We start from the raw sequence: 51418 nt of genomic DNA, 5'->3' as shown, positions 1-51418 counted from the left end.
GGTGGGGGTGGGGGTGGGGGTGGGGGTGGGGGGTTAGGGGGTTTGGGGCCAGGTGGGGGTTCGGCCGGTTTGGGTCAGGAGGTGGGTGAGGTCGGGGGCCAGGTCGGGGGCCAGGTCGGGGATGGGGGTGGGTAGGGGGTCGGCGAAGACGCCCATCTTGCGGGCGGTGGGACCCAACTGCTCCACCAGCTCGTGCAGCCGCGCCACCACCTCCGGGACCGGGTGGTACGGCTGGCCGGTGGCAACAGCGAGATCCCAGCCGTGCACTGTCAGGTCCAGCAGGGCCATGCCGCCGATGACGGGCTGCGGCATGCCCATGCCCGGTGACACGCCCTCCAGGGTGGACGGGTCCGACCAGGCGGTCACCAACCGGCCGGTCTCCACCTCGAATCGGTCCCGCCAGCCGTCGCCCAGGTGGTCGGGCTTCTCGGCCCACTCCACCTGTCGCTTCTCGGCCAGGTCCTGAAAGTTGACCACCACCTGGAAGAGGTGATTGAGCAGATCACGGACCAGGTAGTCGCTGCACGGGGTGGGCAGGTCCAGCTGGTCGTCGGAGATACCCCGTACGACATCGACGGTTCGCGGCGCGGCGGCCGCCAGCAGCTCGCTAGTCTGAGTGGACATAGGGCCAGCGTATGAGGGTGGTCTTGAACAAATGCGACAGCGACCGCGTGGTGACAGCCGGGGAATTCTCGACCCTGGGCGCCTGCTGCGCGAGATGCGCTTCCGCCGACACCTGCCGGCGGAGTCGCTGCGTCAGTGGGTCGAGCACTACTGGTTGATCGACTGGGCGTTGAGCGCGCCGTTCGAGCAGCGGGTCGTGCCGCACCCGGCGGTGAACGTGGTGTTCCGACGGGACGACGACGGGCCCGAGTCCGGCGAGGTGGCCGGGGTGGGCCGCGACCTGTTCCGGATCACGCTCAGCGGCATCGGCAGGGTGTCCGGGGTGCAGTTCCGCCCCGGCGGCTTCCACCCGTTCTGGGGGCGTGCGGTCAGTGAGCTGACCGGCCGTAGGGTGCCGCTGCCCGCCGGCCGGCTGACCCGCCCGGACGTCCCGGTGGGCGCGGGCACGTATTCGGGAGCACCCACCTCGGCGGCCAGCGACGACGAGCGCTGCCGGGCGCTGGACACCCTCCTCGTTGCCTGGCAGCCGGAGCCGGACCCGATGGCCGAGGAGGCCGTCCGACTGGCCGAGGCGATCCGTGCCGACCGGACGGTGCTGCGCGTCGACGACTTCGCCGCGCGGCACGACGTTCCGGTCCGCCGGTTGCAGCGGCTCTTCGTGGAGTACGTGGGGGTCGGGCCGAAGTGGGTGATCCGCCGCTACCGGCTCCAGGAGGCTGTCGAACAGGCTGCCGGCGGCCCGCTGAGCTGGGCCGATCTCGCCGCCGACCTCGGCTACAGCGACCAGGCTCACCTGGTCCGTGACTTCACCGCCGTGGCCGGGGTGTCCCCCGCCGCGTACGCCCGCTCGGTGAACTGAGGAAGCTGACAGAGCTGACAGATCAGCGACGCCGCAGGACGACCACTGCGACGTCGTCCTGGATCTCCGGTGGGGCCAGTTCCACAAGCAGTCGGGCGCAGAACTGGTCCAGGTCGCCGTCGACGGTCGCGGCGACCCCGGCCAGCGCGGCCAGCCCCTCGTCGATGGTGGCGTCCCGTCGCTCGATCAGCCCGTCGGTGTAGAAGACCAGCGTGGCCCCGGCCGGCACCACGAACTCCAGGTCGTCCGGACGGGGGGCGCGGACGCCGAGCAGCGGCGCGGAGTGCTGCACGAACTCGACCTTGCCGTCCAGGATCAGCAGCGGTGGAAGGTGCCCGGCACTGGCCAGCCGGACCCGCCCGGTCGGCGGGTGCATCAGCAGTACGCAGAGCGTCGCCACCTCGTTCGGCAGCAGGGTCCGCATCAGCTCGTTGACCCGGTGCAGGATCTCGCCGGGCTGGTGGCCCTCGACCGCGTACGCCCGCACCGCGTGCCGCAGCTCGGCCATCACTGTCGCCGCGTGCAGTGAGTGGCCGGCGACGTCCCCGATCGCGAGCAGGAGGTGCCCATCGAGCATCACCAGCTCGTAGAAGTCGCCGCCCACCTCGGTCTGCGCGCTCGCCGGCTCGTAGCGCACAGCGAGGTCGAGGCCGGCCACTGTGGGCAGCCCCCGCGGGAGCAGGCTGCGTTGGAGGGTGACAGCGATCCGGTGCTCCTCGTCGAACGAGCGCTGCCCCTCCACGGCCGCCGCCACCGCCTGAGCCAGCTGCTTGAGCACCGGGGTCCGCGCGGTCTGGGTGGCGGTCGGGACCACCACGTACAGCGGGGCCCGGTCCTCGCGCAGTCGGGCGGCGGCGACGGTCACCGTGTCGTCCACCGGCCAGTCGACGAGCGCCCAGTTCGCCGGGGTTTCCACTCGCACCGTGGCACCGGTGGGCACCCCGGTGTCGTCGACGACCCAGGGCACGACGGCGGCCACCGCGCCGGGACCGGCGCAGACACCCGCGAGGCAGTCACCGTCGAAGGTTTCGGCGATCACCGCGGCCGGGCTCTTGAAGATCTGGGCGGCGCCCTCGGCGGCGGCCTCCAGCAGGCGCGCGAAGGTCGGTGCCGCGTGCACAGCGACTGTCGTGTCGGCCAACCCGAGCAGCCGCTCGGCGAGCAGTTCGGCGCGCTGCCGGGCCTGGTAGTAGCGCAGCACCGCCCGGGTGGTGGCGATCAGTTCCTCGGGCTCGATCGGCTCGGTCAGGTACGCGTCTGCACCCCGGGTCAGCCCCTGGGCGCGGTCGGCCACGTCCACTGCGTGCGCCGACACGTGGATCACCGGCATCGCCGGGTGCCGCGCCTTGATCTGTTCGCAGACCTCGTAGCCGCTCAGGTCGGGCAGCCGGACGTCGAGGACCACCAGGTCGATCCGGTCCACCTCGACCCGGGCCAACGCCTCGGCGCCGTTCTCGGCCTCGAGCACTGTGAACCCGGCCCGGGTCAGCCAGCTGACCAGCAGGTAACGCTTGGTACGACTGTCGTCGACCACCAGGATGGTTGTCGGCATGCCGTCCACGCCGTCACGCCCCGCCGACGGGTAGGGAGACGGTGAATGTGCTGCCTTCGCCGGCCGCGCTGGTCAGCTCCAGTGACCCGCCGAGCAGCGTCACCAACCGCCGGGCGTACGGCAGACCGAGGCCGGTGCCGCCGACCCGGGTGGCACCGGGGATCTGGTAGAACTCCTCGAAGATCCGGTCGTGCAGCTCGGGAGCGATGCCCGGCCCGGTGTCGCGGACCTCGAACTGCCAACGGTCGCCGTGTTGGCTGGCCCGCAGGCGCACCTCGCCGCGCTCGGTGAACTTCAACCCGTTGTGCAGCAGGTTGCGCAGCACCTGGCCGAGCAGCACCTCGTCGGTGCGCAGCAGGGCCGGCGCAGCCGGCTCCTCCACTACCAACTCCACCTCGGGGCGGGTGGCCAGCGCGCGCAGGGTGCCGCGCAGTTGACCGAAGACCGGCCGCAGGTCGACAGCGGCCAGCTCCGGCTCGATCCGGCCGGACTCCGCCTTGGCCAGGTCGAGGAGTTCGTTTACCAGGTTGAGCAGGTCCGCCGCCGACGAGCGGATCAGATCGATCTGGCGGCCCTGCTCGTCGGTGAGCGGGTCGGAGGCGGAGTCGGTGAGCAGCCGCCCCAGGCCGATGATCGCGGTGACCGGGGCGCGCAGCTCGTGGCTGACGTTGGCCAGGAACCGGCTCTTCGACTCACTGGCCGCACGGAGTTGGGCCGACTTCTCGTCCAGCTCGGCGTAGAGGGCGACGACGCCCCTGTTGGTCTCCTCCAACTCCTCGGTGAGCTGGTTGTAGAGCGCCAGCACGCCGCGGTTGGTCTCGGCCAGCTCCTCGTTCAGCACGGCCAGCTCGTCGCGCTGACTGCGTACCTCGTCGAGTGCGGCGATGAGCTGCCCGTTCTGCACTGTCAACTCGTCCAGCGCACTGGCCGGCGCGGTGCGGCCGAGTTCGGTACGGAACTCGGCCAGCCGCTCCGGGGTCGGCGTCGGCGCGTTGGCCGGGACTCGTCGGGACATCCGTACGACCGTAACCCCCTCGACGGTCGACACGCTCAGTGTGTCGACCAGTCGGGACACCGCGCCGGACTGCGGTTGGTAGCGATCGTCGGGCAGCGGGGACACCGGGGCCAGGTCGGCGCGCAGGTGGAAGCGGCCGTCGGCACCCGCGTCGACGTGGAAGGAGACATCGGCACCGCCGACTGTCCGCAGCAGATCCCGGGCGACCTCGCTGAGCGCGGTGGCGATCCTCACCTGGTCCTGGTGTTCGAGGCCGACCACAGCGGCCACCTCGCGCCCCCGCTGACGGATCACGAAGATGTCCTGCTCGACCCGCAGCGCCATCTGGAGCAGCGGCAGCGCTGCCGGCTCCCCGCTCACGCCCACGACCTCGCGACCAGTACGCAGGCGTCGTCACGTCGTACACCGGCGTCGCGGAGCAGGGTCGCCGCCATGACCAGCGGAGATCGCTCCGCCAGGCCCGGGTAGTCGGTCATCCGCCACCGGTCGACCACCCCGTCGCTGTGCATCACCAGCCGGGCGCCGGGACCGAACGGGTAGTCGTACTCCCGGATCGTCGGCCGTTGGTGGCCGGCGATGCCGGGCAGTGACACCAGCCCTCGACGGCGGCCGTCACCCTCGACGACCACGCCGGAGATGTTGCCCAGGCCGGCGTAGTGCAGCACGCCGGCCTCCGGTATCAGCTCGCCGACGGCGAGCGCGGCGCCCCGGGTGTGCGACATGCTCCGGTGCAGGTGACCGACCACCGTCGCCGGTGGGCCGGCCGGGGCGTCGCGGAACGCGGCCAAGGCGGCGTCGGTGGCGGCCCCGGCCAGCGGGCCGTGCCCCAACCCGTCGCTGACCAGCACCTGGTGCCGCCCGTCGACGACCCGCACGGCGTAGCCGTCGCCGCTGATCGTCTCGCCGGTCAGCGGTCGGGTGAGAGCGCCGGCCCAGGACGGCCGAGCCGGCTCGGCCGGCCAGACCTGCACGGCGAGGACGGTGCCCCGGCCCGGCAGCGAGTATCCGTCGAACCAGCTGGCCTGCCGGACGATGGCGCCCAGACCGATGCCGAGCGTGCCGGTGGTGGAGTGCCCGTCCTGGGACGAGACGGTCAGGTCGGCCATGCCGGGCCCGGAGTCGATGGCGATCAGCTCCACCCCGGCCTGCCCGGCTCGGCGTACCGGCCGGAGCAGCAGGACACCGTCGTCGGCGTGCTTGACCAGGTTGCTGGTCAGCTCGGCGGCGACGATGGCCAGGTCGGCGATGCGCGCCTCGCCCATCTCCACCTGCGCGCCGAGGCGTTCGGCGGCACGCCGCACGGCACTCGCGGCGCTGCTGGCCTCCACCCGGAACCAGATGCCACTGTCGGTGACCGCGTCGGCGTTCACCTGGACCACTTGGTGACCGTGATCCGCGTGCCGGTTTCCGCTGACGTCTCGATCTGGAACTCGTCGACCAGGCGTCGCGACCCGCTGAGCCCGAGGCCGAGGCCACCGCCGCTGGTGTAGCCGTCGGTCATCGCCAGGTTCAGGTCGGCGATGCCGGGCCCGGAGTCGGCGAACACGATCTGCACGCCCTTGCGTCGGCCGTTGTCCACTACCGTCACCTCGACCGAACCGCCGCCGCCGTACACCAGGGTGTTGCGGGCCAACTCGCTCGCAGCGGTGACCACCTTGGTCTGGTCGACGAGGGACAGCTTGCTGGCCACCGCCACGGCGCGGACCAGCTGCCGGACGCGCACCACGTCCTCGTCGCTGCGGACCGACTGCGCCTGTGGCTGGCCCAGGTCGATGCCCGCGGTCACGGCGTGGCCGTCTCGGCGTCCGAATCGTCGTCGAGCTGGTGGTCGAGCTCGTCGGCGTGGGCCGCCGCGATCAGCTCCATGCCGCGCTCCACGTTCAGCGCGGTACGGATGCCGTTCAGCGACAGCCCGAGTTCGACAAGGGTGATGGCGACGGCCGGACGCATGCCGACCACCACCGTCTCCGCGTCCAGCACCTTGGAGATCGACGCGATGGTGGAGAGCATCCGCCCGACGAAGGAGTCGACGATGTCCAGCGCGGTGATGTCGATGATGACGCCGTGGCAGCCGGTGTCAACGATCCGCTCGGCCAGGTCCTCCTGGAGCTGGACCGCCGTCTGGTCGGACATGTCGAGCTGAATGGAGACGAGCAGAATGTCGCCGATCTTGAGGATCGGTACGCGTTCCATCAGACGGCCCGACGCGGCTGGCGGCGGGCGGTCTCCACCCCGGTGAGTCGCAGCACGTGGCGCAGCGCGTCGGCGAGGCTCGCCTTGGTGGCGATGTCGCCGAACTCGATGCCGAGCGCCACGATGGTCTGTGCGATCTGCGGACGGATGCCGGAGATGATGCAGTCGGCGCCCATCAGCCGGGCGGCCACCACGGTCTTCAGGATGTGCTGGGCGACCTGGGTGTCCACCGCCGGTACGCCGGTGATGTCGATGATCGCGTACGGCGAGCCGGTGTCGACGAGGGTCTGGAGCAGCCGCTCCATGACGACCTGGGCCCGGGCCGAGTCGAGGGTGCCGACCAGCGGCACGGCGACGACGCCCTCCCAGAGCTTGACCACCGGCGTGGAGAGCTCGAGCAACTGCTCGGCCTGATCGGCGATCAGGCTCTCCCGGGTCCGGACGAAGCTCTCGAAGGTGAACAGGCCCATCTCGTCGACCAGCTTCGAGAAGGCGACGTAGTCCTCGAGCGCGTTCGGGCCACCGGCCTCCTGCACCAACTCGGCCAGCACGTCCTTCAGCGCGAAGACGCTGACCGTGGTCTCGGTGGCGGAGAAGCCCTGCCGGGCCCGCCCACGGGACAGCTCGGAGAGCGCGGCACGCAGCTCGGCGGCGCCGTCGGCGGCCAGGTCGATGGTGCCCTGCTGGCCCGTGGCGACGATGGCGCGGTGCAGGTCCTGGACCTGTCGGCGCAGCTCCGCCTGGCTCAGCCGGCCTCGCAACGAACTGGTGACGATCTCGGTCCACCGAGTCGTGACCCGTTCGTCCTGCCCGCTCAGCAGCGCGGCGAGCCGACCACTTTCTTCGGTGCTCAACGCCATTTCGAACCCCCTTGACCTGGACCGGGCGGACTCTATCACCGGGGCCTGACCAACTACTTGCCCCGTAGCAACGGAATGACGATGGCCACCGGATCACGGCTCCCGTTCTACCTCCGACCATGGTCGTGGGATACCGTTCCCCCGATAACAGGAGGTCTGGCGAATGTCGTTGACGGTGCACACGGAACAACGCGGCGACGTGGTCGTCGTGGCGGTCGCGGGCGAGCTTGACATGGCCACTGCACCGCAGCTGCAGGACCAGATCACCGACCTGCTCGACAAGGGCCGCAACCGGCTGGTGTTCGACCTGGCGGACGTCTCGTTCTGCGACTCGACCGGTCTGTCGGTCTTCGTCCGCGCCAAGAACAGTTGCGACGAGGCTGGCGGCGTGGTCCGGTTGGCCGCCCCGCAGCGCGGCGTGCTGCGCATCCTCGAGGTGAGCGGGCTGGTCGAGGTGCTGCACACCTACCCGACGGTGGATGAGGCAGTCGCCGGCGAATCGACGCCGGCTTCCTCCTGACCGTCGGCGTGCGTCACTCGTCCTCGACGTAACGGGGACGAGCGATCGCCATGCCCGCCGTCGTCTGCACGGCCAGGGCGCCCAGCAGGAACCCGATCGGCGCGGTCCAGCCGCCGGTGGCCTCGTAGAGGATGCCGACCATCAGTGGGCCGAGGGCGGCGATCACGTACCCGGTGCTCTGCGCGAACGCGGAGAGCGCGACAGTGCCCTCGGCGGTGCGGGCGCGGAGACCGATGGCGGTCAGGATCATCGGGAACGCGCCCTGACCGATCGCCAGCAGGGCGACCCAGAGCAACGCGGCACCGTGCGGTGCGAGCGCCAACCCCAGGTAGGCCAGTGCCGACGCGGTGGTCAGCCCGAGCACCAGCGGTCGCAGGCTGCCGAGCCGACCGGCCAGGGTGGGCATCAGCAGCGCGATCGGCACGCCGAGCGCGGTCACCCCGGCGAGCAGTAGCCCGGCCGACTCCGGCTGGTAACCGGCGTCGCGGAACAGCTGGGCCAACCAGCCCATGATCGCGTACCCGCTGAGCGACTGCGCCCCGAAGTAGACGGCCATCGCCCAGCCGAGCCGGGTCCGCGCCGGCCGGACCCGCGTCGGCGTGGCGACGACCGCCGTCGGGGTCGCCCGCCGCGCCGCGGCGCGGGTCCGCAGCGCCAGCGGCACCCACGGGAGTACGGCCACCGCGGCCATCGCGGCCCAGACGCCGAGCCCGGCCCGCCACGACCCGAAGGCGTGCGCGATCGGCACCGCGGAGGCGGCGGCCACAGTCGTGCCCACTGTCAACGCCATCGTGTACGCCCCGGTGACCAGGCCGGTGCGGTGCGGGAAGTGCTGCTTGACGAGCATCGGCAGCAGGATGTTGGCGACCGCGATGCCGGACAGCGCCAGCGCGCTGGTGAGCACGAAGATCAAGGCCGAGTCGGTGACGACCCGGAGTACCTGGCCGACGGCGAGGGCGAACATGGCGACCACCAGCACCCGGGCCGGTGCCACCCGGCGGACCAGCCACGGGGTGAGCGCGCCGAGGCCGGCGAACGCGATGGTCGGCAGGGTGGTGACCAGGCCGGCGGTGACGCCGGAGAGGCCCAGTCCGTCGCGGACCTCGTCGAGCAGCGCCCCGAGGCTCGTCACCACGGCGCGCAGGTTGAGCGCGACCAGCAGCATCCCGACCAGCACCAGCGCGCCACCGGTCGCCGGGTGCGTCCGCCTGCCGGTGCCGGGGTCCCGCGTCGGGCGAGGGCCGGGGACGGCGACGGGGGCGGGGGCGGGCAGCGCCGGAGCGGCGGTTGGTGGCGGGGTCATGGCCTCTAACCTACAATCATGGGATGAATCTGGGACCGGTGATGTAACCAGTGCCACCGTCGGTTGATTTCCCCTCCGCGCCGCCGGCGTCGCCCAGCGGCCAGCCCGCCGTGCCGCCCCGCGGCCACCGGGTCCGGCAGACCACCGAGCAGCTCCGCGCCCGGATCCTGGGCGGCGAATGGCCCGTCGGCGGGCGCATCCCCACCGAGCCACAACTGGTCGCCGCGCTGGGCGTCGGGCGCAACACGGTCCGCGAGGCGGTCCGCGCCCTGGTGCACGCCGGGGTGCTGGAGTGCCGGCAGGGCTCCGGCACCTACGTGGTGTCCACCGACGAACTGGCACCGGTGGTCGCCCGCCGACTCGGCGACGACCGGATGACCGAGGTCATCGAGGTACGCCGCGCCTTCGAGGTGGAGGCCGCCCGGCTCGCCGCGTTGCGGCGTACCCCGGAGGACCTGGCGGCGCTCGACGGCGCGCTCGCCCAGCGCGAGGCCGCCTGGCACGGCGGCCGGGTCGACGCGTTCGTCGAGGCCGACGCGGCACTGCACACGGCGGTGGTCGCCGCCGCGCACAACGCCATGCTCGCCGAGCTGTACGCCTCGGTGGGCACCGCCCTGCGCAGCACTGTCGCCCAGGCCATGGGCGGGGAGCTCACCCCCGAGCGCTACGTCGACCACACCCGGTTGGTCGAGGCGATCCGGGCCGGCGATCCCGGCCGGGCGGCGCTCGAAGCCGGCGCTTTTCTGGAACCCGCCGAACGGGCATAGGTTGTGCCCGACAGAAAAGCGGACACCTCGGGAGTACGAATGCTCAAGGGCTTCAAAGACTTCATCATGCGCGGCAACGTCGTCGACCTGGCGGTCGGTGTCGTCATCGGCGCCGCGTTCACGGGCGTGGTCACCCAGCTCACCAAGTCGTTCCTCGACCCGCTGATCCGGGTCTTCGTGCTGCTCATCACGGGTAGCGACAAGGGCCTGGCCGGCACGGCACCCAGCTTCCGCGGCATCTCGTTCGACTGGATCGCCTTCGTCAACGCGGTAATCACCTTCCTGCTGACCGCGATGGCGCTCTACTTCCTGGTCGTCTACCCGATGAACCGGCTGGCCGAGCGGCGCAAGCGGGGCGAGGAGCCGCCGCCCTCGGCGCCGAGCGAGGAGGTCAAGCTGCTCACCGAGATCCGGGACGCCCTGGTCTCCGCCGGCCACACCACCCCGGGCCAGCAGCGGGGGGCGCTGGACGACGTGCTGGGCCGCCGTCCCGAGCCGCCGACGCAGCGCTGACCCGAACGGATGCACATCGGCCCCTGTGGGATTCCCGCAGGGGCCGCACCTTCTCGTACGTGTGTTCGATAGAGTCCCGCCATGGAGCAGCGAAAGCACTGGTGGAACGGGAAGTGGGGGCGGCTGGCCCGGCGGGACGTCTTCCTGCGGGTGGACGCCGACCGGTGGCACGTCGAGCAGCGGGCCGGCGGCGCCGAGGGCATCTCCCGTTTCTACGAGTACGGCAGTGCTGACGAGGCCGAGGACACCGTCCGGGCGCTGCTCGACGGACCGGACACCTGGCGGGAGCTGTCCCCTCGCCCGCCCGGCGGCTGGACCCTCCCGAACAGCTGAGTGAGCGGAACACCGCGCACGGGCGCGAGGGTGCCGTGTGCTGGGCGCCGTGTGTGCTGCGTGCCGCTGGTGCCGCGGTCCGCCGCCTGCCACCTTGCGCGGGCCGTAGAGGCGGCATTGCTTTCGACAGTGATGACTCTGAAGCATAAATATGCCTCAGAGTCATCACGCTCTCCGGGCCATCGCCTCCGGGCCATCGCCGCCAGGCCATCGCCTCGGGGCCGTCGCCGCCAGGCCCACCGCCGCCGCAGTTGCTGAGCGCCCAGCGGGTGGGCGGCGGCGTTTAGCGGCGCGCCGCCCTGGGAACCGCAGCGGGATGGACCAGCAGGACGAGCAGCAGGCGACCATCTCGCGGATCACCACCGGGATGCCGGTGATCGACTCAGCTGGCACCGAGGTCGGCACCGTGGACCTCGTCCAGCGGGGTGACCCGAACGCGGTGACCGTCCAGACACCGACCGCCGACCCGGGCAGCAGCCTGGACGAGCTGATCGAGGCGACCGCTGTCGAGGAGCCGGACGTGCCGGCCGATCTGGCGGCGCGGCTGCTGCACAGCGGCTATCTGAAGGTCTCGACCGACCTGACCCGTACCGGCGCGGTCTACGTACCGGCCGACCGGATCGGGTCGGTGGCCGATGGCCGGGTCCTCCTGGCAGTCGGGGTGGCCGACCTGCCGCCCGAGGAGTGACCCCACCACCCTGATCGACTCGGCTTCACGGAAATCGGGGCGTCCAGAGCCTCGGGACAGCCCGACTTCATGAAACCCGAGTGGATCTTCCCTGCGCGGCAGGATCGGGCTGATCAGGCGGGCCGGGCTGATCAGGCGGGCCGGGCTGATCAGGCGGGCCGGGCTGATCAGGCGCGGCGGGTTGGTCGGGCGCTGGGGGGGCGGGTTGGCGGCGGCGGAAGAGCAGCAGCAGGCAGCCCGCGACCAGGCCCCAGAACGCGCCGCCCACGCCGATCAGCGTCACCCCGGACGCGGTCACCACGAAGGTGACCACTGCGGCCTCGCGGGTCGCCGGGTCGGTCACCGCCGAGGCGAGCGCTGTGGCGAGGGCGCCCAGTAGCGCCAGCCCGGCGACCGCCTCGATGAGGATCGGTGGGGCGACCGCCACCAGCGTGGTGGCCACGCCAGCGCCGAGGCCGAGCACGGCCAGCCCAGCGCCTGCGGTGACCGAGGCGATCCATCGGCGCTCCGGGTCGGGGTGCGCGTCGGGACCGGCGGCCAGCGCGGCGGTGATCGCCGCGAGGTTCACCGCGTGCCCACCGGCCGGGGCGGCGAGCAGGCTGGCCAGGCCGGTGGTCCGCAGCGCGGCGCCGAACGGCGGCCGGTAGCCGTAGCCGACCAGCACCGCCATGCCGGGTACGTTCTGCGCGGCCATGGTGACCAGGAACAGCGGCAGGGCCAACCCGACCAGTGCTGACGCGTTCCAGGCCGGCGCGGTCAGCGTGACCGATGGGATCAGCGCGGCACCGGTCAGGCCGGTCGGCGGTGCTGTCAGTGCGATCGCCGCCACGGCCACCACCAGCGCACCGGGCACCGCCCAGCGTCGGGCGAACCGGTGCAGCAGCAGCCAACCGACCACCACCGATCCGGCCACCACCGGCAGCTCGACAAGCGCGCGGACCGGGGCGGTGCACAGCGGCAGCAGCACCCCGGCGAGCATCGCGCCGGCCACCGGCTTGGGGATGGCGGCCACCGCACGGCCGAGCGGCGGGAACAACCCGGCCGCGGCGATCAGCACACCGGAGACGAGGAAGGCGCCCACTGCTACCGGCCATCCGCCCGGCGGCGGCCCGGTCGCCACCAGCAGCGCCGCGCCCGGAGTGGACCAGGCCACGCTCATCGGTATCCGGTACCGCCAGCCAAGCCAGGCGGCGGCGAGCCCACTGGCCACGCAGAGAGCGAGCAGGCCGGAGGCGGCCTGCGCGTCCGACGCGCCCGCCGCTCGGAGCCCGGCCAGCACGACTGTGAACGAGCTGGCGAAGCCCACCAGCGCGGTCACCACCCCCGCAAGCACCGGTTGCACGCGTCCGGCCACGCCATCCTCCCGACTGTTCCGTTTACGGAACGGAAGCGTGTAGCACGATAGCCGGGTGCCGCACCCACCACCAGCCCCGCGCCCGGGCCTCGACGTGGACCCCGCCGTCGTCGGGCGCCGGGTCCGTGCCCTGCGCGAGGAGCAGGGGATCTCGCTGTCCACACTCGCCCGGCTCGCCGGTGTCGGAAAGGCCACCCTCTCCGGCCTGGAGCACGGCACCCGCAACCCGACCCTGGAGACGCTCTGGGCGGTCACCGCGCAGCTCGGCGTACCGCTGACTGCGGTGCTGGCGGAGCCGGCCGCCGGGCCAACAGTGCACGGCACCGCTGTCACCGCGACCCTGCTGGAGGTCTTCACCGACACCGACGCGACCTACGAGCTGTACCGGATGCGGGTAGCGCCCGGCCGCGGCCAGCTCTCCCCCGCCCACCCGGCGGGAGTCACCGAGCACGTCACCGTCTTCGCCGGGGTGCTGCGCGCCGGGCCGGCCGACGCGCCGCTGACCGCCCCGGCCGGCGGTCACCTCCGCTGGGTGTCGGACGTGCCACACAGCTACGCGGCGGTGGGTGACGAGGAGGTCGCCGCCAGCCTGCTCCTGCGCTATCCGCGCCGCTGAGACCCCGCCGATCGGTCACGGACCGTCGGCCCGGTCGACGAAAATCGCAATCATTTCTCGACCTAGGTAGGAGGCGTAGAGACGAATGCGGGTTGTTCTTGGCAAGCTTGACCCCATGACGCTGATCCTCCGCTCGGTCATCCTCAACGACATCGGCTTGGTGCGCACCAACAACGAGGACTCCGCCCTCGCCGGTGACCGCCTGATCGCCGTCGCCGACGGCATGGGTGGGCTGCCTGCGGGCGAGGTGGCGAGCGAGATCGTGATCCGGATCCTGGACGAACTGGCTCCGCCCACCGACCCCGACGGCGCCGCCGACGCCCTGCGTGCCGTGGTCAGCACCGCCAACCAGCGCATCCACGCCGCCATCACCGTCGACCCGAGCCGGGACGGCATGGGTACGACGCTCACCGCGGCGCTGCTGGCCGGGGAGACGCTGGTGCTGGCCCAGGTGGGCGACTCCCGCTGCTACCTGCTGCGCGAGGGCGAGCTGACCCAGCTCACCCGGGACGACACGTTCGTGCAGGCGCTTGTCGATCAGGGCACCCTCTCCCCCGAGCAGGCCCGCCACCACCCGCAGCGGTCCCTGGTGACCCGGGCCGTGCAGGGCGCCGACACCCCACCCGCGGTCGGGGTGCTCACAGTGGTCCCCGGTGACCGGCTGCTGCTGTGCAGCGACGGGCTCTCCGACTACGTCGAGGACGAGGCCATCGCCACGGCCCTGGGCATGTACGCGGACCGCCAGCAGTGCGGTGAGCAGTTGGTGAAGCTGGCCCACCACGCCGGCGCGCCGGACAACGTCACAGTCGTGGTCTCCGACGTCGTCGCCCGCTGACGCGTACGGCTCACTCCGCGGCTCACCCGAACCGACTGGTTCGGGTACCGCTGCCACAGTAGGTGGTTGTGCCATCTAGCTAGCGCCGCTACTGTCCGACGCGTGGATTCCGACCGGCGCGGGCAGTGGCTGCGGGGGGTGCTCGACATCTGCGTCCTGGCCCTGCTGTCCAATGGCGAGTCCTACGGCTACCAGCTCGCCCAGGCGCTCGACGCGGCCGGCGTCGGGCCGATCCAGGGCGGCACGCTCTATCCGGTGCTGCTGCGCCTCCAGAAGACCGGCCTGGTGACCGCGCAGTGGCGGGAGGGCAGCGCCGGGCCGGCCCGCAAGTACTACCGGCTCACCGACGACGGGCATTCGGCGCTCCGCGCCGGCGGCAGCGCCTGGCTCACCTTCGTCCGGCCGGTGAACGACATCGTCACGAAGGGGGTCACCCGGTGAACGCCGACGATTGGCTGCGTACGCTCACAGCCGAGCTGCACCAACGCCGGGTCGCGGCGGACGCCGCACGGCACGTGGTCGCCGAGGCCGCCACGCACCTACGCGAGGGCGGCGGCGACCCCTGGGTCGTCTTCGGCCCACCCCAGCAGTACGCGGGTGCCGTCGTGGAGAGCATCGGCACCGCGCCCGGACCGCGCCCCGGCCCGGTCCGGTTGCACGCCGCGGGCATCACCAAGCGGTACGGACGGCGAACCGTGCTGCGCGACGCCACGCTGACCGTCCGGGCCGGACAGATCGCCGCAGTCGTCGGCGCGAACGGCTGCGGCAAGAGCACCTTCCTCCGGATCTGCGCCGGACTCATGTCACCGGACGCCGGTGAGGTGACCGTCTCCGGGCGGCTCGGCTACTGCCCGCAATCCGGCGGCACCTCCGACTTCCTGCTCGCCGACGAGCACTTCGTGCTGATCGGCGCCGGCCAGGATGTGGCCCGGGGCCCGGCCCGCCGCGCCGGTCGGGCGGCGGCCCGGCAGCTCGGCTGGGAAGCGGGCGGCGACGTGCAGGCCCGCCACCTCTCCGGCGGCACCCGACAGAAGCTCAACCTGACCATGTCCACGCTCAGCGCCCCCGACGTGCTGCTGCTCGACGAGCCGTACCAGGGCTTCGACCAGGGCACGTACGTCAACTTCTGGGACCAGCTCAGCAGGTTGCGCGACGCCGGCACCGCCATCGTCGTGGTGACCCACCTGCTCAACCAACTCGACCGGGTGGACATCGTGCTCGACCTGACCCCGGCACACGAGACCCTGTGGCACGCGCCCGGCATCCAGGGAGGCCGCCCGTGAACCGGCTCGTCACCGTCGCCGAGATGACACTGCGGGAGTTGCTGCGGCGTCGAGGCGTACTCCTGCTGTTGTTGTTGATGCCGTTGACCTTCTACCTGATCCGGCGGGACGCCTACCTCGGGCAGTCGGTTCGCTCGCTGCTGCTCGGCGTGGGCTGGGCGGTGAGCACCGCCGCGCTGTTCGCCACGACCGCGGCCCGCGAGTTGGAGCCGAGGCTGCGGCTGGCCGGCTACCGCCCACACCATCTCTATCTCGGTCGGATGCTCGGCCTGTGGACGGTGGGGCTGGTCATCTCCGTACCCTTCTTCCTGCTCCCGATGATCGACGGCGCGGACCTGCGGTACGGCGGCCTGGCGGCGGCGCTGCTCTGTTCCGTCGCGGTGGCGGCGCCGTTCGGGATGCTGATCGGTGCGCTGCTGCCCCGCGAGCTGGAGGGCACGCTGCTGCTGCTCACAGTGGTGACGGTGCAGATGCTGATCGACCCGGCCGGGTCCGGGGCGAGGTTGACGCCGTTCTGGTCGAGCCGGGAGATCGCCACCTGGACCGTCGACAACACCGACCAGGGCTATCTCTTCCGTGGCCTGCTGCACGGGCTCGTCGTCACCGCCCTGCTGGCCCTGGGCGTGGCCGCGGTGGCCAGCGTCCGCCTGCGCCGCCGTCGGCACCTGCGGCACCTGCCGGTCGGCTGACCGCCGCACCGGCAGCGGATCGGGCCAATCCGGTTGCTGCGACCCGCGCGCCGGGTTGAGATGGGCGAATGACCATCCGCCGGGTGACCGACGACGACCGTCTCACCACCAGCTTTCCGCTGGCCGCGTACGCCTTCGAGTCCTCGCCGCTCAGCGCTGCACGGACCGCCGAGTTCCGCGACTACCTGCCCTACAACCAGGGCAACCGGACGCTGATCGTCGAGGAGGACGGCACCACGTTGGCAGCCGTCTCGGCCATTCCGATGCGACAGAACCTGCGCGGGGTGGTGCTGCCGATGGCCGGTGTCGCCGGGGTGGCGACCCACCCGCTGGCCCGGCGGCAGGGTCACGTCCGGACGTTGCTGCACCAACTCCTCGACGAGATGCGCGACGAGGGCCACCTGCTCAGTGCGCTCTATCCGTTCCGGCCCAGCTTCTACGCCCGGTTCGGCTACGTCGGGCTGCCCAAGCCGCGCCGGGTCACCTTCACCCCGGCCAACCTGGGTTCGCTGCTCCGGGCGGACCTGCCCGGCGAGGTCGGCTGGGAACGCGTCGCCGCCGGCTATCCGGCGTGGCGGGCGTTCACCGAGCGCAACCTCCAGGAACGGCACGGCTTCGCGATCTTTCCGGACCACCGGGCGGTCGGTTTGCGTGACCGGGACGAGTACTGGCTGCTCACCGCCCGGGTCGACGGGGAGGTCACCGGCGCGGTGACGTACCGGATCGACGAACACGGCGGCACGCTGCACGGCAACGAGCTGCTTGTCACCGACCCGCTCGCGCGGACGCTGCTGTTGCAGTTCTTCGCCCGGCACGTCGACCAGATCGAGCGGATCACCGTTCAGGTTCCGCCGGACGAATTGCCCGAGCTGTGGCTGACCGACCTGGACGTGCACGTCGAGGCCCGGACGTCCGTGCCGGGTTCGTCCGCGCCGATGGCCCGGCTGCTGTCACTGGACGCGTTGAGCGGGCTGCCCGCCGGCCCGGGCCGGGTGCGGATCGAGCTGACCGGTGACCGCTGGCTGGCCGGCACCCACCTGCTCGACGGCACTACCGGGGCGCTGGAGCTGGTCGACGACACCACCGGCCGCGCGCCGACCGCCACGCTCACCGCCGCCGGGCTCTCCGCCCTCGCGTACGGGGTGCTGGACCCGGCCGAGCTGCCGCTACGCGGTCTGGGTGAGGTGCCGGTGGACGCCGTCACGGAGCTGCGCGGCCTCTTCCCCCGCCGAGTGCCGTACCTCTTCGCCGACTTCTGAGCCCGGTTTGCCGACTTCTGAGCCCGGTTTGCCGCCGGGGACCCACCACGCCGCAGCCGGCGGGCGGCGGGCGGCGGGCGGCGGGCGGCGGGCGGCGGGCGGCGGGCGTGGCTTAGCGGTGCATTAAGCCGGCCCGGCGGATTCGTCGCGACGCCGTCGCGGCTCCTAGCATCACGGGGTGCGCATGACGTCGCTTGCCGCTCTCCTCGTCCTCGGTGTCGCCACCGCGGCCCTGCCCGCCTGCGCGTCCAACGACCCGGCTCCCGCCTTCGAGGCCGGCTCGACCGCCTCGCCGACGGCGCTGCCCACCGGTGGTCAGAGCGAAGCGCCGGGGGCGCGGGACGGCCTCGGCGGCCCGGGGGCCAGCGCCAGCCCAAAGCCCGCCAACAAGGTGCTCGCCGCCGGCAACCCGAACGGCACTGCCACAGTGCCGGCCGAGGCGCGGGCGGTGAACACCTCGAAGCCGACCCGGACCATCGGCACCGGCACCCCGGCGAGCTGCACCTCCGCGGCGGTCGTGAAGGCCGTCGCGGCCGGCGGTGTCATCACGTTCAACTGTGGACCGGCCCCGGTGACGATCAAGATGGCCGCCACCGCGAAGGTCCGCAACGCCAACGGGCCGAAGATCGTGTTGGACGGCGGCGGCAAGATCACGTTGAGCGGCCAGGGGCAGCGCCGCATCCTCTACATGAACACCTGCGACGAGGCCCAGGGCTTCACCACCTCGCACTGCCAGAACCAGGATCACCCGCAACTCACCGTGCAGAATCTGACCTTCGCCGACGGCAACTCCACAGGTGAGAAGGTCGAGGGCGGCGGCGGCGGGGCGATCTTCGTACGCGGTGGGCGGTTGAAGGTGGTCAACTCGCGCTTCGTCCGCAACCGCTGCGACCGCACCGGCCCCGACCTGGGTGGCGCGGCCGTCCGGGTGCTGAGCCAGTACGAGAACAAGCCGGTGTACGTGGTGGGCAGCACCTTCGACGGCGGTTCCTGCTCCAACGGAGGGGCACTGAGCAGCATCGGCGTGTCGTGGGTGGTGCTGAACAGCCTGCTCAGGAACAACGAGGCGATCGGCAGCGGTGCCAACCCGGCCAAGTCCGGCACGCCCGGCGGCGGCAGCGGCGGCGCGATCTACTGCGACGGCAACGAGTTCACAGTGCGGATCGCCGGCACGATCATCGAGAACAACACTGCCAACGAGGGTGGCGGCGCGGTCTTCTTCGTGAGCAACAACCGCACCGGCACGATGAAGATCGAAAACTCGACCCTGCGCCGCAATCCCAGCGCCAAGTTCGAGACCCGCGGCTTCCCCGGCATCTTCTTCCTGGGCGCCCGCAACCCCACAGTCACCAACTCCAAGCTCTCCTAACCCGCCCGCGCCCCCGCGCCCCCGCGCCCGCGCCCCCTCCGGCCCGCGCCGGTGATCAAGAGGTTTCGGTCATCAGGGCGGCGTTTTCTGACCGAAAGCTCTTGATCAACAAGCTGGGGTGGGGTCAGTAGGGGTTTCCTTGGCCTGGGGGGCGGGCGTGGAGGAGGGCGGCGGGGCGGCCGGGCAGGTCCCGTGCGCCAGACATCGGCGGGCTTGTCGTGTGGTCGCCGTCGGCCATTCCGGCGAAGAGTTCCTTGAGCGCCGTCAGTGCACTGATCTTGGGATGCCAGCCCAGCTCGGTCTCCGCACGCTCGCTGGACATCAGCGGGGCGTTCAGACCCAGCTCCACCCAGCCCGCGTCTACCGGTTGCAGCCGCGCCCGCCAGGTCAGCGCCGCCGCCGCCCGCAGCACCGGCGCGGCGACCGGCACCGTCCAACCATGGAAGTGCCGGGCCACCAGCTCCGGAGTGAGCACCGGGTCCGCGGCGACGTTGAAGGCGCCGCGCGCATCACCCAGCACCGCCCGGGCGTACGCGTCAGCCACGTCATCGGCGTGCACCGCCTGCATCCGCAACCGGCGGTTCGTCGGCACCAACGGGATCCGGCCGAAGCGCAGCAGCCGCACCGGCGCCAACGGGCCGAGGAAGTAACGCGTGATCTCCGCACCGGCGGCCCGCTGGAAGATCAACCCGGGCCGCATCCGTACCACCCGCAGCGTCGGGTGATCCCGTTCGACCTCGTTCAGCAGAGCCTCCACCTCCGCCTTGTGCTCGCTGTACGACGAACCGGGCACGCCGGTGGCGGGCCACCGCTCACTGATCGGGTGATCCTTCGGGCCGGGCGCGTAGGTGCCGACCGACGAGGCGTACACCAGGGCCGGAACACCGGCCTGGACCACCGCGTTGATCACCGCCCGGCTGCCCTCGACGTTGGTCCGGCGCAGCACCCGCTGGTCGTGGCTGGGCTGGATCTGCCAGGCCAGGTGCACTACAGCGTCCGCACCCGCGAACACCTCGGCGAGCTGCCCGGCCGCGCCCGGCGCGCCGATGTCGCAGGAGTGCCACTCCACCTGGTCGTACGGCTCGCCGGCATCCGGGCCGGGCAACCGTCTTACTACCCCGGCCAGCTCCACGCCCCGCTCCCGGCGCAGCCGCCGCAGCACCGCTGTACCGACGTTGCCGCTCGCCCCCACCACCACGATCCGCATGTCCGACCCCGTACCCGCCCAGCAGCAGCTCAACCACCCACCAGCGCGGCGGAGGGCCTGCGGCGGGCGCGTCTTGATCCACTCGACTTCCTGAAAGTCGCGGCATCCGCGCGCTCAGGACACCTTGACTTCCGGGATCCCGAGTCGATCACGGCCGAGGTGACTCCCGTACCCAGCCGTGCTTCTCCTTGCCCCGCCTATTACCAGCGGTGGCGGCCAGGCAGCGCGGGCAGATCCAGCCCACCGCATCCGCCACGGTGAGCACGTCGGTACCCGAGTAGTCGAAACGCACATGCGGGAAGCGACGCAGTCGGGTACGGCTCAGCGCCAGGCCACAGACCGTCTGGTTCTGGCCGGGCAACCAGGCGTGCACCTCGCCGCGCGGCTGGCGTACGCCGTCACGCCCGACCTCCTCCCCGGAGGCCGCCACGGCAGGCAAGCGGCTCGATCCCATGCCGGTCCTGGTTCCCCATCGGCCCCCACCCATGCGCCGCCGAACGAGGCCGGCTTGATCCACCCCAATCACCGACCCCGCCACATCGCTGATCCTGCCGAAGTCAGGCCCCTGTCATCGCAGTCGAGCGGTGCCCGCAGGTCGGACAGACGTCGTCGAGCACTCGTCGACGTACGGTCTGGTGTCGGGCGGCCTGGCCGGCGAGGGCCGCTGCCAGCAGCGCCGCGCCGACAAGAAGGATCGACCCGGCTGTGACGGCATAGGCCGTCGGGGCGGGCCCGCCGCCGCTGGTACCCCAGATCGCCTGGCTGAGCTGGTCGGCGCCGAACAGGCCGGCCGGGGCGGCAACCAGCAGGGTCGCCCAGAGGCCGGCGTCGTCGGCTCGCAGGGCGCGACCGAGGCCGACGAGCAGGACCAGTGCGAACATCAGCCCACCGGCCATCGCCAGCAGCTCGGGGGTCGAGCCGTACGAGACGAACATGCCCCCGCCGCTCTCAGCTGCGTTCAGTGCCACGGACGCGGCCGTCACACAACCGACCGTGAGCGGCGGCAGGCTACGCGCGACCCAACCGGGATGGGAGGGCAGCGCGAGCGTGGCCAGGCCGAGCGCGACGGCGGGGACCAGCACGAACAGCGGCGGCCCAGGTTGGCCGGTGACGGCGGCCACTGGCGGCACGGCGACAGTCAGCAGGAGACCACCGGCGGCAGCGGTGCGAGCCCAGGCCCCGGGCAGCGCAGTGGCGGCGAGGCCGACGAGCAGCCAGCCCAGCCAGATGACGGCGCCGAGGGTCTGGACCGGACCGACCGGGTCCAGTCGGGCGAAGCGAGGATCTTCGAACTCGACCTGCAGGAGCAGGAAGGCGGAGACCGCGACCAGGGTGTTCAGCGCGGCGGTCGCAGCCAGCGGGAGAGCCGCAACCAGCCCGAGAGCCCCGTACCCGCGCAGTCGCTCCCGAAGCCCGGCGCCGAGCAGATCGACGGCGTCGTGTGGGGACGGCCAGTGCCGCCCCGGATCGACTGTGTCGAGGTACGTCCCGACGATCTCGTCGCCCCGCTCAGCCTGGTAGTCACCCGGGTAGGCCCACAGCAGCCGCCGGTAGCGGGACTCCAGCGGCGACCCGGCCTGTTCCTGCGCGGGACTGGGCTGGTTCATGCCGGGCCTCCGGTCGGTCGAAGGACGCGGTGGGCGGCCGTTCCGGGGATGGTGAGAGGGCCGCGTGAGATGCCGTCGGCGGTGCGGGTGCCCGCAGGTCGGGCACGTAACCGCTGCGTGGCGGCCTCGACGTTGCGGCGCAGCCGTTCGGTCTCGCCGGTGAGCACGGACCGGCCCGCTTCGGTGAGCCGGTAGTAGCGGCGCAACCGTCCCTCGACGACCTCCTCGCGGTCCCGCTCGACCAGCCCTTCGTCGGTGAGGCGGTCGAGTGCGCCGTAGAGGGTGCCGGGCCGCAGCGCCAGCCGCCCATCGGAGAGGGTCGCGACGTCGCTGATGATGCCGTAGCCGTGCATGGATTCCCGGGCAAGGGCAGTCAGGATCAAGAAGGTGGGTTCCCGCAGTGGCGTGGGTGTGGCCATGACGCCAATATATCGGTGATGAAGCTATACCGGTGACGAAGCGATGCAGAAGTTTGCCGGAGGCGTCGAGGCCGGCTGCGGACGCGAGCCACCTCGCCAGTTGGTCATCCCGGCGGGCCGCTCGGCCTTGCACCAGCAACGGCGGCAGTCCAACGCCCACACCGTCGTGGGCGTAGATCAGCATCGCTCCTCTGGCCCGGGGGCGGACATCAGCCGGGGCGCAGACCGTCGGGTAACCTGAGCGCGCGGGCCGCTAGCTCAATGGCAGAGCTGTGGACTTTTAATCCATAGGTTCAGGGTTCGAGTCCCTGGCGGCCCACTCCGTTCCAGCTCAGCGGCCCTGTGTAGGGCCGCTGTCTTTGTCAGCACGACTCGTACAGCAGCGAAGTACAGCAGTAGCGCTCTACCGGTCCAGTGCTCTGCCGAGCCGCTTGAGCACGTTGCGGGTGGCTAGCTTGGCGCTTCGGCGTCATCCACATGGAGTACACATGCCCAACGTGGTCCTCATCGCCGGGCCGGTAGTCGACCTGGCTTCCGCTGCGTGGGCTCTGGCAGACGCCATCGGCCTACAGGTTGTCAGCGCAGGCAACGTCCTCCGCGGTCACGTGCAGCAGCAGACTCCGTTGAGCAAAGAGGCGAGCCGGTATATGCAGGCCGGACATCTTGTCCCGGATGAGCTAATGGTCAAAGCCATCGCTGACGCCCTAACCAACGCCGACGGTGGCTGGGTGCTGTACAACTTCCCTCGCAACATCCGCCAAGCTGAGTTGCAGACGCAGAGCGGCCATGTCCCCGACGCAGTGATCGAAGTTGTCCTTACGGAGGACCAACTCCGCCTCGCCGCGCAGCGCTGGGTGGAACGCCAGATAGACCTGGACTCTCAGCAAGCCGAGCGACGCCAGGAACTCTTGCTGATGTACTCGCATTCACAGGAGACCTACCGAGAGCAGGTCGAGCCGTTGCGAGCCTATTACCGGGCCCATGGCCTGTGGCAAACCGTCAGTGGCTTCGGCGACTTCGAGGACGTAGCAGCCAGGCTGATCCCAATCGTCTCTGCCAGTAAACGCCACTCCTGATATCGCGCAGGTAGGCCGGCTGCCGGGCGACGTGGGAGGACTTTCCTCACATCTATCAAGGCGGCCCTGGACGTGCCGCACGCGCCGCCGCCTGGGCGCGTCCGTCGCCCCGACTCCGGCCACGCAACACGCCCGGCGGCTGGCCGGAAGCGGTCAGCCCATGGGGCCGGCAGCCGGCCGGGCCGCGCGGTCACGAGCCCGCGGCATAGTGCAGCGCACGCCGGCTGCGTCGGCGAGCTGGTGGCGGGTAGCGGGGTTGCGGTTACTTCGCCTCCGGCGGGGCGCTCGGGCTCCAGGATGGTCGGGGGTCCGTCGGCGGGTCACGGCGCGGCCGTGACGTGTCCGCCTAGGTGATCACCGGGCAAGCCGGTCGGTGATGACGCCGCCGCCCATCTTGACTACCGGACTTCCGTCGAGACCGGGTCGAGGAAGAAGAGGCACTGGGCGGATTTGAACTCGCCTACCTCGGCGACGAAGCGGAACTTGTCGCCTTCGCCGACGGTGGCGGGGATCTGCTTGCCGGTCAGTTTCAGGTCGAGGATGTTGACGTCCTCGTACTTGAAGGCCGGGCCGACTGCCGTGTTCGGGCCCTTGTCGCCTGGGCCCAGAAGGAAGTCGTAGCGGGTGTCGTAGTCACCGTGGGGCGCCATGTTCACGATCGAGCCGTTGAACGCGACCGTCTTGCCCTCGTGCCTGGTCGCGAAGGCCAGGTTCGCGTCGTCGCAACTGTCCGCCTTCAGCAGCGCGGCGAACTCCGGATTGTTCTGCGGCGTGATCACCGCAGGGGCAGCCGACTCGACAGCGGTCGGAGCCGGCGTAGCAGACGGTTTCTCACTCACAGCAGCCGTCGACTTGTCTGACTCGTCCTTCTTTTCGTCTCCGCCGCTGAGTGCAGAGGCGGCGCCGATGACGACGGCAAGGATCACGAGGACGGCGGCCGCCGCGCCGATCAGGAGCCACGGCTGCGGCTTCTTCGGCCGACGGAAGTCGACTGTGGAGCGCAGCGCGCCTGGGGCCTGTCGTACGAGCTCCCAGCCTTCCTTCTGCATCTTCGAGATAACCCAGCCGTCGGTGCCGCGAACTGGCCGTACGGTCTTGAACTCGTACTTGATCTCGTCGGCCATGCGGCTCCGCGCCTCCTAAGTGGACTGCTCACAACAGCGGCCCGGCGCAGCATAGGGGACAGGCACAACTGACACCGGCCGCGTGTAACGCCGGGCTGATCGGTGAAGCCGGATGAGTGGAGATCTTGATCTCCAATGCGGCCTCCACTCTCCTGGAAGGGCCGTCACCTGCGACGTGAGGAACCTATGCGCCCTCGCTCCCTTTCCCGCTCGATCCGACGCACCTTCTCCACCTCGCTGGCCACCCTCGCCCTCGTCGGGGGCGCGGCGGCCCTCGCTCCGGCCGACGCGGTGGCGGCCGGGCGACTCCAGCCCGATCTGGTCGTCGATCTGATGATGACCGACGTGCTCAATCCGGCGGAGGGCGAGACCTTCTCCGGCGAGCTGTTCGTGCCGTTCGTCGTGGCCGGCGCGACACCGGGCAGCAGGGTGCCCATCACCACGAGCATCACCCCGCAACGCCGCGAGGCGAACACCGACAACAACACCGAATCCGTCACGGTGGCGATCTCGGGCACGTGCGTCATCCGCGGCAGTGTGTGGCACGGCCTTGACCGGGATGGGCAGCGCGAGGCGGATGAGCCAGCCATCGCCGGTGGCCCGGACGGGGTGTTGGAGGTGAGTCTGTCGAGTCCGCAGCGACAGGCGATTGGCGGTGGCTCGGCCACCGTCAACCCGGACGGAACCTGGTCGATCACCGCCCGCACCGAGCTGCTGTACGAGGTCCGGCTGGAGGCAGCCGCCACGTACGGCCGGACTGTCGCAGACGTGGGTGACGACGCCACGGACTCGGACATCGTGAAGTCGTACCAGTTCGAGCCGACCCTGCTCGTCGCCAGCGCCGAATTCCAGGCCGTGCATGGCGGAGAGTACGTGGTCGACGCCGGCCTCGTCGGCCAGAGCTGAGCCCCTCGCCGCCCGCCCGAGATGTTTCGGGCGGGCGGCGATCCGGACAGACAGCAGCGGCTCCGCCGGAGGGGGTGGTGATGACACCTGGCGCCGGGGGCTGACGTAGATATCCTCTTCAGGTGCTGGCCCGTGTGGAGATCGTTGACATGGGTCCGGCACTGCGAAGGGACTATCGACATGCCCCGTGTGGTACCGGCGGTCATCCGCGCGCTCGACGTCCTCGAACTGTTCCTGGACTGCCCTCAGTTGTCGGCCCGCCAGGTGATGGAGCGACTCGATCTGCCCCGCACGACTGTCCACGAGTTGCTCGTGACGCTCGAGGCTCGCGCGTACCTGATCTCCGTACCGGGTCAGCCTGTGCAGTATCGGCTCGGCATGCCGCTGTTCCAGCTCGGCGCGGCGTTCGCCGGCCGGCTTGATCTGGTACGCGAGGCGCAGGGCGTCGCGCGGGACGTGGCGGCCGCGTGCGACGAGGCGGTCCATGTGGCGGTGCTCGACGGTGCCGATGTCATCTACCTCGTGAAGTTCGACAGCACGCACCCCGTCCGGATGGTTTCCGGGGTCGGGCTGCGGCTGCCCGCACACTGCACGGCCGTCGGCAAGGTACTGCTGTCGGATCTCGATCAGGCGGACCTGGACGGCGTCCTACTGAAGGACCCCCTGCCGGGCATGACGCCGGACAGCATCACCGACCCGGATCTTCTTCGTGAGCATCTGAACCGTGTCCGGGCGGAGGGTGTCGCTGTCGACATCGGCGAGTCGGACACCGCGATGCGCTGTGTCGCTGCGGGGATCCGGGACCATACCGGCGCCATCATCGCTGGGATGAGTCTGTCCGCGCCGAGCATTCGTTGGACGCCTCAGGTGCAGGTGGAGTGGACCGGGCTGGTTCGCGAGGGCGCGGCTGTGTTGTCGGCCCGCATGGGCTACCGGGCGCAATCTCGGTAGGCAACCTCCCGCTTTCGGTTCGAAACAACATCGAAACATTGACATTGCTCATCAAGCTGCCCTAGCGTCGCGACCACTCGATACGGTATATCGAACCTAGTTCGAAATCTCGAACGGCGGTGGTCAGGTGATCCGACCGAACTGGAACGTCAGCGCTACTGCCTCGGCCCGGTCGCCGATCGCCTCAACCTCGTCGCGCTACCCGGAGAGCGCCACCCGACATGTCTCGGGTGGCTCCGACGAAGCGCGCGTGAGCGGACGTCCCACGGTGACGGGCGGGCCCGCTCACCACCGTAGGAACCCACGAACGCACTGATCTCGACGGGCGTCCCTCGGTGGTCGCCGGCAGAAACCAACTGCAACACAAGCATCGCGGTGTTCGCCAGTTAGACCTTCGGCGTGCAGCCGTGCGCGGGCAGAAGAAGGAGGCGGGTGTCCATGGAGGACAAGTCGGGGTGGTCACGGCGGGGCTTTCTGGGGATGGGGGTGGGGGTGCTCGGTGCGGCCGGTCTGGCCGCGTGTGGGGACGGCTCCGAATCGCCCACCAGGGTGCAGCCGGAGGTTCCGCAGGAGCTTATCGACGCCGCGGCGGCGATGAAGGGCTCCTCGATGGGCATGCTGTCGCAGAAGCTGTACTCGACGGCGGCGAACGAAGCCCTCGACAGCTCGATCAAGAAGTTCGCCGACAGCACCGGGACGAAGATCGAGAACAGTCTGGTCCAGGCCGACGCCGGTGACGTGGTGGCCAAGATCGACGCCGAGGTCAAGGGCGGGGTGGCCCGTGACCTGGCGTTCATGACCGACTCGCGGTTCGTCGCGCAGTTCCAGGCGCTGGGCGACCTGGAGGACGTGACGGACGTCGTCAAGGCGCTGACCGCCAAGTACGGCGAACCCTGCGCCGAGGCCAAGAACTTCTGCGTCTTCGACGGCAAGTGGTTCGCCATCCCGTACCACTTCATCGGGATCGGGTCGTTCCTGCGCAAGGACTGGATGCAGGACAAGGGCATCACCCCCAAGGACATCTACAGCTGGGAGGAGCTGCGGGACCTGTGCCTGGAGATCTCCGATCCGACCAAGCGCCGGTTCGGCTGGGGCATGACTGTGAACCGGTCCGGTGACGGCAACGGAATGATCGAGGCGTTGATCAACGCCTACGGCGGGTCGATCGCCGCCAACGACGGCCGGAAGGTCACCTTCAACTCACCGGAGACGGTGCAGGCGGTTACCTTCCTCGGCGACATCTACACCAACCCCAAGTACAAGCCGATGTTGCCACCGGGGATCGCGAGCTGGACCGACACCAGCAACAACGAGAACTGGCTCGCCGGGATCCTCGGTTACACCCGCAACCAGTTCAGCGTCTACGCGGACTCCAGGACCAAGAAGAACCCGGTGCACGAGAACACCCACGTGTTCTCCGACTGCATCGGGCCCGCGACCGACAATCCGCTGCTGCTCGGCCAGTCGCAGGGCTTCGTCGTCTTCAAGGGTGCCAAGAACCCGGCGCTCGCCAAGCTCCTGGCCCAGTACCTGGTCAGCGCGCCCGCGCTGCTCGGGGTGGCGAAGGAAGCACCCGGCCTGGTGATGCCCGCCTGGGAGAAGGTCTGGGACGCCGACCCGTTCTTCACCAGCGGCGACGCGGCGTTCCCCATGCTGCGAAAGATCACTGAACTGAAGCTGCCGCTGAACACGAAGAACGGCCTGGCCTTCCCGCAGAAGGCCAGCGCGGGCCAGCAGGCGGTGGGATCGGCCTACGTCCTCACCGACATGATGCAGCAGGTCGTGCAGGGCACGGCGCCGGCGCAGGCCGTGACGGCCGCCCACGCGAAGATGGTGCAGATCTTCAACCAGCAGGGGCTGCGGCAGTGAGGTCGGTCCGTCCTGCGCGGGTCCCGACGGCGAGGAAATCCCCGCCGTCGGGGCCCGGCTCTCTCACGGCGGTCCAGCGGCGGCTGGGGCGCGACTGGCGACTCGCGGCGCTGTTCCTGGCGCCGATGGCAGTGCTGGTCGGCGGGCTCGTTCTCGTGCCGATCGCCCGGTCGATCATCACCAGCACCACGGAACGGCACGGGCAGGACACCGTCTTCGTCGGCCTGGACAACTATCTCGCGCTCGTCAGCGACGATCAGTTCCACACCGGCGTGGTGAACTCGTTCGTCTTCACCGCGTACGCCGAAATTTTCAAGGTCGTGCTGGGGTTGGCGGCGGCCCTGCTGCTGCATCATCGCCGCCGTGGGCGGGCCGTGCTGGCCGGGCTGCTCCTGGTGCCGTGGGTGGTGCCGACGGTGGTGACGGCGTTCAGTTGGCGCGCGCTGCTCGACCCGATCTTCGGCAGCGTCAACACGCTGCTCACCGCCACCGGGATCGGGCCGCTGCTGGCCAGCGCGCACCTGGTCGACAGTTGGCCTGCGGGCTGGCTGTCCGACCCGTCGCTGGCCATGCCGTCGGTGATCCTCGTCAACGTCTGGAAGGGAGTGCCGTTCTTCACCGTGTGTTTCCTCGCGGGGTTGAAGGCCATCCCGGCGGACCTCTACGAGGCGGCGACCATCGACGGTGCCTCGGCGTGGCAGCGGTTCAGAAGCGTGACGCTGCCCGGACTGCGCCACGTGATCACCGTGACGGTGACTCTGTCGTCGATCTGGACGTTCAACAACTTCGACCTGGTCTGGTTGCTGACGCAGGGCGGCCCGGGCGACGTGACAGCGCCGTACGTGCTCATCGCCTATTCGAAGGCCATCCTGCAACTCCAGTACGGCGCGGGCGCGGCGGTCACGCTCGTCATGCTGCCGATCATCGGCGGGCTGGTGTTCGTCCTGGTCCGGTTGTTGCGTCAGGACACCAACATCAAGCTGCCCCGGCGACGCCGGACAGCGCTGTGGATCGGGGCACGGCGGTGGGCTCCGACGGCGCGCAAGGCGCTGCCGTGGGTCATCGCGGCGCTGGTCACCGGCCTGCTGGCCTGGGCATCACCGCAGATCTTCTGGAAGGCGGCGGTAGTCCTCGGCGTGATTCTGCTGATCGCGGCGGGGGTCGGCCGGGTGGTCTCGACCCTCCAGTCCCGAGGTGGTCGCCGTTCGTCGTCGGTGGTGTCGGGCCTGGGTTCCTGGGCTGCGCTGGCCGGCCTGCTCTTCTTCGTGCTGGGCCCGCTGTACTGGATCGCCGTCACGGCCTTCAAGTCCGAGGGCCAGGTCGTCATGCGTACCGACGACCTGTGGCCGACGCCGTGGACCCTTGAGCAGTTCGGCGCCCTGTTCGACAACCAACCGTTCGGCCGCTGGTACCTCAACACCCTGCTGGTGTCCGCGGCGTCGACAGCCGTGGCACTGGTCTGCGCCGCCCTGGCGGGGTACGCCCTGGCCCGGCTGCGGTTCCGCGGGGCGCAGGGCTTCACCGTCACGGTGCTGCTCACCTACGTGATGCCGGGCGCGCTGCTGTTCATCCCGCTGTACCAGATGCTCATCGGCGCCAGGCTCACCGACTCGTTGTGGTCCCTGGTGGTGACGTACCCGACCTTCACGCTGCCGTTCGCCACCTGGCTGCTGGTGGGGTACTTCTCGTCGATTCCCATCGAGCTGGAGGAGGCCGCGTTGGTGGACGGTTGCAGCCGCATCCAGGCGTTCGGCAAGGTGGTGCTGCCGCTGGCCAAGCCAGGGCTGCTGGCGGTTGCGCTCTTCACACTGACCAACGCCTGGAACGAGTTCCTCTTCGCCTTCGTGTTCATCACGAAGGACGAGTACAAGACGCTTCCGGTCGGAATGCAGTCGATGATCGCCGGAGACGTCGTACCGCAGGGACAACTCGCCGCGGCGTCGCTGCTGGTCAGCATCCCCGTGGTGATCATGTACGCCCTCGGGCAGCGCTTCCTGACCGAGGGGCTCACCGCTGGCGCTGTGAAGGGCTGATCGGGGGCAGCCGACCGCTCGCGCTACCAGGCCATGTTGATGGCCCGCTCGAAGTTGACGTAACCGGCGCGGGCGAAGGCTTTCGCCATGGGTACGTTGCCCAGGTCGGTGGCAGCGCGGATGCGTGGGACGTCCTCGGCGGCCAGGGTTCGGGTGCCCTCGGCGAGGAGGCCGTCGACGTACCCGTGGCCCCGGTGCTCCGGAACGACGCCGAGGTAGGCGATCACCGGGTGGTAGGCGTTGCGGGCGGGAACGACGAACCCGACGGCCTCGCCGTTCTCGCCCAACGTCCCGATGCGCCACCACTCACGAGGGCTGGAGTACGTGGCCAGTTCCTGCTCGTAGTGCTTGAGCGCGGCCTCGTGGGGCGACATCTGTGCCAGGTCGGTACGGCTGTGCGCGTCCAGGGTCCCGTTCAGTGCGCGGGTCATCAGCGCGACCAACTCGTCGGTGTCCAGGGCTGGGCGGAAGGCCAGTCGCTTGTCGGGCGTTGGCAGGCCGGCCGTGGGGCGCCACTCCAGGCGTAGGCGTTCGACAGTCAGGCGGGCGCCGGTGCTCTCGAGGACGCCCATCCTGGTACGCACGGCCCGGTACGTGTCCGGGTTCTCGCGCCAGTCCGCCGGAATGAACCGGCCATATTCGGGAGGTACCGAGCCGGGTGCCAGGACCTGCTTCGCGGCGGTCTCGTACAACGCCCGCGCCACCTCGGTCAGATCCTCGGCGGTGTCGTCGACGTCGAGGATGTCCAGCAGCAGCGGAGCGTCGTCGCCGCTGCGGCCCCACCAGGCGACCCTGGCCAGCAGTCGGTCGCCGCGCACTGCCACCCACATCCACTCCGGTCGGCGGCGCTTGTCGGCAAGGTCGTCGTCGAGCTCGTGATTGATGGTGTACGGCAGGCGGTTGAACAGGGCGGTCTCGTCCGGCCCGGTGATGGGACGGATCGTGACCGTGTCAGGGGACGTGCTCATGCGGACTCGTTTCCGGTCTGTGTGCGCGTGTAGGTGAGGAAGAGAGCGCCACTGTCCAGAACTGTGTGGTCGGTCAGGCGCCAGGTGCGTGGTGCGAAGACGGCGTCGCGGCCGAAGAGCGGAATGCCGGCGCCGATGGTCAGCGGGGCGAGCTTGATGATCAGCTGGTCGATCTCGGGGTAGAGGGCACCGGCCAGCGCGCCGCCGCCGATCACCCAGACGTCCTTGCCGTCGTGCCGCTTCAGCTCTCGTACGGTGGCAATCAGGTCCTGGCCGATGACCTCGACGGCCGGGTCCGGGCTGCTGCCCAGCGTCCGGGAGAACACCAGGTGGCGCAGGTGCGGGTACGCGTCGGTCACGCCGGCCTTCAGGCCAACCTCGTAGGAGTGGCGCCCTTCCAGCACTGTGTCGAACCGGCTGCCCTGGTCGGTGATGCCGAACGCCTGCCGGGCCGGGCCGGGGAGCGTCTCCGGGTACTCCGCGACGAGGTGGCGCAGGTAGTCGTCCGGGACGGGCCAGAAGCCGTCGGGGCCGGTGGGGTCGGCGCCGTCGGGGCCGGCGATGAAGCCGTCCAGTGTGGCGGCGATGTAATACACGAGCTTGCGCACGACGATCTCCTCGTTCAGGGGTGCCATCAGCCTGCCCGGCGCGGCACCGGCCTACAAGATCACAACTGGTAACGTGCCATAACCCTGCGCTAATGGGTGGATCGGGGACAGCACATGGAACTCCGCGACATCGAGATCTTCCTGACCCTGGCGGAGGAACTGCACTTCACCCGCACCGCCGAGCGGCTGCACGTGACCCAGGCCCGGGTCAGCCAGGCGATCAAGAAGCAGGAACGTCGGATCGGCGCCGCGCTGTTCGAGCGGAACAACAGGCAGGTGACGCTCACGCCGATCGGCCAACGGCTCTTCGACGACATCCAGCCCATGTACCGAGGTCTGCACGAGGGAATGGACCGGGCCAGGCTGGCCGCCCGCGGCAAGACCGGGGTGCTGCGGGTCGGGTCGATCGCCGTCAACCTCCATGATTTCCGCGAGTTGTTCGACGGGTTCGCGAAGGACCACCCTGAGTGCGAGGTGCAGCTCCGGCATGTCGACTTCGGCGATCCCTTCGGTCGGCTGCGCGCCGGCGACATCGACGTGCAGATCGTGTGGTTGCCCGTCAAGGAGCCGGACCTCACCGTCGGCCCGGTGATCTACACCGAACCCATCGTGCTGGCCGTCGGGTCGACCCACCGGCTGGCTGGCCGGAAATCGGTCTCCTACGAGGATCTGGCGGACGAGACGGTCATGGGCGGGGCCCGGCCGGACTACTGGCGGGAGATCCTGGTGCCGGTACGCACACCGAGCGGACGGTTGATCCCGATCGGCCCGTCGGTCTCCAACTTTCAGGAGATGATCCCGATCCTCGTCACTGGCGAAGCCGTCTCGCCCGTGCACGCCCAGGCCGCCAGCTACTACGCGCGGCCGGACATCGCCTACGTGCCCATCCACGACGCCCCGCCCGGCCGGTGGGGGCTGATCTGGCGTACCGGCTGCGAGACGGAACTCATCCGCTCCTTCGCCGGCGTCGCGCAGGGTCTGCACTCCGTCGAATAGCCCGCCGCGTTACCCGGCGCCGGCGATGATCGCGCCGCCGACGGTGTCCACATACCACCGCTGGTACTGCTCGATCGCCCATCCGCGTTGCCGGACGAGCCAGTCGAAGTTGCGGACGTCCTGGGCCAACCAGAGGATGTCGGCCACCTGATCGACGCTCAGGTCGGGGCGTACGCCTCCCGTGTCGACGAGTTCGGCGGCGAACATGGCCATGCCGCGGCGGCGGTCGTCGACGTTCTTGCGCCAGATCTCGGCGGCATCCGGATCGGCCGTGGCAGCCCCGGCCAGCGCGAGCATCACCTGGGCCTGCCGGGCGTTGACCTCGGCCAGATGGCGGGCGTAGCGGGCGAGCTTGGCCTGAGGGTCGGCGAGGGCGCGGATCTCGGCCACGAAGGGCCGGTCCGGCAGAGCCACCGGTTCGTCGTCGCCGGCCAGGGTGACGTCGACCAACTGGGAGAGCAGTTGCCGCTTGCTGCCGAACACCGCGTACAGGGTCTGGACCGCGACGCCGGCTTCCACTGCGACAGCGGTCAGCGGTGTGGCCGCGTAGCCCGGATCGACGAACAGCCGGCCAGCCGCTTCGAGGATCGCCCGCCGGGTCTGTCGGGCCTGCTCCTGTCGCCGAGATGAGTCATATCGCCGCTTGACAACCACCTCTCAACTGTAGTGCTCTATTGGATAGAGGCTCACTCTATCGAGAGGTGACGGCCATGCCGTTCGGTGTGTTGCAGGAGATGCCCGGCGTCAGCGAAGCGGAGTACCGGCAGGTGGAACGACACCTCGGGCCGGATCGACCCCCGGGTCTCCTCGCCCATGTCGCCGGGCCGACCGAGGACGGCTGGCGGATCATCAACGTCTGGCAGGACGAAGCGGCATTCCGCCGGTTCCAGTCCGAACGGCTGGTCCGGGCCGCTGGCCTGGCGGCACAGGAGGACGGCTTCGACCCGACGAAGGCGGCTCACTTCCGCTCGATGAGCGTCGACGGCGCCGAGATGCCGTTCTGATGGCCGACACCGCCAGCCTGCGGGCCCGCGGCACCGCTTTCTGGGCGGAAGCGGCAGCTGGCTGGATTCGCCACGCCGATAGGCAGGACGAGACCGGTCGACCGCTGGGAGCGGCGGCCATGGATCGACTGGCGGCACTACCCGCCGAACGAATCCTCGACGTGGGCTGCGGCTGCGGCGGCACCACGGCCGAGATCGCCGCCGCGGTCGGCGAGACCGGCGCGGCGATCGGTGTCGACATCGACGAGGCGATGGTGACCGCCGCTCGACGCCGGTTCCCCACCGACGGGCACCCGGGCATCCAGTTCCACGTGGCCGACGTCGAGACTCTCGATGCCGTGCCCGGTGCCCCGTTCGACGCGGCGTTCTCACGAATGACACTGATGCTGTTGGCGGATCCGGTTGCCGGCTGCCGCACGATCCGGCGGTCACTGCGCCCCGGAGGGCGCCTCGCCGCTACCGTCTTCCGCGACAGCGGGGTCAACCCGTGGCTGTCCGCGGCGATGCTCGGCGCCGCACCACATCTCGGACCTCTACCACCGCTCCCGGTCGGTGACGAGCCCGGTCCGTTCGCGTTCGCCGACCCGGAGCGGCTCGCCCGGATCCTCACCACCGCCGGCTTCACCGCCGTCACGATCACGCAGTGCGATGTCGTCCTGGAAACTCCGGACGACGCTGACGCGGTGGCCGAATGGCTCATCGAGGTCGGCCCGGCCGGCGCCGCGTACCGGACGGCTCCGCCGGCTGGTCAGGCTTCGGCCCGGGCGGGGGCCGCCCGGCTGCTCGGCCGGTTCCGTAAGCCTGGCGTCGGCTACCGGCTGCCCACCGGCCTCTGGCTCGTCACCGCGAACGCCGCCGGAACCCCCACCCACCACGAACCCCGTGAGGACAAAATCCAATGAGTACGTTCCGACCGCTCGCACCAGCCCTCTGCCTCGTGCTCGCCCTGACGGCGTGCACCGAGACCGACGCGCCCGAGCCCACTGCGGCGCCAGACACGACAGGATCGACCAGCGCGGCCGGATCCGCTCCGGCCGACGGCCCCTCGGTGTCGGCGAAGGAAGTGTGCGCCTACCTGGCCGGCCAGGTGCCGACGCTCAAGGGAATCGGGTCCGAGACGGGCGTGATGGCCAACCTCACAGTGAACCTCTATTCCTGGTACGAGAAGCAGGGCCCCGTGCCCAACGGCCGTGACATCGACGACCAGACCCGCAAGGAATGCCCGGCGACCCGGACCGAGGTGCTGAAACTCGCCGGCATGGAGAGCTTCGAGCGGCTGTAGCCGCCCGACCACCGGACGGTCGCGGCCGTCAGTGCCCCAACCGCTTCTCGAACCAGTGGTGGGCGTAGCGCTCGGTGTTGTACGCCTCGATCTCCCGGTAACCGGTCGCCCGGTACAGGGCGATCGCCTCGGTGAGGTTGCGGTTGGTGTCCAGCCGGACCGCTGTCGCGCCGCGCTCGGCGGCGTACCGTTCCAGCTCGCCCAGCAGCCGCCGCCCGACCCCGAGGCCACGTACGGTGTCGGCAACCCACACGCGTTTGATCTCGGCGGGTGCGTCGGCGTGGAGTTTGACGGCGCCACAGCCGATCGGTTCGGTGTTGAGGGTGGCGAGCAGGAGCACGCCGTTGGGCGGGACGAGCGCTTCGTCGTGGACCGGGTTGCTCAGCGCCGGGTCGAACCCGTCGTCGAATCGTCGCGCGATGTCGCGGGCGTAGGCCCGCAGGCACGAGCGGGCTCGCGGGTCGCTCGGCGAGCATGGCTCGATGACGACCATCGAGCCGATGAGCAGCCGTTCGACCTCGGCCATGGCGGTGACGAGTCGTTCGCGATGGCGTTCGGTGAGCGGTTCGAGGATCGAGGCGGCCAGATCGTCGGACCGCTGGTCGAGGTCGGCCCACTGGGTCCGGCCGGCGTCGGTGAGGGTGGCGACGCGGACCCGGCCGTCACCGCCCGCCTGGTCGCCCGGCCCGACGGCGATGAGGCCGTCGTTCTCCAGTGTGCGCAGGAGTCGGCTGAGGTATCCAGAGTCCAGGCCGAGCCGGGCCCGCAGCGCTGCGACCTCGGCACCGGCGGGGCCGATCTCCCAGAGCAGCCGGGCCTGCCCCAGCGGGCGCCCCTGGGCCATGTACTCGTCGTCGAGCGCACCCACCCGTTGGGTGACCGTCCGGTTGAACCGCCGCACGGCGGCGATGAGAGCCGAGTCCATATGCCTGACTTTAGTCAGGCATATGGACTACGCGCCAGCTCGGTGCCGGTACGACCCGATGCCGGCGTGGTCCAGGACGACCACCACGAGCACCACGCCGGTGGCGACCGCACTGACCGCCACCAGCGGCAGCCGCACGACGGCCGCCGCACCGGCCAGCACGAGCAGTGCGGCAACCCGGGGCCAGGAGAGTCGCCGGTGGATCGCCGCCGAGAACAGGATCCGCCCGACGAGGAACAGCAACGGGCCGCTCAGGATGACCAGGACCGCAGTGCGGTCACCGTCGCGCAGAGGGTGGGCGATGCTCAGCTCGGCGCCGACGGCGGTGACCACCAGCCCGGCGATCATCACCAGGTGCAGGTATCCGGTGGTGACACCGAGTCGGGACGGGTCGGCGTGCTCGATGGCCGGGCCGAGGCGCTGCCCGGCAGGCGTGACGTAGAGCAGACCGATCAGCACCGCGGCGGCGAAGACCAGCAGGAACGCGGCGGTCTGCGGGAGGGCGAGGTCAGTGTCGGCGTACGAGAGGCCGGCCACCAGGACCAGCTCGCCCAGCGCAATGATCATGATTTGTTGGTACCGCTCGGCGAAGTGCTCGCCGGCCAGATGCAGCTCCTGCGACCCGGTCCGACCCATCAGTGGCGTGGGCCAGCCGAGGCGCGGGCCGGTGAAGTCGATGGCGAGGGCGAGCAGCCAGAGCGGCACCCGCCACTCCGGCAGAAACCCGCCGGCCAACCACGGTACGGCCGACACGCTGAACCAGCAGAGGATGCGCAGCGCCCGGCTCTGCCGCGGGTGGCCGCGTAGCGCCAGGGCGGTGACCGCCCCCCTGGCGATGTGCACCGAGACGTACGCGCCGGCGAAGAGCAGGCCCCGCCCGTCCGACGCCTGCGGGATCGCCACCCCGGCCAGCAGGCTGCTCAGCGCGGCACCGACCAGCAGCCAGCGCACCGCCGGGCTCTCCGGGTCGTACCAGTCGGCGAACCAGGTGGTCGTCACCCAGATCCACCAGACCCCGGCCAACAGCACTGCGGTGTGCAGCGCGCCGCCCAGACTGAGGTCGTGCAGCAGGTGGGCGGCCAACTGGCTCAGGGCGAGCACGAACGCCAGGTCGAAGAACAGCTCCAGGAACGAGGCGCTCAGCGGTGAGTCACTTCCCCGCAGCAGCCGTTCGGGTCTGCTCGCCATCGGCGCTCCTCCCGCTGGCGCACGCCCTGCGTCCGTCGTACCACCCGAGGCCGGCCACCGGAGGCGAAAGCGCTGTCAGCGGCGGACGCCGACCCCGGCGTACCCGTGGGCGTCCACGGTCTCCGGCTCGCCCTCCGGGCGCCACCGGGTGGTGGCGACCAGGCCGGGTTCCACCAGGTCGTAGCCGGCGAAGAAGCGTGCCGTCTCGGCGCGTGAGCGGGGCACCAGCGGGGCGCTGCTGTTGCGGTAGACGGCCTGGCCGCGCTCGGCCGGCTCCGGCGGGATGCCGTCAAGCGTCAGGTGGGACAGCACCAGGTGACTGCCGGGCGCTGTGGCGTCGTGCCGGCTGATCGGTCATGCGGGATCCCTTCGGCGACGGGCGCGGAGCTCGATGTCTAACACCTGCGGCGACGACCCGCTGACCCCTCGTGTCGTTGATCCGGCTGCGCCCATGGTCACCGCTGACCACGGTGGGGGCACCGACTCAACGAGGAGGGACGCCGATGACCGCTCAGCGCGAGACCGTGCAGGTCGACAACGACCTGTTCCGCGCCGTGTACGACTCGCCCGCATCACTGCCCGGCCGACACCGCTGGACCACCCCCGAGTCGGACGTCCGGCGGCTGGAGAAACTGCTCGGCATGCCGGCGCGCAGCATCGGCGCCCCGCTCTGGGTCAGCGGCGACGAACCCGACTGCCCGAAGTGCCGCCGGCGGGTCACCTGGTACGACATCGTCTCGTCGGCGCTCTCCGGCCTGCACGACAAGGCCATGATCGCTACGGTCATCCTGGGTGAGCGCAAGTACGTCAACACCGAGATCCCGGATGCCATCGCCGGGGTGCGCTGCTCCGACTGTCACACGGCGATCGACGGCCTGCGCAGCTTCAAGTGCCACAACTGGGCGTACGCCTTCGAGGCGCTGGAGGCCGTCCGCGAGCGGATGGCCGGCGGTCCCGGCCCGACCTGATCCGGAGCCCGCGCCGACCTGAGCCGCGGCGTCCCCTGAGCCGGTCGGGGCGGCTCAGTCGGCTGAGCGGCGGGTGGGGCGGCGGCCGGGCGGGGAGGGCGGCTCCGGGCCGGGGTCGGGCACCGGTGGCATCGACCGGGTGACCGGTTCGGCACCGGTGACCCGCAGCGACTCGCCGTGGTGCCACAGCTCGACCTCGGCATCCGCGGCGGCGTCGGGCAGCTCGTAGCGGGCCTCGGCCGGAGTCAACGTGACCCGTAGCCGGTGGCCGCGCCAGCGCAGGCTGAACGCCAGCCGGTCGATCCGGCGCGGCAGTCGGGGGTCGAAGGAGAGCACCCTCCGGTCGTCGCGCAGCCCACCGAAGCCCTGCACCAGCGCCAGCCACGCGCCGGCCAGCGAGGCCAGGTGCAGCCCGTCGGCGGTCTTGTCGCCCAGGTCGGCCAGGTCCTGCAGAACCGACTCGGCGAACAGGTCGTACGCCAGATCGAGGTGCCCGACCTCGGCGGCCAGCACTGCCTGCGGTGCCGCCGACAGCGACGAGTCGCGGACCGTGCGGGCCTGGTAGTACGCCAGGTTGCGGGCCTTCTCGTCGGCGGTGAACTCACCGGGGCAGAGCTGCATGGCCAGCACCAGGTCGGCCTGCTTCACCACCTGCTTGCGGTACAGCTCCAGGTACGGGAAGTGCAGCAGCAGCGGGTAGTCGTCGTCGCCGGTGTTCGCGAAGTCCCACTCCGGCTGCTCGGTGAAGCCGGCGGCCTGCTGGTGCACCCCGCGCTCGCTGTCGTACGGAACGGCCATCGTGTCGGCGGCGGCCCGCCAGCCGGCCACCTCGTCGCGGTCCACGCCGAGCCTGCCGGCCAGCTCGGGATGCGCCTCGGCGGCGTCCGCCGCACCGCACAGATTGCGCTTCGCCATCAGGTTGGTGAACACGTTGTCGTCGACCAGTGCCGCGTACTCGTCCGGGCCGGTCACCCCGTGCAGGTGGAAGTCGCCCTCGTCCGACCAGTGGCCGAAACCGTGCCAGAGCCGGGCGGTCTCCACCAGCAGTTCCAGCCCCGCCTCGGCCAGGAACCCCTGGTCGTCGGTGGCCGCCAGGTAACGCAGCACCGCGTCGGCGATGTCGGCGTTGACGTGCAGCGCCGCGGTGCCCGCCGGCCAGTAGCCGGAGCTTTCCCGGCCGCCGATGGTGCGCCACGGGAAGGTCGCGCCGGTCAACCGCAGCTCGGCGGCCCGCTCCCGCGCCTCGGGCAGGTGGGCGTGCCGCCACCGCAACGCCGAGCGGGCCACCGCCGGGGCCAGGTAGGTGAGCACCGGCAGGACGTAACTCTCGGTGTCCCAGAGGACGTGCCCGTCGTAGCCGTTGCCGGTCAACCCCTTGGCCGAGATGGTCCGGTCGGACTCCGGGCGACCGGCTTGGATCAGGTGGAACATCGCGAACCGAACGGCCTGCTGAAGCTCCGGATCGCCGTCGAGCCGCACGTCGGCGACCTGCCAGGCCGCGTCCAGGGCGGCGCGCTGATCGCTGAGTAGGGCATCGAAGCCGTCCGCGCGTGCCGCGTCCGCCTCGGCGGCGACCAGGGCGGCCAACTCGTCGGCGGGCGTCGCGTCGACAGCCGCCCACTCGTAGGCGGCGAACTTCGTCAGCCGCAACCGCTCCCCCGGGTGCAGGCGACCCGTCACGGTCAGCCGTACCCGGTCTGGGGTGCAGTCACCGCTGATCGTCGCCGTGTCCGGGCCCTCCAGCAGGTGACTGACAGCGACCGCGACGCGCTGGCCGCTGCGCTCGGTGCGGTGCACCAGCACGCCGTCGAGGCCTGTCGCACGGTACGTCTCGGCGGTCAGCGGGTCGGTGGGCACCGAGGCGGCCCGAGGATCGTCCGAACGCTCCGGCACCTTCTCGTTGGCCAGCAGATCCGAGCAGACCCGCACCTCGACGGCGGCGTCCAGCGGCTCGACCTCGTACCGGACGGCGGCCACCGGGCGACGCGGCAGGGACACCAACCGGGTGCTGCGGATGCGTACGCCCCGCCCGGCCGGTGAGATCCACTCGGTTTCCCGGCGCAGCACGCCGGTACGCAGGTCGAGCACCCGCTCATGGCTGCGCAGCGTTCCGGTCCGGAGATCCAGCGGCTCGTCGTCGACCCAGAGCCGGATCAGCGCGGCGTTCGGTGCGCTGATGACGGTGTCACTGGCTTGCGGGAACCCGTACCCCTCCTCGGGATAGCTCAGCTCGCGCCGCTCGTGGAAGCCACTGACGTAACTGCCCGGCATCCCGCACGGGGCACCCTCGTCGAGCACCCCGCGCCAGCCGATCCACCCGTTGCCCAACGCGAAGATCGACTCGGTCTCGCCGAGCCGGTCCACGTCAGCCTCCGTGCGCCGGATCCGCCAGGTCTCGTCGTCCGCCAGCGCGGTGGTGGACTGCTGTTGATCGGTGGCCGAACCGGTCTGCACGAGGCCTCCTGTCGATGTCGACGTCCTGCAACAGCCAACCAGAGCCGGCTGTGCGAACCCTGGACGAAGGTCTGACAGACCACCCGACCTTCGACAGCAGCGATGCCCTCTGGCGCGTTCCTAGGGTGTGCCCAAGGTGAACAGGGTATGAACGTGAAGTGAGGTGATGCATGGTCGACAACGGCAGCATGGACGTTCCGGAGATCAGTGCCGAGTGGTACAGCGACGTCGTCGACGCCGCCGCCGGCAGCCCAGAGCCGGTGCAGTGGTTCGTCGGACACGCCACCGAGGGGGTGATCCTGCTACTCGGCGCGCTGCTGGTGATGGCCGCGCTGAGCCGCCGGTCCGGCGGCCCGCACGACCGGGCACTCGCCCTGATCGCGCCGGTGCCGGCCCTCCTGGCGTACGTGGGCAGCGAGTTCTTCAAGACAGTGGTGGACCAGGACCGCCCCTGTCGGACGATCGGTCGGGAGATCATCGCGGGTGCCTGCCCACCGCCGGGCGACTGGTCGTTCCCCAGCAACCACGCCACCATCGCCGGCGCGCTGGCGGTCACCACGTTGCTGCTCTCCCGCCGACTGGGCCTGGTCGCGCTGCCCCTGGCCGCGCTCGGTGCCTTCTCCCGGGTCTTCGTGGGTGTGCACTACCCGCACGACGTGATCGCGGGTGTGTTGTTCGGCGCCCTGGTCGCAGTGGTGCTCACCCCGTTGCTGGCCCGCCCGACCAGCGAGGTGCTCCGCCGCCGGGCCAACCGTCCCGACAGCCCGGTCCCCAAACTGGCCAGCCGCTCCCGCCCCTAGCGGCCAGCGCGACCTGGAGTGAGAGCGCGCCCCCTCGCCACGCCGATCTTGCACTTTCGGTTGTCGATATGAGCGGGACGCCCCTTATGCCGGGACAGGAAGTGCAAGATCGCGGGGGCGGGGGCGGGGGCGGGGTCAGGTCGCCAGCAGGAGGGCGGCCGTTGTGCCGAGCAGCAGGAACGGGCCGAAGGGCAGGTGGGTGCTCCAGTTGGCGCGGCGGGTGGCCAGCAGGCCCAGACTCACCAGGGCGGAGAGCCCGAAGGTGAGCACCAGCCCGAACAGCAGCACCGGCCAGCCGTACCAGCCGAGCAGCGCGCCGACGCTGAGCGCGAGCTTGGCGTCGCCCAGCCCGAAGCCGCGGCGGCCGAGCAGCACAGCGGTGCTGGCGAAGAAGAACGCCAGCCCGGCCCCGCCGATGACGGCTCGCAGCCAGTGCCCCGGGTCGGCGTCGAGCGCGGCCACGCCGAGCAACAGCCAGGTCCCGGCCGCCGCGGGCACTGTGAGCCGGTCCGGCAACCGGTGCACGGCCAGGTCGACGAGGATCGCCGGGATGGTCCAGCCCAGCCACCAGATCAGCGCCGGCAGCGCCCCGCCCGGCGGCCCGGCGAGCGCCAGCAGCACCGCCGCCGCGAGCACGGCCAGCTCGACGGTGGCCGGCGGTGGGCCGACCCGGGCGCGGCACTGACCGCACCGGGCTGCCGGGCCCAGCGCCGGCCAGGGGCGGGTCAGGCCGACCGGCGCGCCGCAGGCGTCGCAGCCGGTCCGGCTGGGCACACCCGGGGGTACGGCGTAGCGCAGCGCGACCAACCGCATCAGCGGACTGATCGCGAGGATCGCGAACACCGTCGAAACCCGGGTGCGTGCCACCGCCGAGGCGAGGGCGGCCGGTCGTTCGCTCGACGGAGCGGGCGTCGCCTGGCGTGCGGGTTCCGTCGTCGCACCGGACGGCGGGGGTGCTGGGCTCCGATCGGGTGGGTCTCCCCGACCGGGGATGGCCGCCGGGGGGCCGGTCAGCGCCATGTCGCCTCCTTTGCGGCCAGCTGCTCCCCCGTGATGATGAACACGGATCGTGATTGAACACCCGCAATGGTGTAGCGGATGGCGCAGAAAGCGACGTGCCGACCGGAGCCTGCACGCGCGCTGTCGACCGCTTTCGAATCAGGCTTGCCGGTGGACGAGGCAGCCCGCCGACAGGGTGCCGACGTCGGTCGAATGCCGGGATGAGACCGCGATGTCCCACTCCCGCGGCCGGTGGCGTGACTCCGGTGAGCCCATCCGGCCCGGCGACCCCCCACCAATAACGACAGTTTGTTCGCCCATTGCCCCGACCGCAGTGTGGACACCCACCACCACCACCTGTCATCACGCTGAGTGTTCGGATGAATTGCCTCTGTTGCATCGGCGAGCGTCAGCCTATGCTCGCCCCTTGGGTGTGACGCAAGCCTCACCTTCACCATCGGACGACACAGGACCCCGAATTTGTAGAAGATCCGTAACGGTGAATGCAGAAGCGCAATGAACGGCTCCGGATGTGCTGATCCGGGCGCGCTTCCGCATGCCCGGCGGCGGTGAACCATCACCGCCCCGGGCGACCACGAGGAGGCTCGACGGTGCGCGGACGGCAGCTCAGAAGAGCGGCAATCTGCCTGCTGGTGGGCGTGGCGGCGATGCCGGTCACCGCCTGCGCCAGCGGACAGGAAGCGGTCGAACGACCTACGGCAGTTCGCGACAACGGACCCCGGACCGATTCCGACATCGAACGACGCGCTGCCGAAAAGGCGGCGCTTGACGCGTACTCCGGTTATCTCGCGGCATCGCGCACGGCGGGCCTGCGCAGTGATCCTCGTTCGCCGGAACTGTCCCGGTTCCTTGGTGATCCACTTTTGACTCGGGTCCGGGTATCCATTCGCGAGGCCAAGGAGCACGGCGCTATGCGTACCGGGACGTTCAAGTCCGACCCGACCGTGACCGCCGTCAGCCTGGACGCGAGACCAGCCACAGTGGAGATCCAGGACTGCCTGGACACGACCGGCTACCGGCTGGTCTACGCCAAGGACAAGCGCTCGGTACCGGGCAGCGGTGGCGGCCGGCACCTCTCCACCGCCACCGCGACCCGCTATCCCGACGGCCGCTGGCTGATCAACTATGGCGTGACGCACCGGGACCAGCCGTGCTGAGCGGGGCCGCGACAACCCGACGGGCACTCGCCGGGCTCGGCCTCACGCTCCTGCTGGTGGTCGGTGCGGCCCCGCCGGCCCCCGCAGCCCTCCGGGCCGACCCGGGAGCGGGCTGCCCACCCGACCAACCCGACTGCAGCGTCTGGGACGACGAGCCCGGCAATCCCGGTGATCCCGGGGGCGGCGGGGACGACGGTGGGGGCGGGGACGACGGCGGCGGTGGCGGTGGCGGCTCCTGTCAGTGGAACGGGCGGACCATCCCCTGCTACGACGAGGACCTGGGCTGGTTCAACAGCGGCGACGGGTGCTACTACAAGCTGACCGAGGGGCCGGTCGCTCCCCCCGAGGGTGAGCAGTGGTACCTGAAAACCTGCAACGGCGGCGACCTTGGCGCCCAGGAGGTGGTGTCCCTGGCCGACCCGCCGGGCGGCTTCGGCGCACCGCCGGACCCGGAGGAGTTGGCCCGTCGCGCCCTGGCGTCGATCAGCCTGCTGCCGGCGCGCCTGAAGGTGGCACCCCGCAAGAACGTCGGCCCCGGCCTGGTCGGCCTGCCCGTCTGGATGTGGGCCACGCCGGGAAAGAACTACTTCGGCCCGCTATACGCCGATGAGTCCGACAGGGGTTTGACCGTCTACATCGAAGCGAAGGTCGACCGGATCGTCTGGGACATGGGCAACGGCAAGAAGGTCACCTGTTACAGCGCCGGCACCGAGTACAAGGCCACGGGCACGCGGGCGGGTTCCACCTCCCCGGACTGCGGCTACGACAAGGGCTACCCGAAGGCAGACACCTACGACGTCACCGCCACCACGCACTGGACGGTGAACTGGTGGACCAACAACGACGCCACGAGGCGGGTGATCCCGCAGACCCGGAGAAGCGGCATCGTGCAGATCCAGATCAACGAACTCCAGGTGGTCACCAGATGAGCCTCGCGACGCGCAACGGGACCCCGTCGGTGGACGCACCCATCAACCCGCCCACAGTGGTCCGCCAGCGCCGGGTCCGTCCCGGGTTGCTCGGTCTCGCCGTCCTCCTGATCGCGCTGGGCGGGCTGGGAGCGGCCTTCGCTGTCACCTCAGTACGGGCCACCGGCAGCTATCTGGCGGTGGCCCGCCCGGTGGAGGTGGGCCGGGAGATCAGCGCAGCCGACCTGGTCACCGTGCAGGTCGCCGGCGGCCAGGGGTTGCGCCCGGTGCCCGCCGCACGGCTCGACGAGGTGGTCGGCAAACGGGCCGCTGTCGCGCTGCTTCCGGGCACGCTGCTCACCCTGGGACAGGTCACCGACGACCCGCTGCTCGGCCCCGGCCAGCAGCAGATCGCGCTCGGCCTGAAGACCGCCCAGGTGCCGGCCCGCGAACTGCACCCCGGCGACAAGGTGCTGCTGGTCAGCACTCCGGACAACAATGCCGACGAAGACACGGCCGCCGCCGGCACCCGGTTCGCGGCCACCGTCATCGACATGGTCAGCCCGGCCACCGACGACAAGGTCCTGTACCTGGCGCTGCTCACCCGTGACGTGCCGGCGGTGGTGGCACTCGCCGCACAGGAACGGCTCGCCGTCGTACTGACCGAGGCGGCCTGAGCATGGCGATCATCGCGCTGGTGTCCGCGAAGGGTTCGCCCGGCGTCACCACCTCGGCGCTGGCCTGCGCGCTGGCGTGGCACCGGCGGCTGGTGGTCGCCGAATGTGACCCGGCCGGCGGCTCGATCCTCGCCGGATACCTCGGCGGCCAACTGGACGGCCCGCGCGGCATCGGAGAGCTGGCCGTCGGCGAGTTGCGCGACGGCAACCTGGAGACCGCGTTCTGGTCCCAGTTGGTCGATCTGGACGCCCCTCGCCGGGAACGGCTGCTGCTGCCCGGCCTCGTCGACCCGGCCCAGAGCGGCAGCGTCACCCCGCTCTGGCAGCGCTTCGCCGACTACTTCGACGCCCTCGACCGCGGCACCCCCGGCTACGACGTCCTTGTCGACTGCGGTCGGCTGCACGTGACCGGGCCTCCGTGGCCGGTGCTGCGGGCCGCCTCGGTGGTGCTGTTGGTGACCCGGGCGAACCTGCCGGACCTGTCCGGCACCCGCGCGGTGGTCACCGCCATCGAACGGGACTTCGCCGAGCACAGGGTGCCCCCGGGCACCCTGCGGCTGCTGCTGGTCGGCGATGGGCACGGGCGGTCCGAGATCAGCCGCGCCCTGAAACTGCCGGTCATCGCACGGCTGCCGCACGATCCGCGTACCGCCGGGGTGCTCGCCCTGGGCGGGACAGTGCGGGCCGGTCGGCCGCTGATGCGCGCGGCGGCAGCGCTGGAGGTTCCGATCGGGGCGCTCCTGGAACGGCGACGGGCCCGGTTGGCGTGGCCCGTGCAGCAGGGGGTGCCGGATGCGGTTTGAGCCTGTCTCCACCGATCCGCGCCAGCAGCCACCGGCAGTGACCTCCACCGCGCCGCCCCTGGCCGTGCCGAACGGCCGGCACCACCAGTCCGGGCCGCAACCCCAGTCGACGCCCACGGCCAGCCCGCCACCGGAGGCGCCGCCCCGGGCCCGGATGGACTTCCAGGTGGTCCGGGAGCTGCGCCGGGAACTCACCGAACGGCTCACCCTTTGGCAGCGCGGCCGGGAGTTCACAGTCGACGAGGAGGACACCGAGCGGGCCCGACTCGCCGTCACAGTGGTCGCCGCGTACGCGGACTCGGTACGTCGGGCCGGCACGCCGATGGCCGCCGGCGACGAACGCCTGCTGCTCGACCAGGTGACCGCCGAGCTGGTCGGGCTCGGCCGGCTACAGACGCTGCTTGTCGACGACACCATCGAGGAGGTGCACATCCTCGGCTGCGACCAGGTGCGCATCACCCGGCACGGCGGTGGGGTGGACTGGGCCGAACCGATCGCCGACAGCGACGCCGAGCTGGTGGAGATCCTCCAGGCGGCTGCCCGTCGGGCGGGCGCGACCGAGCGGTCCCTCTCCACGGTGAAGCCCACCCTCGACCTGCAACTGCCCGACGGCAGCCGGCTGGCCGCGGTGTTCCTGGTCAGCCACCGCCCGTACGCGGTGATCCGCAAGCACAACACCCTGGACGTGAGCCTCGACGACCTCGCGGGCGCCCGGGGTGACCTGGACGAGATGATCGACCCACTGCTGCGCGACTTCCTCCGCGCGGCGATGCGCGCCGGTCTGAACATCATGGTCGCCGGGTTGGCCGGCGCCGGTAAGACCACTGTCATCCGGGCGCTGATGAACGAGATCCCGCAGGATGAGCCGTACGTGCTGCTGGAGGAGAGTCGGGAACTGCTCCCGGCCCGCCGTCGGGAACGGCACCGGGCGGTGATGAGCTTCGAGGCCCGGGAGGGCCACGGCGAGCGCGGCTTCGACGGGCGCCCAGCCGGTGAGGTGACAATCGCCGATCTGATCCCGCTGTCGCTGCGGATGGGCGTCCTGCGGATCATCGTGGGCGAGGTGCGGTCCCGGGAGATCGTGCCGATGCTCCAGGCGATGACCACCAGCCGGGGGTCGATGTGCACCATTCACGCCCGCACCGCCTCCGGTGTGGGTGAACGGATCGTCGAGCTGGCCCTGGCGCACGGCCGCGAGATGACAGTCGACCAGGCCCGCCGGATGGCCGGCAACGCGCTCGACCTGATCGTCTACGTCACCATCGAGGACGAGACCGCGATCGGCGGGCGGAAGCACCGGTTCGTCTCGCACGTGGAGGAGGTGATCGGGGCCGGCGAAGCCGGTCGGATCACCACCACCACCGTCTTCGGGCCGGGCCCGGACGGTCGTGCGGTCCCCCGGCACCTGCCGGAGCGGGTCCGCGACCAGTTGCTGCGGGTGGGTTACGACGCGCGGCTGCTGACCCGGTGGATCGAGGCCGGTGCGGGTGCCTGGCGGCGGCCTCGGCAGACCCGACTGGCCCGGCGGTGACGTGATGCTCGACAGCCTGGAATTGATCGCTGTGGTCTCCGGCGCCGCCTGTGTGGCCGGGCTGCTGCTGGCCGTGGTCGCCCTGGTCGGCACCCGTCGACCCCCCGGGCCGCAGCCGGGCGGCGGGCCAGGGCTGAGCCGACTGTGGCGCGGCCCGGGCAGCACTCCGGCCGAGCAGCGGAGCTACCAGGCGCTGCTGGTCGTCGCGCTGGTCGCCGGCGCGTTGGCGTTCCTGCTGACCGGGCTGCCGGTGGTGGGTCTGCTGGTGGCGGTGGCGGTGCCCGGCACGCCGTGGCTGTTCGGGGTGGGCAAGGCCGAGCAGCGGGCGATCGCCCGGATCGAGGCCGTCGGCGAGTGGACCCGCCGACTCAAGGACGTCTCCGGCACCGGGCAGGGCCTCCAACAGGCGATCCTCGGCACGATCGGCAGCGTGCCGCCCGGCGTCGAGGACGAGGTACGGCTGCTCGCCGCCCGTCTCCAGGCCGGCTGGATGGCCCGCTCCGCGCTGCTGGCGTTCGCCGACGAGATCGCCGACCCGGTCTGCGACCAGGTGGTCGCTGCGCTGATCCTGCACCTGTCGGACCGGGGTGAGCGGCTGGGTGACGTGCTCGGTTCGATCGCCGGCGCGGCGTCCGCCGAGGTGGCGACCCGCCGGGAGATCGAGGCCAAGCGCACCCAGCCCCGGTTCGCGGTCCGCTTCCTCACCGGGATGACGCTGGCGACCCTCGCGTACGGGCTGGTCAACACCGAGTACATCAGGCCGTACGGCACACCGGTGGGTCAGCTGGTGATGGCCGCCCTCGGCGCCGCCTTCATCGGCCTGCTGGCCTGGGTGCGGTCGATGAGCCAGCCGCAACGGCCGGCCCGGTTCCTGCCGGCGCCCAACCCGGCCGAGGTGATCGCATGATCGTGAACTGGCAGTTTGCCCTCGCGGTCTGCGGTGGCGCCGGGATCGGCCTGGGTGTTTTCCTGGTGGTCCGGGAGTTGGTGCCGGCGACACCGGCGCTGGGGCCTGCGCTGCGCCGACTGCATCAGCCGCCGGGCACCGGCCGGGTGGCCACGCCCGCGTCCCGGCGGCTCGACTGGCTGACCGGGATGTCCCGCTGGTTGCGGCCGCCGCAGATGCAGCTCGCCCTGATCGGTCAGACCTCCGAGCAGTACGCGTTGTCGGTGCTGCTCTCCGCGCTGATCGGGTTGGCCACGCCGACAGTGCTCGGGGTGGTGCTGTGGGTGCTCGGCATCCCCTTCCCGGTGGTCGTGCCGGTGCTGGGCAGCCTCGGCCTGGCGCTGCTGGCCGGCCTGCTGGCGCACCGCGCCGTGCTGACCAAGGCCAACGCCGCCCGTGAAGAGTTCCGCCAGGCGGTCTGCACCTACCTCGATCTGGTGGCGTTGCAGCTCTCCGCCGCGCACGGGCCGGTGCAGTCGCTGGAGCGTGCGGCGGCGGTCTGTGACGGTTGGGTGTTCGACCGACTCCAGGAGTCGCTGCGGATCGCCCAGATGCAGATGCACGCGCCCTGGGACGAGCTGCGCGACCTCGCCGACAAGATCGGCATTCCCGAGTTGGGCGACGTCGGCGCGATCATGCGCTCCTCCGGCAGCGAGGGCGCGCAGGTGCACGAGACGCTGCGCAGCCGGGCCGACTCGCTGCGCGACCAGATCCGCACCGACAACCTGGCTCGCGCCGAAGGGGTGACCAGCAAGCTTGACATCCCGGGCGCGCTGCTCGTCTTCGTGCTGCTCGGGTTCGTCCTCTATCCGTTCATCGCCCGTGTCTGACCCCTCCCCCTTGAAGGAGAACGCCATGTCCATCCTCAGCTATCTGCACGTCGTGGTGACGACGCGCCTGGCCGAACTGCACCGTGACAGTGAGCGCGGCGACAGCCCGGTGCCCACCGCGGTGATCATCGCCGGCCTGGTCGCCGTCGCCATGGCCGTCACCGCTGCGGCCCTGATCAAGGCCAACAACTGGATGACCGGCATCCCGGATTACACGAAGCCGTAGTAGCCGGCATGAGTCGACAGGCGTTCCCGAGGTGGCACCGGGCGGTCACCGCCGCCCGGCGCCGCCTCGCGGCCGGCGACCGGGAGCGGGGCGCCAACCCGGTGGAACTCGCCGTGATGATGCCGCTGATCCTGGTGCTGCTCTTCGCCTCGATCCAGGTCGCGGCCGTCTTCCTCGCCCGATCCACCGCCCTGAACGCCGCGCAGAGCGGCGTCAACGCGCAGCGGACGTACGAGGCGCGCAACGGCGCCGGGGTGGACAGCGCCTCCCGCTTCCTGAGGGCCTCCGGCGGTTGGCTGGTGGGCTGGGACAGGTCCGGTCCGACGTGCGTGACCACCACGACCGACGTGACCTGCACGGTGAGCGGCCGGTCCCTGTCGGTGGTGCCGGGCGTGGACTTCGCGATTCGGCAGACTGCCCACGGAACTGTGGAGAGGGTGACCCCGCCATGACCCGTACCGCCGAGCGGGGCTCGGTCTCCATCGAGGTGGCGGTACTGGCACCCGCCTTCATCGCGTTGATGGTGCTGGCCGGCGTGGTCGGGCGCAGCGCGGTTGCCGCGGAGGCGCTCGAAGCAGCCGCGCACGACGCCGCTCGGGCCGCGTCGATCTCCCGGAACTCCGACGTCGCCAAAGAAGAGGCGCGGGAGGCTGCCCAGAAACAGCTGGACTGGCACGGCCTGGCCTGCGCCAACGGCCTGGACCCGGAATTCACCGGCAAGTCGCCCGACAGTGAGTCCAGCTTCGACAAGGCCTTCAGCAGCACAGTCGGCACGAACGCCACGGTGACGGTGAAGATCAGCTGTCGCGTGTCCTTCAAGGACATCACCCTCGACATCCTGCCCGGGATGGCGAGTGAACGGCTGATCTCCGCGCAGTTCACCTCCCCCCTTGACCGTTACCGGAGTCGGCAATGACGGCCACCACGTCGGCTGCCAGTCCCTCCCGGTCAGGTGAACACGGCCGAGTGAGCATCTTCCTCGCGGTGACGATGGTCGGCGTACTGGCCATCATCGGCCTCTCCTTCGACGCCGCCGGGCAGCTCCGCACCCTGCAACGCGCCCAGAACCTGGCCGCCGAGGCGGCCCGGACCGGCGGTCAGGCCATCGACCGGGCCACCGCCATCGAGGGCGGGCCAAAGCGGATCAACGAGCCGGAGGCGCGCGATGCGGTCGCCAACTACCTGGACGCCGTGAACACCGCCAGCCACACAGTCAACTTCCCGCAGGTCGACGGGGAAACCCTGATCCGGGTGACCGTCTCCATCACCTACCACCGCTCGATGATCGGACCGTTCATTCAACAGAAGACGGTCACCGTCACCGGCGAGGCGACCGCGCGTGCCATCACCGCAACACCGTAGGAAGGAAGGCAGCCATGCCCGTATCGGGTGGGTCCGTCGTACGGCGGACCGGACGAATCCTCACCGGCATCGGCGCGCTGGCCGTGCTCCTGGTGTTGCTGGTCGGCGCGCCGATCGCGCTGCTCGCCTTCGCCGGTAACCCGCTGCCCGATCACCTCCCCACGATCAGCGAGGTGGGCACCGCGCTGACCAGCCGGGACGACGGCCAGCTCTTCCTGCGGGCGTTGGCCGTGGCCGGTTGGTTCGGCTGGGCCACGTTCGCCTTCTCCGTCGTCGTCGAACTGGGCGCGCAGACCCTGCACCGGCCGGCGCCGAAGCTGCCCGGAATGGGCCGCCAGCAGAAGGCCGCTGCCGCGCTGGTCGGCTCGGTCGCGCTGATCCTGGTCGCCAGCCCCGCCGCCGCCAGCGCCGCGGCAATCTACGGAACTCCGGTGTACGCGAGTCCGAGCGCAACGGCCGTCACCACCCTGGCAGCGCCGACCCGCGCCGCGACGACACCGGGCACGGCCGCGCCGGTGGCCCGTGGCGGGCTGCTCGGCATGGCCGGGACAGGGCTGGCCGCACCCGGTGCCTCGGCGGCGAACGACGAGGCCGCGCCGGTGTACCGGGTGGCGCGGGGCGACTACCTCGGGGAAGTGGCCGAGCGGTACCTGGACGAGTTCGACGACTACCGACAGCTCGCCAAGCTGAACAAGCTCGACGACCCGGACCGGATCCGCCCCGGCCAACTGCTCCGACTGCCCACCGAGGCGGCCGACCAGGGGGACCGGAAGCACGCCACCGGTCGGCTCGTCGACCGGCCCGCAGCGCCGAAGCCGCCCGCGCCCCCGCCGGCGCCCGAGCGGGCCGCGACGGCATTCTTGCCGTAGTGGATGCGCCCCTCCAGCCCGGACTGCAGGATCGACCGCAGGGTCAGCCGGTCGACCTGGCGGGTCGCGTGC

The 51418-nt window shown here is 70.9% G+C and carries 57 protein-coding genes, 1 tRNA gene and 1 pseudogene; 37 read left to right on the top strand and 22 right to left on the bottom strand.

Annotated features, from left to right (window positions below; translation table 11 throughout):
- Positions 1 to 33: 33 nt before the first annotated feature.
- A complete protein-coding gene (locus AB0C20_RS10760) occupies positions 34 to 624 on the bottom strand; it encodes a TIGR03086 family metal-binding protein (RefSeq protein ID WP_357567784.1) in 591 nt (196 codons plus the stop codon).
- Between the two features lie 31 nt (positions 625 to 655).
- On the opposite strand from AB0C20_RS10760, the gene AB0C20_RS10755 reads away from it, so the two are divergent.
- Positions 656 to 1483, top strand: coding sequence for an AraC family transcriptional regulator (locus tag AB0C20_RS10755; protein ID WP_357179388.1), 828 nt, complete (start codon positions 656 to 658; stop codon positions 1481 to 1483).
- Positions 1484 to 1505: 22 nt separating this feature from the next.
- Here the strand turns inward: AB0C20_RS10755 and AB0C20_RS10750 are convergent, their stop codons facing one another.
- Genes AB0C20_RS10750 through AB0C20_RS10725 form a run of 6 tightly spaced genes read right to left on the bottom strand, consistent with a single transcriptional unit; the run spans position 1506 to position 7103 of the window.
- Positions 1506 to 3035 (bottom strand): SpoIIE family protein phosphatase, encoded by a 1530-nt coding sequence (locus tag AB0C20_RS10750; protein WP_357567783.1) that lies wholly within the window; start codon positions 3033 to 3035, stop codon positions 1506 to 1508.
- Between the two features lie 13 nt (positions 3036 to 3048).
- Positions 3049 to 4374, bottom strand: a complete 1326-nt coding sequence (locus AB0C20_RS10745; protein WP_357567786.1) for a sensor histidine kinase — start codon at positions 4372 to 4374, stop codon at positions 3049 to 3051.
- Positions 4375 to 4406: 32 nt separating this feature from the next.
- Positions 4407 to 5420: a SpoIIE family protein phosphatase gene (locus tag AB0C20_RS10740; protein WP_357179536.1), complete on the bottom strand. Its 1014-nt coding sequence runs from the start codon at positions 5418 to 5420 to the stop codon at positions 4407 to 4409.
- On the bottom strand, positions 5417 to 5836 hold the full coding sequence (locus tag AB0C20_RS10735; RefSeq protein WP_357179382.1) for an anti-sigma regulatory factor: 420 nt from the start codon (positions 5834 to 5836) through the stop codon (positions 5417 to 5419). Before AB0C20_RS10735 ends, AB0C20_RS10740 begins: the two co-directional genes overlap by 4 nt.
- Complete coding sequence (locus AB0C20_RS10730; protein WP_357567782.1) at positions 5833 to 6243, bottom strand: STAS domain-containing protein; 411 nt, start codon at positions 6241 to 6243, stop codon at positions 5833 to 5835. The genes AB0C20_RS10735 and AB0C20_RS10730 overlap by 4 nt, the downstream gene beginning before the upstream one ends.
- Complete coding sequence (locus AB0C20_RS10725; protein WP_357179379.1) at positions 6243 to 7103, bottom strand: STAS domain-containing protein; 861 nt, start codon at positions 7101 to 7103, stop codon at positions 6243 to 6245. The genes AB0C20_RS10730 and AB0C20_RS10725 overlap by 1 nt, the downstream gene beginning before the upstream one ends.
- 163 nt (positions 7104 to 7266) lie before the next feature.
- Between AB0C20_RS10725 and AB0C20_RS10720 the strand changes: the two genes are divergently transcribed.
- Positions 7267 to 7623, top strand: coding sequence for an STAS domain-containing protein (locus AB0C20_RS10720; protein WP_091395791.1), 357 nt, complete (start codon positions 7267 to 7269; stop codon positions 7621 to 7623).
- A 13-nt stretch (positions 7624 to 7636) separates the two neighbouring features.
- Here the strand turns inward: AB0C20_RS10720 and AB0C20_RS10715 are convergent, their stop codons facing one another.
- A complete protein-coding gene (locus tag AB0C20_RS10715) occupies positions 7637 to 8926 on the bottom strand; it encodes an MFS transporter (protein WP_357179375.1) in 1290 nt (429 codons plus the stop codon).
- Positions 8927 to 8976: 50 nt separating this feature from the next.
- On the opposite strand from AB0C20_RS10715, the gene AB0C20_RS10710 reads away from it, so the two are divergent.
- The 4 genes from AB0C20_RS10710 (at position 8977) to AB0C20_RS10695 (ending at position 11227) form a co-directional block, all read left to right on the top strand.
- Positions 8977 to 9693 carry a FadR/GntR family transcriptional regulator gene (locus AB0C20_RS10710; RefSeq protein WP_357567781.1) on the top strand — a complete coding sequence of 239 codons (717 nt, stop codon included), beginning with the start codon at positions 8977 to 8979 and terminating at the stop codon, positions 9691 to 9693.
- Positions 9694 to 9732: 39 nt separating this feature from the next.
- On the top strand, positions 9733 to 10206 hold the full coding sequence (gene mscL / locus AB0C20_RS10705; RefSeq protein WP_210786874.1) for a large conductance mechanosensitive channel protein MscL: 474 nt from the start codon (positions 9733 to 9735) through the stop codon (positions 10204 to 10206).
- 81 nt (positions 10207 to 10287) lie between these two features.
- Positions 10288 to 10539: a hypothetical protein gene (locus tag AB0C20_RS10700; protein ID WP_030486188.1), complete on the top strand. Its 252-nt coding sequence runs from the start codon at positions 10288 to 10290 to the stop codon at positions 10537 to 10539.
- Positions 10540 to 10855: 316 nt separating this feature from the next.
- Complete coding sequence (locus tag AB0C20_RS10695; RefSeq protein WP_091395802.1) at positions 10856 to 11227, top strand: hypothetical protein; 372 nt, start codon at positions 10856 to 10858, stop codon at positions 11225 to 11227.
- A 67-nt stretch (positions 11228 to 11294) separates the two neighbouring features.
- Here AB0C20_RS10695 and AB0C20_RS10690 read toward each other — a convergent pair whose 3' ends face one another.
- A complete protein-coding gene (locus tag AB0C20_RS10690; protein ID WP_357567780.1) occupies positions 11295 to 12581 on the bottom strand; it encodes a benzoate/H(+) symporter BenE family transporter in 1287 nt (428 codons plus the stop codon).
- Positions 12582 to 12636: 55 nt separating this feature from the next.
- Between AB0C20_RS10690 and AB0C20_RS10685 the strand changes: the two genes are divergently transcribed.
- The 7 genes from AB0C20_RS10685 to AB0C20_RS10655 all read left to right on the top strand — a co-directional run bounded on the left by AB0C20_RS10685 (position 12637) and on the right by AB0C20_RS10655 (position 18632).
- Entirely contained in the window at positions 12637 to 13197 is a 561-nt protein-coding gene (locus AB0C20_RS10685) for an XRE family transcriptional regulator (protein WP_357567779.1), read from the top strand.
- A gap of 115 nt (positions 13198 to 13312) precedes the next feature.
- Positions 13313 to 14032: a protein phosphatase 2C domain-containing protein gene (locus AB0C20_RS10680; RefSeq protein WP_357567778.1), complete on the top strand. Its 720-nt coding sequence runs from the start codon at positions 13313 to 13315 to the stop codon at positions 14030 to 14032.
- Between the two features lie 102 nt (positions 14033 to 14134).
- A complete protein-coding gene (locus AB0C20_RS10675) occupies positions 14135 to 14473 on the top strand; it encodes a PadR family transcriptional regulator (RefSeq protein WP_357179357.1) in 339 nt (112 codons plus the stop codon).
- Complete coding sequence (locus AB0C20_RS10670; protein ID WP_330439502.1) at positions 14470 to 15315, top strand: ATP-binding cassette domain-containing protein; 846 nt, start codon at positions 14470 to 14472, stop codon at positions 15313 to 15315. Before AB0C20_RS10675 ends, AB0C20_RS10670 begins: the two co-directional genes overlap by 4 nt.
- Complete coding sequence (locus AB0C20_RS10665) at positions 15312 to 16004, top strand: hypothetical protein (protein WP_357179349.1); 693 nt, start codon at positions 15312 to 15314, stop codon at positions 16002 to 16004. The genes AB0C20_RS10670 and AB0C20_RS10665 overlap by 4 nt, the downstream gene beginning before the upstream one ends.
- 68 nt (positions 16005 to 16072) lie before the next feature.
- Positions 16073 to 17263, top strand: a complete 1191-nt coding sequence (locus AB0C20_RS10660; RefSeq protein ID WP_357567777.1) for a GNAT family N-acetyltransferase — start codon at positions 16073 to 16075, stop codon at positions 17261 to 17263.
- A 184-nt stretch (positions 17264 to 17447) separates the two neighbouring features.
- On the top strand, positions 17448 to 18632 hold the full coding sequence (locus AB0C20_RS10655; RefSeq protein ID WP_357179529.1) for a hypothetical protein: 1185 nt from the start codon (positions 17448 to 17450) through the stop codon (positions 18630 to 18632).
- Positions 18633 to 18756: 124 nt separating this feature from the next.
- On the opposite strand, the gene AB0C20_RS10650 is transcribed toward AB0C20_RS10655, so the two are convergent.
- The 4 genes from AB0C20_RS10650 to AB0C20_RS10635 all read right to left on the bottom strand — a co-directional run bounded on the left by AB0C20_RS10650 (position 18757) and on the right by AB0C20_RS10635 (position 21865).
- Positions 18757 to 19839, bottom strand: coding sequence for an NAD-dependent epimerase/dehydratase family protein (locus AB0C20_RS10650; RefSeq protein WP_357567776.1), 1083 nt, complete (start codon positions 19837 to 19839; stop codon positions 18757 to 18759).
- Positions 19840 to 19987: 148 nt separating this feature from the next.
- The gene (locus AB0C20_RS10645) at positions 19988 to 20293 is read right to left on the bottom strand and encodes a hypothetical protein (RefSeq protein WP_357567775.1); all 306 of its coding nucleotides are present in this window, start codon (positions 20291 to 20293) and stop codon (positions 19988 to 19990) included.
- 103 nt (positions 20294 to 20396) lie between these two features.
- On the bottom strand, positions 20397 to 21446 hold the full coding sequence (locus AB0C20_RS10640) for a GlsB/YeaQ/YmgE family stress response membrane protein (RefSeq protein ID WP_357567774.1): 1050 nt from the start codon (positions 21444 to 21446) through the stop codon (positions 20397 to 20399).
- Positions 21443 to 21865, bottom strand: coding sequence for a PadR family transcriptional regulator (locus AB0C20_RS10635; RefSeq protein WP_357567773.1), 423 nt, complete (start codon positions 21863 to 21865; stop codon positions 21443 to 21445). Before AB0C20_RS10635 ends, AB0C20_RS10640 begins: the two co-directional genes overlap by 4 nt.
- Before the next feature lie 247 nt (positions 21866 to 22112).
- Here AB0C20_RS10635 and AB0C20_RS10630 point away from each other — a divergent pair.
- Positions 22113 to 22184, top strand: a tRNA-Lys gene (locus tag AB0C20_RS10630).
- A 169-nt stretch (positions 22185 to 22353) separates the two neighbouring features.
- Positions 22354 to 22941, top strand: coding sequence for a nucleoside monophosphate kinase (locus AB0C20_RS10625; RefSeq protein ID WP_357567772.1), 588 nt, complete (start codon positions 22354 to 22356; stop codon positions 22939 to 22941).
- Between the two features lie 398 nt (positions 22942 to 23339).
- Here AB0C20_RS10625 and AB0C20_RS10620 read toward each other — a convergent pair whose 3' ends face one another.
- Positions 23340 to 24065, bottom strand: coding sequence for a DUF4839 domain-containing protein (locus AB0C20_RS10620; RefSeq protein WP_357567771.1), 726 nt, complete (start codon positions 24063 to 24065; stop codon positions 23340 to 23342).
- A 186-nt stretch (positions 24066 to 24251) separates the two neighbouring features.
- Between AB0C20_RS10620 and AB0C20_RS10615 the strand changes: the two genes are divergently transcribed.
- From AB0C20_RS10615 to AB0C20_RS10600, 4 genes are all read left to right on the top strand, one after another.
- On the top strand, positions 24252 to 24971 hold the full coding sequence (locus tag AB0C20_RS10615; protein WP_357567770.1) for an SdrD B-like domain-containing protein: 720 nt from the start codon (positions 24252 to 24254) through the stop codon (positions 24969 to 24971).
- 180 nt (positions 24972 to 25151) lie between these two features.
- Entirely contained in the window at positions 25152 to 25922 is a 771-nt protein-coding gene (locus AB0C20_RS10610) for an IclR family transcriptional regulator (RefSeq protein WP_357567769.1), read from the top strand.
- A 438-nt stretch (positions 25923 to 26360) separates the two neighbouring features.
- A complete protein-coding gene (locus AB0C20_RS10605; RefSeq protein WP_357179316.1) occupies positions 26361 to 27791 on the top strand; it encodes an extracellular solute-binding protein in 1431 nt (476 codons plus the stop codon).
- A gap of 125 nt (positions 27792 to 27916) precedes the next feature.
- Positions 27917 to 29824 carry an ABC transporter permease subunit gene (locus tag AB0C20_RS10600; RefSeq protein WP_357567768.1) on the top strand — a complete coding sequence of 636 codons (1908 nt, stop codon included), beginning with the start codon at positions 27917 to 27919 and terminating at the stop codon, positions 29822 to 29824.
- Between the two features lie 23 nt (positions 29825 to 29847).
- On the opposite strand, the gene AB0C20_RS10595 is transcribed toward AB0C20_RS10600, so the two are convergent.
- Together AB0C20_RS10595 and AB0C20_RS10590 are read right to left on the bottom strand one after the other, a co-directional pair.
- Complete coding sequence (locus AB0C20_RS10595; protein WP_357567767.1) at positions 29848 to 30792, bottom strand: GNAT family N-acetyltransferase; 945 nt, start codon at positions 30790 to 30792, stop codon at positions 29848 to 29850.
- Positions 30789 to 31400, bottom strand: a complete 612-nt coding sequence (locus tag AB0C20_RS10590; RefSeq protein WP_357179306.1) for a dihydrofolate reductase family protein — start codon at positions 31398 to 31400, stop codon at positions 30789 to 30791. Before AB0C20_RS10590 ends, AB0C20_RS10595 begins: the two co-directional genes overlap by 4 nt.
- Positions 31401 to 31514: 114 nt before the next feature.
- Between AB0C20_RS10590 and AB0C20_RS10585 the strand changes: the two genes are divergently transcribed.
- Positions 31515 to 32396, top strand: a complete 882-nt coding sequence (locus tag AB0C20_RS10585) for a LysR family transcriptional regulator (protein ID WP_357179303.1) — start codon at positions 31515 to 31517, stop codon at positions 32394 to 32396.
- 9 nt (positions 32397 to 32405) lie between these two features.
- Here the strand turns inward: AB0C20_RS10585 and AB0C20_RS10580 are convergent, their stop codons facing one another.
- A complete protein-coding gene (locus tag AB0C20_RS10580) occupies positions 32406 to 33050 on the bottom strand; it encodes a TetR/AcrR family transcriptional regulator (RefSeq protein ID WP_357179300.1) in 645 nt (214 codons plus the stop codon).
- Between the two features lie 56 nt (positions 33051 to 33106).
- Here AB0C20_RS10580 and AB0C20_RS10575 point away from each other — a divergent pair, with 56 nt between their 5' ends.
- Genes AB0C20_RS10575 through AB0C20_RS10565 form a run of 3 tightly spaced genes read left to right on the top strand, consistent with a single transcriptional unit; the run spans position 33107 to position 34682 of the window.
- Positions 33107 to 33400, top strand: coding sequence for a hypothetical protein (locus tag AB0C20_RS10575; RefSeq protein WP_328651444.1), 294 nt, complete (start codon positions 33107 to 33109; stop codon positions 33398 to 33400).
- Positions 33400 to 34302 carry a methyltransferase domain-containing protein gene (locus AB0C20_RS10570; RefSeq protein ID WP_357567766.1) on the top strand — a complete coding sequence of 301 codons (903 nt, stop codon included), beginning with the start codon at positions 33400 to 33402 and terminating at the stop codon, positions 34300 to 34302. The genes AB0C20_RS10575 and AB0C20_RS10570 overlap by 1 nt, the downstream gene beginning before the upstream one ends.
- A complete protein-coding gene (locus AB0C20_RS10565) occupies positions 34299 to 34682 on the top strand; it encodes a hypothetical protein (protein WP_357179292.1) in 384 nt (127 codons plus the stop codon). The genes AB0C20_RS10570 and AB0C20_RS10565 overlap by 4 nt, the downstream gene beginning before the upstream one ends.
- Positions 34683 to 34710: 28 nt before the next feature.
- Here AB0C20_RS10565 and AB0C20_RS10560 read toward each other — a convergent pair whose 3' ends face one another.
- From AB0C20_RS10560 to AB0C20_RS10550, 3 genes are all read right to left on the bottom strand, one after another.
- A complete protein-coding gene (locus AB0C20_RS10560; protein WP_357179289.1) occupies positions 34711 to 35607 on the bottom strand; it encodes a helix-turn-helix domain-containing GNAT family N-acetyltransferase in 897 nt (298 codons plus the stop codon).
- A 27-nt stretch (positions 35608 to 35634) separates the two neighbouring features.
- The gene (locus tag AB0C20_RS10555; protein WP_357179286.1) at positions 35635 to 36795 is read right to left on the bottom strand and encodes a low temperature requirement protein A; all 1161 of its coding nucleotides are present in this window, start codon (positions 36793 to 36795) and stop codon (positions 35635 to 35637) included.
- A gap of 75 nt (positions 36796 to 36870) precedes the next feature.
- The gene (locus AB0C20_RS10550; protein ID WP_357567785.1) at positions 36871 to 37146 is read right to left on the bottom strand and encodes an SAM-dependent methyltransferase; all 276 of its coding nucleotides are present in this window, start codon (positions 37144 to 37146) and stop codon (positions 36871 to 36873) included.
- 152 nt (positions 37147 to 37298) lie between these two features.
- Here AB0C20_RS10550 and AB0C20_RS10545 point away from each other — a divergent pair, with 152 nt between their 5' ends.
- The gene (locus AB0C20_RS10545; protein WP_357179282.1) at positions 37299 to 37763 is read left to right on the top strand and encodes a hypothetical protein; all 465 of its coding nucleotides are present in this window, start codon (positions 37299 to 37301) and stop codon (positions 37761 to 37763) included.
- 54 nt (positions 37764 to 37817) lie between these two features.
- Here the strand turns inward: AB0C20_RS10545 and AB0C20_RS10540 are convergent, their stop codons facing one another.
- Complete coding sequence (locus AB0C20_RS10540; RefSeq protein WP_357567765.1) at positions 37818 to 40217, bottom strand: glycosyl hydrolase family 65 protein; 2400 nt, start codon at positions 40215 to 40217, stop codon at positions 37818 to 37820.
- Positions 40218 to 40387: 170 nt separating this feature from the next.
- Here AB0C20_RS10540 and AB0C20_RS10535 point away from each other — a divergent pair, with 170 nt between their 5' ends.
- Positions 40388 to 41017 (top strand): phosphatase PAP2 family protein, encoded by a 630-nt coding sequence (locus AB0C20_RS10535; RefSeq protein ID WP_357179276.1) that lies wholly within the window; start codon positions 40388 to 40390, stop codon positions 41015 to 41017.
- Positions 41018 to 41152: 135 nt separating this feature from the next.
- Here AB0C20_RS10535 and AB0C20_RS10530 read toward each other — a convergent pair whose 3' ends face one another.
- On the bottom strand, positions 41153 to 41830 hold the full coding sequence (locus tag AB0C20_RS10530) for an A24 family peptidase (RefSeq protein WP_357179523.1): 678 nt from the start codon (positions 41828 to 41830) through the stop codon (positions 41153 to 41155).
- A 797-nt stretch (positions 41831 to 42627) separates the two neighbouring features.
- Here AB0C20_RS10530 and AB0C20_RS10525 point away from each other — a divergent pair.
- From AB0C20_RS10525 to AB0C20_RS10470, 12 genes and pseudogenes are all read left to right on the top strand, one after another.
- Positions 42628 to 43194, top strand: coding sequence for a hypothetical protein (locus AB0C20_RS10525; RefSeq protein ID WP_357567764.1), 567 nt, complete (start codon positions 42628 to 42630; stop codon positions 43192 to 43194).
- Complete coding sequence (locus AB0C20_RS10520; RefSeq protein ID WP_357567763.1) at positions 43188 to 44123, top strand: hypothetical protein; 936 nt, start codon at positions 43188 to 43190, stop codon at positions 44121 to 44123. The genes AB0C20_RS10525 and AB0C20_RS10520 overlap by 7 nt, the downstream gene beginning before the upstream one ends.
- A complete protein-coding gene (locus tag AB0C20_RS10515; protein ID WP_357179267.1) occupies positions 44120 to 44779 on the top strand; it encodes an SAF domain-containing protein in 660 nt (219 codons plus the stop codon). The genes AB0C20_RS10520 and AB0C20_RS10515 overlap by 4 nt, the downstream gene beginning before the upstream one ends.
- A 2-nt stretch (positions 44780 to 44781) precedes the next feature.
- Complete coding sequence (locus tag AB0C20_RS10510) at positions 44782 to 45582, top strand: ParA family protein (protein ID WP_357567762.1); 801 nt, start codon at positions 44782 to 44784, stop codon at positions 45580 to 45582.
- Entirely contained in the window at positions 45572 to 47113 is a 1542-nt protein-coding gene (locus AB0C20_RS10505; RefSeq protein WP_357179261.1) for an ATPase, T2SS/T4P/T4SS family, read from the top strand. The genes AB0C20_RS10510 and AB0C20_RS10505 overlap by 11 nt, the downstream gene beginning before the upstream one ends.
- Before the next feature lie 4 nt (positions 47114 to 47117).
- The gene (locus tag AB0C20_RS10500) at positions 47118 to 48020 is read left to right on the top strand and encodes a type II secretion system F family protein (RefSeq protein ID WP_357179259.1); all 903 of its coding nucleotides are present in this window, start codon (positions 47118 to 47120) and stop codon (positions 48018 to 48020) included.
- The gene (locus AB0C20_RS10495; RefSeq protein ID WP_357179256.1) at positions 48017 to 48889 is read left to right on the top strand and encodes a type II secretion system F family protein; all 873 of its coding nucleotides are present in this window, start codon (positions 48017 to 48019) and stop codon (positions 48887 to 48889) included. The genes AB0C20_RS10500 and AB0C20_RS10495 overlap by 4 nt, the downstream gene beginning before the upstream one ends.
- Positions 48890 to 48914: 25 nt before the next feature.
- Positions 48915 to 49115, top strand: coding sequence for a hypothetical protein (locus tag AB0C20_RS10490; protein WP_112698784.1), 201 nt, complete (start codon positions 48915 to 48917; stop codon positions 49113 to 49115).
- 8 nt (positions 49116 to 49123) lie between these two features.
- Positions 49124 to 49567, top strand: coding sequence for a TadE family protein (locus AB0C20_RS10485; RefSeq protein ID WP_357179252.1), 444 nt, complete (start codon positions 49124 to 49126; stop codon positions 49565 to 49567).
- The gene (locus AB0C20_RS10480; protein WP_357179249.1) at positions 49564 to 50031 is read left to right on the top strand and encodes a TadE/TadG family type IV pilus assembly protein; all 468 of its coding nucleotides are present in this window, start codon (positions 49564 to 49566) and stop codon (positions 50029 to 50031) included. Before AB0C20_RS10485 ends, AB0C20_RS10480 begins: the two co-directional genes overlap by 4 nt.
- Positions 50028 to 50477, top strand: a complete 450-nt coding sequence (locus tag AB0C20_RS10475; RefSeq protein WP_357179246.1) for a pilus assembly protein TadG-related protein — start codon at positions 50028 to 50030, stop codon at positions 50475 to 50477. Before AB0C20_RS10480 ends, AB0C20_RS10475 begins: the two co-directional genes overlap by 4 nt.
- A gap of 14 nt (positions 50478 to 50491) precedes the next feature.
- A pseudogene (locus AB0C20_RS10470) lies at positions 50492 to 51313 on the top strand (LysM domain-containing protein); the annotation flags it as partial.
- Between the last annotated feature and the right edge of the window lie 105 nt (positions 51314 to 51418).

This window comes from Micromonospora sp. NPDC048843 (genome assembly GCF_040649965.1).
In the GTDB taxonomy this organism is placed as follows: Bacteria; Actinomycetota; Actinomycetes; order Mycobacteriales; family Micromonosporaceae; genus Micromonospora; species Micromonospora hortensis.
The sequence above is the reverse complement of the archived record's forward strand: the minus strand, read 5'-3'. Positions and strand labels throughout refer to the sequence as shown.

Excerpts from the sequence above, each read along its gene's own strand:
- AB0C20_RS10760 (WP_357567784.1), bottom strand. The coding sequence starts at position 624 with ATGTCCACTCAGACTAGCGAGCTGCTGGCGGCCGCCGCGCCGCGAACC.
- AB0C20_RS10755 (WP_357179388.1), top strand. The coding sequence starts at position 656 with ATGCGACAGCGACCGCGTGGTGACAGCCGGGGAATTCTCGACCCTGGG.
- AB0C20_RS10750 (WP_357567783.1), bottom strand. The coding sequence starts at position 3,035 with ATGCCGACAACCATCCTGGTGGTCGACGACAGTCGTACCAAGCGTTAC.
- AB0C20_RS10745 (WP_357567786.1), bottom strand. The coding sequence starts at position 4,374 with ATGGCGCTGCGGGTCGAGCAGGACATCTTCGTGATCCGTCAGCGGGGG.
- AB0C20_RS10730 (WP_357567782.1), bottom strand. The coding sequence starts at position 6,243 with ATGGAACGCGTACCGATCCTCAAGATCGGCGACATTCTGCTCGTCTCC.
- AB0C20_RS10725 (WP_357179379.1), bottom strand. The coding sequence starts at position 7,103 with ATGGCGTTGAGCACCGAAGAAAGTGGTCGGCTCGCCGCGCTGCTGAGC.
- AB0C20_RS10720 (WP_091395791.1), top strand. The coding sequence starts at position 7,267 with ATGTCGTTGACGGTGCACACGGAACAACGCGGCGACGTGGTCGTCGTG.
- AB0C20_RS10715 (WP_357179375.1), bottom strand. The coding sequence starts at position 8,926 with ATGACCCCGCCACCAACCGCCGCTCCGGCGCTGCCCGCCCCCGCCCCC.
- mscL (WP_210786874.1), top strand. The coding sequence starts at position 9,733 with ATGCTCAAGGGCTTCAAAGACTTCATCATGCGCGGCAACGTCGTCGAC.
- AB0C20_RS10700 (WP_030486188.1), top strand. The coding sequence starts at position 10,288 with ATGGAGCAGCGAAAGCACTGGTGGAACGGGAAGTGGGGGCGGCTGGCC.
- AB0C20_RS10695 (WP_091395802.1), top strand. The coding sequence starts at position 10,856 with ATGGACCAGCAGGACGAGCAGCAGGCGACCATCTCGCGGATCACCACC.
- AB0C20_RS10680 (WP_357567778.1), top strand. The coding sequence starts at position 13,313 with ATGACGCTGATCCTCCGCTCGGTCATCCTCAACGACATCGGCTTGGTG.
- AB0C20_RS10660 (WP_357567777.1), top strand. The coding sequence starts at position 16,073 with ATGACCATCCGCCGGGTGACCGACGACGACCGTCTCACCACCAGCTTT.
- AB0C20_RS10655 (WP_357179529.1), top strand. The coding sequence starts at position 17,448 with ATGACGTCGCTTGCCGCTCTCCTCGTCCTCGGTGTCGCCACCGCGGCC.
- AB0C20_RS10650 (WP_357567776.1), bottom strand. The coding sequence starts at position 19,839 with ATGCGGATCGTGGTGGTGGGGGCGAGCGGCAACGTCGGTACAGCGGTG.
- AB0C20_RS10645 (WP_357567775.1), bottom strand. The coding sequence starts at position 20,293 with ATGGGATCGAGCCGCTTGCCTGCCGTGGCGGCCTCCGGGGAGGAGGTC.
- AB0C20_RS10640 (WP_357567774.1), bottom strand. The coding sequence starts at position 21,446 with ATGAACCAGCCCAGTCCCGCGCAGGAACAGGCCGGGTCGCCGCTGGAG.
- AB0C20_RS10635 (WP_357567773.1), bottom strand. The coding sequence starts at position 21,865 with ATGGCCACACCCACGCCACTGCGGGAACCCACCTTCTTGATCCTGACT.
- AB0C20_RS10625 (WP_357567772.1), top strand. The coding sequence starts at position 22,354 with ATGCCCAACGTGGTCCTCATCGCCGGGCCGGTAGTCGACCTGGCTTCC.
- AB0C20_RS10620 (WP_357567771.1), bottom strand. The coding sequence starts at position 24,065 with ATGGCCGACGAGATCAAGTACGAGTTCAAGACCGTACGGCCAGTTCGC.
- AB0C20_RS10615 (WP_357567770.1), top strand. The coding sequence starts at position 24,252 with ATGCGCCCTCGCTCCCTTTCCCGCTCGATCCGACGCACCTTCTCCACC.
- AB0C20_RS10610 (WP_357567769.1), top strand. The coding sequence starts at position 25,152 with ATGCCCCGTGTGGTACCGGCGGTCATCCGCGCGCTCGACGTCCTCGAA.
- AB0C20_RS10605 (WP_357179316.1), top strand. The coding sequence starts at position 26,361 with ATGGAGGACAAGTCGGGGTGGTCACGGCGGGGCTTTCTGGGGATGGGG.
- AB0C20_RS10600 (WP_357567768.1), top strand. The coding sequence starts at position 27,917 with ATGGCAGTGCTGGTCGGCGGGCTCGTTCTCGTGCCGATCGCCCGGTCG.
- AB0C20_RS10595 (WP_357567767.1), bottom strand. The coding sequence starts at position 30,792 with ATGAGCACGTCCCCTGACACGGTCACGATCCGTCCCATCACCGGGCCG.
- AB0C20_RS10585 (WP_357179303.1), top strand. The coding sequence starts at position 31,515 with ATGGAACTCCGCGACATCGAGATCTTCCTGACCCTGGCGGAGGAACTG.
- AB0C20_RS10575 (WP_328651444.1), top strand. The coding sequence starts at position 33,107 with ATGCCGTTCGGTGTGTTGCAGGAGATGCCCGGCGTCAGCGAAGCGGAG.
- AB0C20_RS10570 (WP_357567766.1), top strand. The coding sequence starts at position 33,400 with ATGGCCGACACCGCCAGCCTGCGGGCCCGCGGCACCGCTTTCTGGGCG.
- AB0C20_RS10565 (WP_357179292.1), top strand. The coding sequence starts at position 34,299 with ATGAGTACGTTCCGACCGCTCGCACCAGCCCTCTGCCTCGTGCTCGCC.
- AB0C20_RS10560 (WP_357179289.1), bottom strand. The coding sequence starts at position 35,607 with ATGGACTCGGCTCTCATCGCCGCCGTGCGGCGGTTCAACCGGACGGTC.
- AB0C20_RS10555 (WP_357179286.1), bottom strand. The coding sequence starts at position 36,795 with ATGGCGAGCAGACCCGAACGGCTGCTGCGGGGAAGTGACTCACCGCTG.
- AB0C20_RS10545 (WP_357179282.1), top strand. The coding sequence starts at position 37,299 with ATGACCGCTCAGCGCGAGACCGTGCAGGTCGACAACGACCTGTTCCGC.
- AB0C20_RS10535 (WP_357179276.1), top strand. The coding sequence starts at position 40,388 with ATGGTCGACAACGGCAGCATGGACGTTCCGGAGATCAGTGCCGAGTGG.
- AB0C20_RS10530 (WP_357179523.1), bottom strand. The coding sequence starts at position 41,830 with ATGCGGTTGGTCGCGCTGCGCTACGCCGTACCCCCGGGTGTGCCCAGC.
- AB0C20_RS10515 (WP_357179267.1), top strand. The coding sequence starts at position 44,120 with ATGAGCCTCGCGACGCGCAACGGGACCCCGTCGGTGGACGCACCCATC.
- AB0C20_RS10510 (WP_357567762.1), top strand. The coding sequence starts at position 44,782 with ATGGCGATCATCGCGCTGGTGTCCGCGAAGGGTTCGCCCGGCGTCACC.
- AB0C20_RS10505 (WP_357179261.1), top strand. The coding sequence starts at position 45,572 with ATGCGGTTTGAGCCTGTCTCCACCGATCCGCGCCAGCAGCCACCGGCA.
- AB0C20_RS10500 (WP_357179259.1), top strand. The coding sequence starts at position 47,118 with ATGCTCGACAGCCTGGAATTGATCGCTGTGGTCTCCGGCGCCGCCTGT.
- AB0C20_RS10495 (WP_357179256.1), top strand. The coding sequence starts at position 48,017 with ATGATCGTGAACTGGCAGTTTGCCCTCGCGGTCTGCGGTGGCGCCGGG.
- AB0C20_RS10490 (WP_112698784.1), top strand. The coding sequence starts at position 48,915 with ATGTCCATCCTCAGCTATCTGCACGTCGTGGTGACGACGCGCCTGGCC.
- AB0C20_RS10485 (WP_357179252.1), top strand. The coding sequence starts at position 49,124 with ATGAGTCGACAGGCGTTCCCGAGGTGGCACCGGGCGGTCACCGCCGCC.
- AB0C20_RS10480 (WP_357179249.1), top strand. The coding sequence starts at position 49,564 with ATGACCCGTACCGCCGAGCGGGGCTCGGTCTCCATCGAGGTGGCGGTA.
- AB0C20_RS10475 (WP_357179246.1), top strand. The coding sequence starts at position 50,028 with ATGACGGCCACCACGTCGGCTGCCAGTCCCTCCCGGTCAGGTGAACAC.